The organism is Lacinutrix salivirga (assembly GCF_053604675.1).
Genome location: NZ_JBSHNP010000146.1, coordinates 1 through 57671 on the forward strand (window position 1 = coordinate 1; position 57671 = coordinate 57671).

Genomic DNA, 57671 nt, shown 5'->3' on the forward strand with positions numbered 1-57671 from the left:
TAACCGTTTCCAATTATAATTTTACGCTGTCAATTCAATATGTTTATGAACTTTTCTAAATTTTTATCCTAAGGCGTTTATCTCTTAGCGGGTGCAAATATAAAACTATATTTTAAACCCACAACTACTTTTTAAAAAAAAATTATTTTTTTTTTAAAACCAGTAATCCAATAAAATATTATGAACTCTTTCCCCCTTTTTTACCATAAATAATTTACGGCGTTTGAGGGGTGCAAATATAAAACCCTTTTTAGAATTAACAATGACTTTTTTATCCTTTTTTTTTATTTATTTCTTTTAATATCCAAACACACTTAATCTCAATTACTTATATCTTAAAATGTTTTATGAAATTTTTTAAAATAACCTGTCCTTATTAATATATGAACATTAATTATTGTTTTGGATTATTGCAGCTTGCTCTGTTACTAATTATAAATGACTTTGCAAGTTTGAAACAACTTATTGATTGAAACAAAAACTCAGCCGACATAGCGTTAGGGATTGAGGCTTTGTTGAAGCTCCTCGCAGAGAGCGACTGCCGAAAGCGCGACCTGAAAGGGAACGCACAAATTATACTTTATTTTGATAATTTAACTATATGTATTGTTTGTATGTTAGTAACCTAGTATATTTGCTGACTGAATTTAATTTTATATATGATACAGATTACTTTACCTGATGGGAGTGTTAAATCGTTTGAAACGAACTCGACACCTATGGATGTTGCAAAAAGCATTAGTGAAGGATTGGCTAGGAATGTGATTTCTGCTAGTTTTAATGATACGATAGTTGAAACCACTACTCCTTTGACTACAGATGGTAGTTTAATTTTATATACATGGAATAATGATGAGGGGAAGAAGGCCTTTTGGCATTCGAGTGCTCATGTTTTGGCTCAGGCTATTGAAGAGTTATATCCTAATGCTAAATTAACAATTGGACCTGCTATTGAGCGTGGTTTTTATTATGATGTTGATTTTGGTGATGTTTCAATTTCTGATAAAGATTTTAAGGTTATTGAAAATAAAATGATTGAAATTGCTCGTGGAAAGCATGAGTTTAAGATGAGACATGCTTCTAAGAAGGAAGCTTTGGCATTATATAAGGATAACCCGTTTAAAACAGAATTAATCGAAAATTTAGAGGATGGGACGATTACCTTTTGCGATCATTCTACTTTTACCGATTTATGTCGTGGAGGACACATACCGAATACAGGTATTATTAAAGCCGTAAAAATACTATCGGTTGCTGGAGCATATTGGAGAGGAGACGAAACTAAACAGCAATTAACTCGTGTTTATGGTATTAGTTTTCCTAAACAAAAGGAACTTACAGAATATCTAGAATTATTAGAGGAAGCTAAAAAACGCGACCATAGAAAACTTGGTAAGGAACTAGAGTTATTTACGTTTTCTCAAAAAGTTGGAGCTGGTTTACCATTATGGTTGCCTAAAGGGACTGCTTTAAGAGAACGATTAGAAAACTTTTTGAAAGCTGCACAAAAAAAAGCAGGTTACGAAATGGTTATGACTCCACACATTGGGCAAAAGGAACTTTATGTTACTTCTGGTCATTATGCTAAGTATGGAGAGGACAGTTTTCAGCCAATAAAAACACCAAAAGACGATGAGGAGTTTTTATTAAAGCCAATGAATTGTCCGCATCACTGTGAAATTTACAATGCTGCACAATGGTCTTATAAAGATTTACCCAAACGTTATGCAGAATTTGGCACAGTATATAGATATGAACAAAGTGGAGAATTACATGGACTAACTCGTGTTAGAGGTTTTACACAAGATGACGCTCACTTATTTTGTACGCCAGACCAATTAGATAAAGAGTTTAAAGATGTTATAGATTTAGTATTATATGTTTTTGGCTCTTTAGGATTTGAAAATTTTACTGCACAAGTTTCTTTAAGAGATCCTGAAAATCCAGACAAATATATAGGTAGTCTCGAAAACTGGGAAAAAGCAGAGCAAGCTATTATTAGCGCAGCAAAAGACAAAGGCTTAAATTATGTTATTGAAACTGGCGAAGCTGCATTTTATGGTCCAAAATTAGATTTTATGGTTAAGGATGCATTGGGAAGACAGTGGCAATTAGGTACCATACAAGTAGATTATAACTTGCCTGAACGTTTTGATTTAACTTATAAAGGTAGTGATAACGAGCTACACAGGCCTGTAATGATCCATCGTGCACCATTTGGTAGTATGGAGCGTTTTATTGCTATATTGTTAGAACATACAGGAGGAAATTTCCCGCTTTGGTTAATGCCAATTCAAGTATCTGTATTAACTCTTAGTGAGAAATATGAAAAATACGGCGAAAAAGTTTTAACTTTGCTAGAAAATCACGAAATTCGCGCTCTCGTAGATAATAGAAATGAGACCATTGGTAAAAAAATTAGAGAGGCCGAAATGAATAAAACGCCTTATATGATTATTATTGGTGAAAATGAAGAACAAGACCATAAGATTTCTGTAAGACAACACGGAGGAAATGATTTAGGCACGATAAGTGTAGATGAGTTTGCAGAAATAATTACATTAGAAATTAATAAAACATTAAAACAATTTTAAATAAAAGTTTAACTAAAAACCCACAAAGCTATAGCAATACGTAGAAAAAGATCGAGAGGACCTCAAAGAGTAATAAAAGAGGATCAGCACAACATCAACCGAAAAATTCGTGCAGAAGAAGTACGTTTAGTTGGTGACAATGTGGAAATTGGAGTATATCCTACAAAGGAAGCATTAAAAATTGCTGAAGAACAGGAGTTAGATCTTGTTGAAATTTCGCCAAAAGCGAAACCTCCTGTTTGTAAAGTAATGGATTATAAAAAATTCCTTTACGAGCAGAAAAAGCGTGATAAAGCTTTAAAATCTAAGGCAACTAAGGTTATAATTAAAGAAATTCGATTTGGTCCTCAAACAGACGACCATGATTACGAATTTAAAAAGAAGCATGCTGAGAAATTTTTAAAAGAAGGTGCAAAGCTTAAAGCTTTTGTATTCTTTAAAGGAAGATCGATTGTGTTTAAAGAGCAAGGACAAATACTATTATTACGTTTAGCGCAAGACTTGGAAGATTTTGGAAAAGTAGAACAAATGCCAAGACTAGAAGGAAAACGTATGACTATGTTTATTGCTCCCAAAAAATAGAGTTTAAACCTTTTTTAAGGTCTAAAGTATATAAGTGAAATAATATAAAAACTAGGAGAAAAGATGCCTAAAATGAAAACAAAATCTAGTGCTAAGAAGCGTTTTAAGCTTACTGGTACTGGTAAAATTAAAAGAAAGCACGCGTTTAAAAGCCACATTTTAACAAAGAAGTCTAAAAAACGTAAGCTTAAGTTAACTCACGATGGTTTAGTACACCAAGCAGATGAGAACAATGTTAAAATCATGTTACGTTTAAAGTAACAAATTTTAACCGGTTAAAATTATTTATAAACCCTGGAGTTAGGCAAACTAAGAGTTAGAAAAGTGACAAAATTTGTCCGCCTACTACAAAACACATTAAAATTATGCCAAGATCAGTAAATTCTGTTGCCAAAAGAGCCAGAAGAAAAAAGGTGCTTAAACAAGCAAAAGGTTACTTCGGACGTCGTAAAAACGTTTGGACAGTAGCAAAAAATGCGGTTGATAAAGCGATGCAATATTCGTATAGAGATCGTAGAAACAAAAAGAGAACATTCCGCGCATTATGGATCACGCGTATTAACGCAGGAGCTAGATTGCATGGTATGTCTTATTCACAATTTATGGGAAAATTAAAAGCTAACAATATTGAATTAAACCGTAAGGTTTTAGCAGATTTAGCGATGAATAATCCTGTAGCTTTTGAAGCAATTGTAAATAAAATTAAATAAGGCATTCGCCTAAATAACAACATCATTTCACTTATACAAAAAATCCGATTCTTAATTGAATCGGATTTTTTTATACCTCAATAATTGCTTCTATTTTAAGAGATTCTTCCTTACCTTTTAGTTTTAGATCTCCAATAAGCTCTGTAGTGTATTTACCTTTAAAATCTATTTTTAAAGCTAATTCTTTAGATATTAAAACTTGTTTTTTATAGGTGTTGCAAAGCTCTTGAATTCTAGAGGTGGTATTTATTACATCGCCATGATAGGCTATTTCTTTTTTGATTGTACCGACTTCTGTTGCTATTAATTTTCCGCCATGAATACCTGCTTTAAATACAGGTTTTAGCGTATAGTTTTTAAGATAATAATTTTGTTTTTTGTTTAATCTATTACTAAAAGCATAGAAAACACTTATACAATTAGTGTTTTTAAGGCCTGTTTTTAAAGGCCAAGTTAGTACTGCTTCGTCTCCAACGTATTGGTAAATTTCTGCATTATACCTATTTACAACTCTATTTAAATCGTTAAAACAATCTTGTATAAGTTGGCTATATTTAAAATGACCTAATTGCTCGGCTATTGCAGTTGAGGATTGTAGGTCTATAAACATGAAAATACGCTCTACTTCTATTGGTTTTTTATATTTACCAATTAACAAACTAAAGAATTTACCTTTACTAAATTTTTCGTTTGCAATTTTAATTATTTGAAAAATAGACGAGACTATTGTAAAATAACCAACGATAATCCAAAATAATTTACTGGTTTTCCACCAACCTGCTTCGTTTGTTAAATTAACATCAATTTGATATTCTGCAATAGTTAAAAGGAATGTAGATGAAAATATTAATAGTAGTAAATAGATTATGGATTTTAATAATAAAATTAGACCAAGTGCTATATTTTTAGTCATATATTTATCAAAAAGAAACTCTACAATTGAATAAAATATACCAACTACAACACCTTTTATTGAGCCTAAACTAATAAGCTCAAATATAGAAATAACGCCTTCGTCTAGACCTTCTTCTGCTCCTAAAGCATAATACCTTATGATCACAAATATTGAAAATGCTAAGGACCAAAACAATGTGGTTGTTAGTAATAGCTTTACAAATTGTTTTAAGTTATAACTCAAAACTTTAAAAATTAATAAGAGTCTTCAGTTATCTCATCTATTGCAGCTTTAAATTCGCTCCAATTTATAAGGTCGTCTCCATCTTTATCGTAACCATCAATAAGTTTAGAGGCGACTACGCCTCTAATAAAGCCATTTATCTCGGCTTGTTTTAATAGTTTTTTAATTTCAGACTTAGTTAGTTTCCCGTCGCCATTACTATCAAAAAAAGCAAATGCGTTTTCTGGTGTATCAAAATGATTAGTGATAAGAATTTCTATTTTTTTTAATATGGTTTCTTTTGTAGACATTGTTTTTTAATTTCTTATAAATATAATAAGAAATTAAACTTTTTATAATGTTTATAAAATAAATGATAATTATTATCTTAACAATAATAAACAGAAAATAATATGTCAGTAATTTTAGAATCTATTGTATACAGTTTTGCAGCCTTATATCCTCTTTCACAAACTATAAATGTAATTGACAAAGGAGTAGACGTTGTTAAGAAAACCCAAAAAATAAAAGGAGAATTTGAAACTGTCTATAAGATATTAAAAGGAGAAAAATCAAATCCTATAAAAGAAGAATGTATGAAAGCTTTCAAATTATCTTTGAAAGAATGGTCTACAAATGATGATAGAAGAAGAAAACTGGATATATTGTTAGAAAGAAAGTTTGAGAAATTTACTTATGAAAAAGTAATAGAAATAGACGAAGAATATGAAGGTTTAAAAATTATATTTTTCAATAAATTAAATGAATACCCAACTGCAACAAATTGGCTTTTAAATTTAAAGTTAGATAGTATTAATTCTAAATCAGATAATCTAATTAAAGAAATAGGTATTTTGTCTGAAAATGAAATTTTAAAGAATCTCAATCAAGAAATTGATGTAGAACCTGATAATTACAACTATCCCACTAAATCTGACTTTATTAATGGTAATTTTTATGTAAAACATAGTATTATAGAAAATTTAAAAACTAATTTAAAAAATAAAAAAAAATGCTTATTACTTGGCAAGCCTAGTTCTGGAAAAACTACAATTGGAAAAGCCTTTGGATATTATTATTTACAAGAAGAAAATAGCAATAATTGTTATTATTTAGATTTAAGAGGTAATGAAAATCTTAATTTATATCTGCTTTTAAAAGAACTTTCGCGATACAATAATGAAAATACACTTTTTATTATAGACAATTGCCATACAAATATAGATGCTACAAACGTAATTTTAGAGGAATCTAACAAAAGCAAATTTAATAAGGTTAAAATGCTTTTTGTGTCTAGAGATATAAATGAAGCCTACGCAATTACAGATAATAATGACTATAACTACATAAACTATTTTAGTGAATTAGAATTAAATAGCACTATTAAATTAGCGTATAATGAAACTGATATTATAAGAATAATAAACACCATTAGCCGGAAAAGAAATAAAGAAAAAGACTTAGGCAATATAAATGTAGTATTAGACAAAATAAATGGTAGCCTACACATACTAAAGTTTTACATTGAAATTTGGTCAAAATCTAAAAACAAAAAACTCTCTGATTTAGACAATGAAGACATCTATAATTTAATAACAAAAAAATACGATTTAGTAAATAACACTTCATTAATTTACATTACAAGTCTAGCTAAATACGAAATTGGTGTAGAATTAAGCGCCATTAAAAGCAACTATAATAAGCTAGAAAAACATTTAAAAAACGGAACATTAAATCTTAGTAATAAAATTATTTTTAATGATTTAGTTGAAGATTTGGAAAAAAAACAGGTGAAAAATTTAGACTATATTAATTTTTTTCATTCTACTCCTGCCGAAGTGATATACAATTCTGCTATACACACCAATTTAGTTACAGAGAAAGAGCTTTTTAATTTTTTAAAATCCTATCTCAAAAAATTACCCTTAAACGTAGATGAAGTATTCTTTAAATTAAAAATTAATACTGCAAATTCTAAACTTCAAGATGGATTATTAGAATACTTTGTTGATAAAAAATTGTTTCAAAAATGGATTGATAAACACAAAACAAACATTATTAAGAGTGAACAATTTTACCTTTGCTATATAAGACTTTATAGCATTATAAACAAAAAAAATAAAATCGCTAGTAAATTTACAAAAACACAAAAAGAGTTTTTCTTGAAACCAGAAAATTCTAAAATCATATTTAACGAAAAATATTTTATAAGATATCGTAAACTAATTTTAAAACTTTCAAACACACCTAACACCAAGGAGTTAGTAGCGAATATGAATTTCTCTAAGTTAGGTAAAGTTTTAAATTCTAATTTTGGTCATTCTCGTTTTAAAGAAACCTTAGACTTATTTAATAGCTGTAATATAACTTGGAAAAACAAAAATGCTTTTATAAACGAGCTAGATTTTTTTAACATTGGCAAAAAAATGGCAGACCAAAACATAACCCTAAGTTCTTTAGGTAAATTCCTTAAATATTGCCTTGGAAAAAATATAAACATCAAAAAAACGTCTTTAGCAACTTTATTAGATGCTTTTAATTTTAAATTACTAGGCATAGCTGCAAAAGAATCAGAAACTAGTATAAATGGACTTAAAGCATTTATGTCTGCATTGATAAGTATTCGCATTAATAAAACCAAGACATTACATTTTTTAAATCAATTAGATTTAAATCAAATAGCAAAAAACTCAATTAATAATGAAATAGGAACAATTATTAATTTTATTAGAATATTAGAACAATTAAATTTAGAATCCTCAAAAATTCAACAGTTTGTAAATTCATATAATTTGAGTAATTTAATTAATGATGATTATTACTCAAATTTCACTAAAATTGAAAATATTCTAAAATTAGAGCGTTACAAAACAGTTTATGCTTTAGATGATAACTTTAAAATTGACACCTATTTTTCAGAAGTTCTAAATAAGTTAACTAAAGAAGATAGACTAAAATTATTAACTAAAATATCTAAATTTCCAATATCTAAAAAAATCTCTTTTAATGATATTGAAGCTTTAAATCTTGACTTAAAAACAGACTTAGTATATATTACAAGAGCTTTAAACGATAAATTTATATCTATTAAGGTAAAACAAATCATAGAAAAAATTATATCTAATACTTTACAAGATAGTAATTATGTATTAACTTTTGATTTATATGATATAGGTAGCTTAGCTTTTCATTTATTTAAAAGCAAAAAACTTACACTTGTAGAAAAAATGAATTGTTTATTTATTGAGAATGAAAACTTAATTTTAAAAATGATAAGTGAAACACCAATATATCAAAATTCGTCTTTTCTCTATAGTTTAAGTTTTATTAATCCTACAATTACACCTCAATTATTTGCAAACCCTAATTTAATTTCTGCTTTAAATACATCTTTCAACATAGAGAATCAGGTTTCAAAAGAAAAAACAGATGGTTTGTTAAGCATTTATGGCCTATTAAATATAGAAGGCATAACTACATCAGAAAGTTTTAATACTATTTTGAAAAAAGACTTAGAAAACATTAGTTTTAAAACTCTATTCTATGATGATAAAAAATATTACGGTAAATTAAGATTATTAGTTGGCTACTCTTATCTAGAAAGTGATAAATCAAAATCTTATATTATGGATTTAAAACAAGAACGAAAGCCACAAAATTTCGATTATACTATAAAAAAACAGAATGTGCTTATAAAAAGACTAGACTCATTATTAATCAATTAAGTCTTTTGCTTTTTCTTTTTAGCAGCAGGAAACAATACATTATTTAATATTAATCGATAACCAGGTGAGGTTGGGTGTAAATCTAATTCTGTTTTTGGGTCTCCTACTCTATGTGTATAATCCTCTGGATCGTGACCTCCATAAAAGGTAAAAAAGCCTTTACCCTTTATTCCATGTATATATTTAGCTTCGTTATTGGTTTTGTTTTCTCCCATAACCAAAACGTTTGATTTTATTTCGTCGCGAGTAAAAGACGTTGTTTGTCCCATAAATCCTTTTACCAAAGCTGTGTGATTTTGGCATAACATGGTTGGAATTGGATCCCATTTAGCCGAAAAATCCATTAAAGAAAAGTAATCTGTTTCTTTTGGGATTTTTCGTTTTTTTGTCATGTCTATTGAAGAAAATTCATAAACCATTGGACTTCTCTCTAACGTAAAATCTTTAAAGGCAAAGGTATTATTGTAGTTTATTTTGCTTTGGTAATTGGCATCACTACCATCGCCATCAAACATTGGCTCACAAATATCTATGCCGTCTGCAGAGAGTGCAATATCAAAACTATCTGTTGCGCTACACATGGCAAACATAAAGCCTCCTCCAACAACGTAATCTCGTATTTTTAAAGCGACGTCTCTTTTTGCTTCAGAAACCTTACTGTATCCTAGTTTAGTGGCTAGAGCTTCTGCTTGTTTTTTTTCTTCTATATACCAAGCTGCTTGTCTGTATCGTGCATAGAACTTACCGTATTGACCTGTAAAGTCTTCATGGTGTAAGTGCAACCAATCGTATAATAGCAACTCGTCGTTAAGCACTTGCTCATCATAAATAGTTTCATAAGGGATTTCTGCATAGGTTAATACCATAGTAACAGCATCGTCCCAAGGCAGCTTTCCTCTTGGTGTGTAAACAACAATTTTTGGAGCTTTTTCTAAAACAACAGCTTCCATGTTTTTACTAGGACTGCTAATTTCTTGCAAAATACTTTCGGCTTCAGAATCTGAAATCACTTCAAAACTTACGCCTCGTATTTCACATTCTCGTCTTATTTCTTTAGCATCAGGCAATAGAAAAGAACCACCTCTATAATTTAATAACCATTTAACTTTTGCTTGCTTATCTAAAGTCCAATAGGTAATTCCGTAAGCTTTTAAGTGGTTTTTTTGAGATTCTGCATCCATAGGAATTAGAATATATGATGCAAAAGCATTTAGCGAAAAACCAAAAAATAATATGAGTATAAAAATCTTTTTCATTAGCTGAAAGATATGCAAAAATTAGACCGTTTGAACGTATTTAAAAAAAATTTAACCAATAGGCATTTTGTAAACAGCTAATATGAAATAAAGAGGCTTTTAATTAAAAGATAAATATCTTAAGAAATTAGCTGAGCTATTTTTTGAGTGCTTGGAAATTGTTCGAATATAATTTTAAGAAATACTGTTATAGGTATGGCCATAATTAAACCAGGAATTCCCCATAGAAAACCCCAAAACATTAAAGCAACTAATACTGTAATTACATTTATTGAAAAAGATTTACCCATAAAAATAGGCTCTAAAATACTACCATATAATACTTGTGTTCCTGTTATAGTTATGATAAAGAATAGTAAAGTACTAGAAGTTTCTAACTCTATAAATGCAAATATTGATAATAAAATTACGGTTATAAACGAACCTACCATTTGAACAAAGTTTATAAGAAAGGCAAATAAACCCCAAAAAATCGGAAAGCTTACATCAAAGAAATAACAAGCAAAACCTGTAAAAAGTCCTGTTAGAAAACTCACTAAAAATTTAACTTTTATAAATTTTATTAGGTCTTTTTCTATTTTTCGAAACGCTCTTATAGACGTGTGCTTTCGTTTTAAAAGTGTTTTATTTAATACATCGTGTACGTTTATAGACTCTGCGAGCCAAAGGACAACAAAAAAAGCAGTCATTAATACCATTGTAAGAAATTTTCTTAAAAAATCTACAGTTGGACCAAGATTATCTTTTTGAACAAATTGAGACAGCAAACTTTTATTTTTATCTAATTTAAACCCAAAAGTATTTTCAATGTAAAGCGTAGCGTCTGCTATTTTATCTTCTGCTGCAGTAAAAAATGTCGCATCTGTAGCCATAATTTGTTTACTAGATAGTTTTACCAGCTCTACTCCTATTTTAACACCAATTACTATAATTAATAGCACAATAATTATGCTAATTATTTTTGGTACTCTACGACGGCTTAATCCACGCATTATAGGCAAAAATAGTAATGCTATAAACATAGAAAAGATAAGCGGAATAAATATAAAAGATAAAACCTTTAGTAAATAAAAGATGATTGGAATTACTATTATTAGTAATAATATATTTGTTGTACGACGCTCGTTTAACATGAAAATTAAAATTACTTTACTAGTTTATAAAATTAAAACTATTTGCGCTTAGGATTATTAAATTAGGAAGAGTTTAACAGTGAATTTTAAAATGGTACATCACTATCGTCTGGTTCTTCTGGAGCACCAAACGCATCCTCTGGAGATGGTGTAAAATTATCTGTTTTAAACGTATCGTCGTTAGCAGCTGCATTCATTTTAGAATGAAACTCAAAAGGCGAATCGAAATCGTCTAAATTATCGAACTTACCTAAATTACCAATAAACTTTAGTCTAATATTTTCTAAACCACCATTTCTGTGTTTTGCGATAATAAATTCGGCTTGTCCTTCGGTTGGCGAACGTTCTTCGTCATCCCATTCGTCAATTTTATAATATTCTGGTCTGTAAATAAAGCTTACAATATCTGCATCTTGCTCAATAGCACCAGATTCACGTAAATCTGATAGTAATGGCCTTTTACTTCCTCCACGAGTTTCTACAGCACGCGATAATTGAGATAATGCAATTACAGGGACATTTAATTCTTTTGCTAAGGCTTTAAGGTTTCTCGAAATCATGGAGATTTCTTGTTCACGATTTCCACCATGGCTACTTCCACCAGTCATTAATTGCAAATAATCAATCATAATTAACTTTATGCCATGTTGCGACGCCAAACGTCTTGCTTTTGCACGTAAATCGAAAATTGAAAGTGATGGTGTATCGTCAATAAATAGAGGTGCTTTTTCAAGTCCTTTTACCTTTACGTTAAGTTGTTCCCATTCGTGTTTTTCTAGTTTTCCTGTTCTTAGTTTTTCTGAAGACAATCCTGTTTCACTAGAAATTAAACGTGTTATTAGTTGTACTGAAGCCATCTCTAAAGAGAAAAATGCTACTGGTATATTTTGATCTACAGCTATATTTCTGGCCATAGATAACGTTAAGGCTGTTTTACCCATACCAGGACGTGCAGCTACAATAATTAAATCTGAAGGTTGCCAGCCAGAGGTTAATTTATCTAATTTATTAAATCCTGTTGCAATTCCACTTAATCCTTCTTTATTAGAAATTTCTTCAATTTTCTTTTTTGCTTGGATTACTAACTCTTGTGCTGTTTCACTAGATTTTTTAATGTTTCCTTGTGTAACTTCGTAGAGTTTAGATTCTGCTTTGTCTAATAAATCGAAAACATCTTGTGTTTCGTCGTAAGAATCTTCAATAATTTCTGAAGAAATCTTTATTAAACTACGTTGTATAAATTTTTGTAAAATTATACGTGCATGAAACTCAATATGTGCAGAAGATGATACTTTTTGGGTTAAAGAAATAAGGTAAAAATCGCCTCCAGAAACATCTAACTTCTGGTTCTTCTTTAATTGTGTTGAAACGGTTAATAAGTCAATAGGCTCACTGTTTTCAAATAATTGAAAAATAGCTTCAAAAATATGTTGATGCGCTTCTTTATAAAAAGCATCTGCGCTTAAAATATCGATTACCTCATCTACTCCTTTTTTATCAATCATCATTGCCCCAAGCACAACTTCTTCTAAATCAAGAGCTTGAGGAGGTATTTTTCCTTTTTCAAGACTAATCAAAGTACTTTTATCTATTTGGTATCCCTTTACTTGGTTAGGTTGTTTCATAACTTCAAAAATAGACAAATTGTTAAGAGTATTACCTTAATTGGGTAACTTCAATCTTAACAGGTAGTCAACAATTTAACTGTTAATAAGTAATAAATATTGTTAATAAGCATAAAAAAATCTGAAGTTGAACCCTTCAGATTTTTTCATCAAGTGGTTTTATGAGGTTTAGCCTTTAAAGACTCCCATTTCTAGATATTTTTCCATTCGTTTTTCTACCAATTCTTTTGGTGATAAGTTTTTAAATTCATCAAAAGATTTTAAAATGGTATTTTTTACGGTTTCAAATGTTTTTTCTCTATCGCTATGTGCTCCTCCAATTGGTTCTTTAATTACTGAATCTACAAGCTTAAGTCTCTTCATATCTGTAGAGGTTAGTTTTAAAGCTTCGGCAGCAACTTCTTTGTATTCCCAGCTTCTCCATAAAATAGAGGAACAGGATTCTGGTGAAATTACTGAGTACCATGTGTTTTCTAACATCATTACTTTATCTCCCACTCCAATTCCTAAAGCTCCACCAGAAGCACCTTCTCCAATAACTATAGTAATAATTGGCACTTTTAAACGTGTCATTTCCAATATATTTCTGGCAATAGCTTCTCCTTGTCCGCGTTCTTCTGCTTCTAAACCAGGATATGCTCCAGGAGTATCTAATAAGGTAAGTACAGGAATTCCGAATTTTTCGGCAGATTTCATTAAGCGTAATGCTTTACGATAGCCTTCAGGATTTGCCATTCCAAAATTTCTGTATTGTCTTGTTTTGGTATTAAAGCCTTTTTGCTGACCAATAATCATAAACGATTGGTCTCCAATTTTACCTAAGCCACCAATCATCGCTTTATCGTCTTTAAAATTACGATCGCCATGAAGCTCTAAAAATGTATCTCCACAAATGGCTTTTATATAATCTAATGTATAAGGTCTGTTTGGATGACGAGACATTTGTACACGTTGCCAAGGTGTTAGATTTTTATATATGTCTTTTTTAGTTTCTGCTAGCTTTTTTTCAATTTGCTTACAGGTTTCAGTAACATCTACATCACTTTCTTCTCCAATTACTTGACATTTCTGTAATTGATCTTCTAGTTCTTTTATAGGAAGTTCAAATTCTAAATATTCCATAAGGATATTATGATTTTGGTTATATAGTTAGCTTACAAAATTAAACATTTTTTTTCATCTGTAAATGCTTATTCTTTTTTATTGCTTTAAGATTTTTTAAAATTCCGTTAAGTAGTACTACTGCTAGTATTACTATTGCTCCATAATAAAAGTTAGAGCTCATTACTTCGGTTTCTGGAAATAATAAAACGGCTAATAAAATTCCATAAACAGGCTCTAAATTATAGGTTAGTACTACTGTAAACGGACTTATATACTTCATTACATATACTGAAGCGATAAACGCGTAGGCTGTACAAATTGAGGCTAAAACGAATAAATAGCCACTATCTGAAAGGCTTAAATTAAAGTATTGAGCCGAAAAACCTTCATCAAAAACTAAAATAAATAGAGTTATAAATGCAACTCCACTTATAAATTCGTAATACGAGATTACTGTAGCAGAATGTTCTTCTAGAAATTTTCCGTTTAAAACAGCAAATAATGAAGATAGGAATGCCGAAACTATGCCTAGAATGATTCCTGTAAGGTATTTTATTTCACTCTGCGTAATAATAATTACACCAATGGTAACAATAACACCGAAGAGTATTTCGTACCAGATAATTTTTCGTTTATAAACAATGGGTTCTATAAATGAAGCAAAAAAGGCACCTGTAGAAAACATAGCTAATGTTATGGAAATGTTTGCGGCATCTATGGCGCCAAAAAAAGTAATCCAATGTAAGGCGAGTACAACACCTGTTAAGCTTAATTTTACTAATGATTTTTTAGAGACTTTAAGTTTTATCTTCCGTATTTTAATATACATATAAATTAAAACCGAAGCGATTAACATTCTATACCACACCAAAGACACTGCTTTTATAGTAATGAGCTCGCCTAGTATTGCCGTAAATCCAGCAATGAGGACTAAAAAATGAAGGTGAAAGTAGTTTTTAAGTTTATCGTTTTGCATTTCGCAGAAGTATAACTGCTAAAATACCAAATATAATGTTAGGAAACCATACTGCGATTAATGGAGAAAAATCGGATTGCGTGGCTAGTGTTCCAAATATTTTATCGAAAAACACAAATACCATAGCAATACAAATACCAAAGGCTAGGTTTACTCCCATTCCTCCTCTACGTTTTCTGGAGGATACTGCAACTGCAATAATGGTGAGTATAAATACAGACACTGGTAAACTCCATTTTCTGTATTTTACCAATTCGTATCGTCCTATGTTAGAGGAACCTCTTTTCTTTTCTTTTTTAATAAAATTAGAGAGTTCGTGGTAAGGTAATGTTTCTGCAATGTATTCTACAGGTGTTAAATCTTCTAAATCGAAAGGGAATTTTGTAGTTTCTCTTGTTCTGGTTTCAATAATATCATCGTTTTCTCCTACTGTTCGTTTTACGTAATTTATTAACCTGTACGTGGAGTCTTTTGGTACAAAAGTTATTTTTGAAGCTGTAATTTTATAAATAAGCTTATCGTTTTCAAAATGTTCCAAGGTAAAATTTCTTCCTTCTTTTTTTATAGCATCAAAATTACTAACGTATAAAAAATCGTTATCGTTAATTTGCCTATATACATTACGATCGGAAACTGCTTTTTTATTGCCTTTTAGGTATTTATAATCAAAATCGTTAAAACCTTTACTTGCAATTGGTGCCAAATACATACCAAGTAGTAATGCAACAGCTCCAACAATGGTAGCGCCAATTAAATAGGGTCTTAAAAATCTGGAAAAAGAAACACCTGAGCTTAAAAAAGCAACTATCTCTGTATTATTGGCTAATTTTGAAGTGAACCATATTACAGATAAAAATAAAAATAAAGGGAATAAAAGGTGTGCAAAATAGACTGTAAAATCTAAATAGAATCTAGCCACTTCTCCAAAAGGCACTTCGCGATCTAAAATCTTACCTATTTTTTCTGCTAAGTTTACTGTGATTCCAATAGGAATAAACAGCAAAAGCATCATCAAAAAAGTGAAGAGATAGCGTTTTAATATGTACCAATCTAGTATTTTCATCCTCTGCTAACTTCTCCAAAGGAGAGAAATTATATTGTTTTATAAATTATTTTTTAATAATAGAATCCTACTTTATTTACAATCTATTATCCATTTGTTTTACCATTTTATCTTTCCAGCTTCTAAAATCTCCTGCTAAGATATGTTTTCTGGCTTCTCTTACCAACCACATATAAAATCCTAGATTATGAATTGTAGCAATTTGTTTTCCTAATAACTCATTTACAGTAAATAAATGTCGCACGTAAGCTTTAGAATACTCTGTATCTACAAAGGTAATTCCCATGTCGTCTAAAGGAGAAAAATCGTCTTTCCACTTTAAGTTTTTTATATTTATTGAGCCATGAGCAGTAAATAACATGCCGTTTCTTGCATTACGAGTTGGCATAACACAATCAAACATATCTACACCTAAGGCTATATTTTCTAGAATATTAATTGGAGTTCCCACTCCCATTAAATAACGTGGTTTTTCTTCTGGTAGAATGTCTGTAACAACTTCTGTCATGGCGTACATTTCTTCTGCAGGCTCTCCGACTGAAAGTCCACCAATGGCATTTCCTACAGCATCGGAATTGGCAATATATTCGGCAGATTGCTTACGTAAATCTTTATAAGTGCTTCCTTGCACAATGGGGAAAAAAGCTTGAGAATAATCGTATTTAAAAGGTAGTTTTTCTAAATGATTAATGCATCTATCTAACCAACGATGCGTCATTTTCATTGAGCGCTTTGCATAATTATAATCGCAAGGATAAGGTGTACACTCATCAAAAGCCATTATAATATCTGCTCCAATGGTTCGCTGTATTTCCATTACATTTTCTGGAGTAAAAAAATGATAACTTCCATCAATATGGCTTTTAAACTTTACTCCTTCTTCTTTAATTTTTCTGTTTGCAGACAGTGAATACACTTGGTATCCACCAGAATCGGTTAAGATGTTTCTATCCCAATTCATAAACTTATGCAATCCTCCAGCTTTTTCTAAAACATCGGTTTGCGGACGTAAGTATAAATGGTAAGTATTACCTAGTATAATATCTGGATTGATATCATTTTTTAATTCTCTTTGGTGTACTCCTTTTACAGAGGCTACTGTACCTACAGGCATAAAAATTGGTGTTTCTATTACACCATGATCTGTAGTTATTTTTCCTGCTCTCGCACTACTTTGAGCATCTTTTCCTTCTAAATTAAATATCATTTTTCTTATATGATGAAGCGACAAATATAAATAACCTTAAAGAGATACCTTCTTAAACATTTAATAAAATTGATGGAAATGCAAAATTGTTAGCAAATCACTACAATTCGTTAATAAGTGCTACTAAACTAGTTTTGATTCCCTTTTAATAACCTCTATTTTTGAAACTCAAAAAACTAACAGTTTAACAATGTCAGAAACACAACAATTAAAAGATTTAAGCACACAAGTAAGACGCGATATCTTACGTATGGTTCACAAAGTAAACTCTGGTCATCCTGGTGGTTCACTTGGCTGTACCGAATTTTTTGTAGCACTTTACAACGAGTTAATGGACAGAAAAGACCATTTTGATATGGATGGTATTGGCGAAGATTTGTTTTTCTTATCTAATGGTCACATCTCACCAGTGTACTATAGTGTATTAGCAAGAGCTGGTTATTTCCCTGTAGATGAATTAAATACCTTTAGACTTATAAACTCTAGGCTACAAGGACATCCAACAACACACGAAGATTTACCTGGAGTGCGTATTGCCTCAGGATCTTTAGGTCAAGGAATGAGTGTTGCTCTAGGTGCTGCGCAAACTAAAAAATTAAATGGTTGCAAGCATTTAATTTACAGTTTGCATGGAGATGGCGAGTTGCAAGAAGGCCAAAACTGGGAAGCAATTATGTATGCAGCTGGTAATAATGTGGACAATATAATTGCCACTATAGATTTAAACGGACAACAAATTGATGGCTCTACAGACACTGTTTTGCCTTTAGGAAGTTTACGTGCAAAGTTTGAAGCTTTTGGATGGACAGTATTAGATATTGAAAAAGGCAACGATATTGATGCTATTTTAGAAGGCATGAAAAAAGCAAAAAGCTTAACCGGAAAAGGTAAACCTGTTTGTGTTTTATTACATACAGTAATGGGAAATGGTGTAGATTTTATGATGCATACGCACGCTTGGCATGGAAAAGCACCAAACGACGAGCAGCTTGAAAACGCTTTAAGCCAAAACCCAGAAACTCTTGGCGATTATTAATATGAAACATCTTTTCACAACTTTATTTTTACTCATTGGTTTACTAACAAGTGCTCAAAATGTAGATATTACTTTTGATTACACAGTAGATTATACAGTTCCTAATAAAAGACAACAAAGCATAGACACTATAACTGTTGGTTACGAAAAATCAGGACGCTATTTATGGAGTAATTTTGAAGGGTTAGCAAAAGAATTTGCTAAAGACGTATTTAAAAAAAGTAATTTTGATACTAAGAACTCAGAATCAAATATTATTTACGACTCTGAAACGACAATGGTTTATGTGTCTTTAAAAATGAATAAAAGCTTAGTTTATTTTGCAATTAGCTTAGAAGATATTATACCTGCTAATAACGATCCTTTAAACGAAGATATTTTTATAAACTCCACAATTACAAGCGAAGTATTTAGCTTAAACAACAACGAGTATCCAGAATATGCAGTGTCTCCAAGTTCGGAACCTAACCAATCTGTAATGGTTGCAATTAACAAAGATTATAAAGTTGATAATAATAAAATTTTTAAGAAGTTTTTAGAATTAATGCTTGCTAAAACTCAAAGTAATGGTAACATCACTATTGACTTACCAGAAGGATTAATTCTAAGCATAAGAGACGACAACCAATCCTTGCTAGAAGCTATAAAATTAGACAACACAAAAAAACAAATTCAAATCAATCACAGTTTCAAAATTATACAATGAAAACATATACCAACACAGGAAACAAAGACACACGCTCAGGTTTTGGAGCAGGATTAACAGAATTAGGAAAAACAAACGAGAACGTCGTTGCACTTTGTGCAGACTTAATAGGCTCGTTAAAAATGGACGATTTTAAAAAAAATCATCCAGAGCGATTTTTTCAAGTAGGTATTGCAGAAGCTAATATGATAGGCTTAGCTGCTGGAATGACTATAGGAGGAAAAATTCCATTTACAGGAACCTTTGCTAATTTTTCTACAGGAAGAGTTTACGATCAAATAAGACAAAGTGTTGCGTACTCAGACAAAAATGTAAAAATTTGTGCTTCGCATGCTGGTTTAACTTTAGGAGAAGATGGAGCTACTCACCAAATACTTGAAGATATTGGATTAATGAAAATGCTTCCTGGTATGACTGTAATAAACACTTGTGATTACAACCAAACTAAAGCCGCAACTTTAGCAATTGCAGAGCATCATGGACCAGTTTACCTTAGGTTTGGAAGACCAAAAGTGGCAAACTTTACTCCAGAAAACCAAACCTTTGAAATTGGTAAAGCTTTGCATTTATTAGATGGAACAGATGTTACTATAGTAGCAACAGGTCATTTAGTTTGGGAAGCTTTAGAAGCTGCAAAAGCATTGCACGAGCAAGGGATTTCGGCAGAAGTGATAAACATACACACTATAAAACCATTAGATGATGAGGCTATTTTAAAATCCGTTAAAAAGACTAAATGTATTGTTACGGCTGAAGAGCATAACCATTTGGGAGGTTTAGGAGAAAGTGTTGCTAGAGTATTAGCATTGCACACTCCAACACCTCAGGAGTTTGTTGCAACTAACGACACCTTTGGAGAATCTGGCACACCAGAACAACTTATGGAAAAGTATGGCTTAAATAGTGATGCTATTATTAAAGCGTGTAAAAAAGTGATTTCTAGAAAATAGAAATGCTTCAAACTATATAAAAAAGGATAAAAATGTAACAGTTTCTATCCTTTTTTTTATGCCTATATTTTTGTTTTAATAGCGTAGAACACCTCAGTTTAATACATTAGTATTAATTTTAAAGAATAAAGTGGCACGATTTTCGTTATTTTATACAATTCACATTAAAAAACAACAATTATGAAAATTTTAAAAAAACTTAATGAATACTTGTTCTCAACAAGTAGAGTAAACAAAAAAGTATTTTTAGTTGTAGTATTAGGACTAGTAATATCCTCCTCTGCTTTTGCACAAAAAGGAACTTCATTTGGCATAAAAGCAGGATTAAATTATAATGCCAATGGCGATTATTTTGAGTCTGCTAATACAAGTGTAACCAATCCCGAAAGAAACATTGGATATCATGTTGGGTTGTTTGGCAAAATAGGTGATGATCTTTATTTTAGACCAGAATTAATGTACACAGCAACAAAAAGTGATTATAATAGTGAATCGTTTTCCTTAAAAAAGGTTGATGCACCATTATTAGTTGGTGTAAAGCTAATTGGACCAGTATCTGTTTTTGGTGGACCATCGTTACAATATATATTAGATTCTGAATTTGAAGGAATTACAATAGATACATTAGAAAGTGATTTTACTGTTGGTTTAAATTTTGGCGTAGCACTTAATTTTGAAGCATTTGCAATTGATTTGAGATACGAAAGAGGCTTTAGTGATAATGAAGCTACTTTTTTAAATAACAATAATATTAGTATTAACGATAGATTGGACACAAGACCAGATCAAATTATTTTAAGTTTATCTTTAAAAATATAAACCTCTATTTTACAGCATAAAAAAAGCCGCTATATAGCGGCTTTTTTTATGCTGTATTTTTAACAGTTTAGTTTGCGTCATCCAAATAATCTGGAGTTCCGTCGCCATCTGTGTCTATAACTAAATACGTTTCTATTACTAAGATATCTTCTCCTTCATCATTCGTTACAGTTTCTCTTTTAATTTCAAATTGATTAGTAGCCATAACAGGCTCCATTTCACCTAAAGATAAATTAACCTCGTAAGTCTCGTAATCTAATTCATCCTTAGTTAAAACACCATCGCCATCATCATCATTATCAACAAAATTTGGAATTAAATCGCCATCGGTATCATCATTATACGGATTATTATCGTTATCTAAATCTTCTGTAGAAGAAGGTATTCTATCTAAATCCCAATCGGTTTCAGCCTTTTTTACTAAGTCGAATTTAAACATTATAGGAGAATAGGATGGGATGCTAGGAGTTGCTTGCGAAAAATAACCTAAACCCGAAGGTATAAATACTGCTCCAATACCATAATCTTCATAACTTTGTGTTCCATCACTGTTTGTTATAGAGTTAGCAGCAGTGTTAAACTCTAATAATCCTTCTCTAAATCCTGCAACTACTCCACCAATATTACCTACAGAGATTAAGTTAAAATCTATAGGATTAACTGCGCTATCAAAAACTTCATTATCAAATGTTGAGCCTTCATAATTTACAAAAGCTCTATTAGTACTGTGTAAAGACGCTCCATTGCCTTCTCTAACTTTTAAAAAGTATAATTTATATTCTACAGACTCGTCATTAGTATCTGTAATTAATTTAAAATCAACCTGGTCTATTAAAGGAATTTTATCTGCATTTGCACCTTCAATAGTATCAAACACTATTTGAAAGTCTGTAGAATTTGGGTTGGCTTCAAATTCTTCATAATTAAAGAAATGAGTAGAAAGGTAAGTTTCAATTTCTATAATATCTTCATTATAAACTTCAGTTCTATCTCTGTCTGGGATTGGTGTAAAACTGTCATCATCTTTCTTACAAGAAGAAACAATTACAACTAGACTTGCAAGTGTTAAAGTAAATTTTCTTAAATTCATTATTGTTTATTTTTGTGGTGCAAGATACATTTAATTATATTTTTGCACAATATCATTAACGTCAAATTAAGTTAAATAATATGCGAGTAGATAAGTATTTGTGGTGTGTTAGATATTATAAAACAAGAAATATGGCGACTATTGCCTGTAAAAAAGGACATGTTAAAATAAACGGAGACACTGTTAAACCAAGTAGAGACGTTTATCCGCAGGACAAAATTGAATTAAGAAAAAACCAAATTAATTATGTGCTAACAGTAAACGACATCCCAAAAAATAGAGTTGGCGCCAAATTGGTTGATCTTTACAGAACAGATAGTACTCCAAAGGAAGCTTTTGAAGCGCAAGAACTTTTAAAATATTCGCAAGATTATTACAGAAAAAAAGGTACTGGCAGACCTACAAAAAAAGATAGAAGAGATATTGATGAATTACATGAAGATAATGAAATATAATTTATCTTTAAACCTTACTAACAAAATCAATTATGAAAAGTAGTATTTTATCTCATGAAGAGATTTTACATAAAATTAAAAGAATTGCTTACCAAATTTATGAAAGTAATATAAATGAAGAAGAGGTTATACTTGCAGGAATTGACAGTAATGGTTATTTGTTAGCTAAAAAACTAAAAACAACTTTAAAACAAATTTCACCTTTAAATCCTATTTTGTGCAAGGTTGAAATTAATAAAAAAAAACCAAGAGAAAATATAAAAACCTCTTTAAAAACAAGTGATTACGAAAACAAATCTTTAATATTAATAGACGATGTTTTAAATTCAGGAACCACATTAATCTATGGTGTAAAGCATTTTTTAGAGGTGCCTTTAAAACAGTTTAAAACTGCTGTACTTGTAAATAGAAATCATAAAAAATACCCTGTTAAAGCAGACTTTAAAGGCATTTCGTTGTCCACTTCTCTAAATGAGCATGTACAAGTTGTTATTAAAGATAATACATTTGAAGCTTTTTTAAAATAGCTTAAGTATAATATCTTCTAGTATAAGTTTTGGTTCTCTGTTTACATCAACCGTAAGTTGCGCTTGGTTATAAAAGTGAGACCTTTCGAATAAGTGCTTACCAATAAACTCTATTAAATCGTCTGTATTTGTTAAATGGTTTATTAAAGGTCTTTTAGCTTTTTCAAACTGTAAACGCTCTGCAAGAGTGTTAATTGACGATTTTAAATATACACTTACACTATCTTTATCGTTTAATATGCTATCCATATTACTATAATAACAAGGTGTTCCACCTCCAAGTGCAACAATTAAATTTTTATTTGTATTTAAAATTTCGAGAAGTGCATTTCGCTCAGCTTTTCTAAAATAGATTTCTCCTTTTTCTGAAAAAAGTGATTTAATAGTTGTTTTTTCGGTTAACTCAATATAATCATCCAAATCTACAAACTCAAAATTGAACACTTTTGCCAATTTTTTGCCAATAAATGATTTTCCAGAAGCCATATATCCTATTAAAAACACTTTCATTATTTACGCTATAAACTGATTATTAAAAACATAGAAAAATACATAGCAAAAAAACAAAAAATTAATTTAAAATAGGTTTGTATTATTAATTAATCGTTATATATTTGCACCCTCAATTAGGAGAAAGACCAGTTAGCTCAGTTGGTAGAGCATCTCCCTTTTAAGGAGAGGGTCCTGGGTTCGAGCCCCAGACTGGTCACCAAAAAAAAGTTAAGCTTTGCTTAACTTTTTTTTTATCTTTATTTTTTTCTTTGCGCACGTGGCGGAATTGGTAGACGCGTCAGCTTGAGGGGTTGATGGACATTAGTTCGTGGAAGTTCGAGTCTTCTCGTGCGCACTTTTTTTTATTATCATTAAACATAATTTTCCTAAACTTTTCAAAAACTTTTGTATAAATTCATTTTGTTTAACTATTTTAGCTAAATAATGAACAACACAAAAAGCACATTCAGTATTAAAGATTTAGAAAACCTTACAGGTATTAAATCTCACACCATTAGAATTTGGGAAAAACGTTATAACCTCTTACAACCAGATAGAACAGATACAAACATTAGGCAGTATAGTTTATCTAATTTACAAAAGCTTTTAAACATAAGTTATTTAAATAATAATGGTTATAAAATTTCTAAAATTGCAAATTTAGACGAAAAGGAAATTCCTCTTTTAATAAAAAAAATTGCTTATAATGACGATTTAGATAACGATGCTTTAAATAAGTTTAAGTTGTCTATGATTAATTTTGATCAGGCATTATTTCACAATACATTTAACGCGTTAATAAAATCTTATTCATTTTCCCACATTTTTTACAACGTATTAATTCCGTTATTAGATCATATTGGCCTTTTATGGCAAACAGATACCATAACACCTGCACAAGAACATTTTATTGTAGAATTAATAAAAAAGAAAATTCTTGTTAGCACAGAAAATGCAATGGCTACAGTTAAACAAGATGCTAACTGTCCAACCTATATTTTATTTTTACCAGATAATGAAATCCATGAGTTAGGCTTATTATTTACAAACTATATATTAGCGGCAAATGGTTGTCACTCCATATATCTAGGACAAAGTGTACCCATGGATAGCTTAAAAGATATTTCTAATTCTTACATAGATGCGGTTTATATTTCGTCTTTTACAGTCAAACCTCTTAAAGACGAAATAAATGAGTACCTCAATAAATTTCAATCCGAAATTTTAATAAATAAAGGCAACAAACTATTAATTTCTGGTAGAATGACAGAATTTATAAACCAAAAAGAAACCAAGAAGATAATAAGCTTTTCTAGTACCAAAGCATTGGTGGAATCTTTAAACATTAGCCTAGAGGTTTAGTATATTATGAAAAAAAAGATTTCAATAATCGGTTCTGGCTTCTCCTCACTTTCTGCTGCATGTTATTTGGCTAAAGATGGACACAGCGTTACTGTTTTCGAAAAAAATAATACTGTTGGAGGTCGTTGCAGACAATTAAAAAAAGAAGGCTTCACTTTTGATATTGGACCAAGTTGGTATTGGATGCCTGATATTTTCGATAAATTTTTTGCAGATTTTGGTAAAAAAAGATCTGAGTATTACGAGTTAGATAAATTAAGTCCTGCATATAAAATATTTTTTAAAGACGAAACAATTACAATAGGAGACACATTAGATAAAATAGCTACAGAGTTTGAACGAATAGAACCAGGTAGTTCCATACCCTTAAAAGCATTTATAAAAAAAGCGGCTTCTAATTATGATATTGCTATTAATAAAGTGGTATTAAAACCAGGAATTTCTCCTTTAGAACTAGTGACTAAAGACACTATTACTAGAGTCGATCAATTTTTTAAAACTATAAGTGGAGAAGTTAGAAAACAGTTTAAAAATCCAAAATTAGTATCAACATTAGAATTCCCTGTGCTCTTTTTAGGTGCAAAACCAAGCAATACACCTGCGTTTTATAGTTTTATGAACTATGCCGATTTTGGTCTAGGCACATGGCATCCTAAAGGTGGTATGTACGAAATCATTAAAGCAATGACAGCTTTAGCAAAAAGCTTAGGTGTAGAAATTAAAACAGACAGTGCTGTTAGTAAAATTATTGTTAATAATGGGATTGCATCTTCTATAATTGTTAATGGAGATACAATAAACTCTGATGTTGTTTTAAGTGGTGCAGACTATCATCATTCCGAAACATTATTAGAACAAAAACACAGACAGTATTCCGAAAACTATTGGAGTAAAAAAACTTTTGCACCTTCCTCCTTACTATTCTATGTAGGTTTTAATAAAAAACTGAATAATATAAACCATCATAATTTATTTTTCGATAGTAATTTCGAAACTCACGCTCAAGAAATTTACGATAATCCTCAATGGCCTAGTAACCCTTTATTTTACGTAAATTTTCCCTCTAAAACAGATGCATCAATGGCTCCAAATGGTTGCGAAACAGGCTTTTTTTTAATTCCTATTGCTCCAGGATTAAGAGATACCGAAGAACTAAGAGAAGACTATTTTAATAAAATAATTTCAAGATTTGAGTCTTTAACAGCGCAGAACATTAAAGATTCTATTATCTTTAAAGAGTCTTTTTGTGTAAACGATTTTATTAGCGAGTATAATTCTTACAAAGGTAATGCCTATGGAATGGCAAACACTTTAACGCAAACAGCTTTTTTACGCCCAAATTTAAAAAGTAAAAAAGTAAAACATTTATATTTTACAGGTCAACTAACAGTACCTGGACCTGGAGTTCCACCAGCATTAATTTCTGGTAAACTCGTATCTAAACTCATAACAAAACACAGTACTTAAAACAATGAAAACATTATTTGACGACGTTTCCTATAAATGCTCTAAGATTGTTACAAAATCTTACAGTACTTCGTTTTCGTTAGCGACAAAAATGCTATCTAATAGTATTAGGCAAGACATTTATAATATATATGGGTTTGTGAGATTTGCAGACGAAATTGTAGATTCATTTCACGATTACAACAAACAAACACTTTTTAAAGATTTTGAAGACGATTTAGAAAAAGCAATAATCGAAAAAATAAGCCTAAACCCTATCCTTAATGCTTTTCAACATACTTATACAACTTATAATATTGAAAAACATTTGGTAGATTCCTTTATGGAAAGCATGAAAATGGACCTCTATAAATCTAAATATCTAACAGATGAAGAATATAAGCAATACATATATGGCTCTGCAGATGTAGTGGGTTTAATGTGTTTAAATGTGTTTGTAAAAGGCGATAAAGAAAAATACAACGCCTTAAAAGAATCTGCAATGTCTTTAGGCTCTGCTTTCCAAAAAGTAAATTTTTTAAGAGATCTTAAAGCAGATTTCGAAACTTTAGATCGCACATATTTTCCAAATACTGATTTAAAAAATCTAGACGAAGCTTCTAAAAAAGCAATAATAGATGATATAGAACAAGACTTTGCAAAAGGTTTAGAAGGCATTAAACAATTGCCTATAGAAGCTAAATTTGGTGTGTTTATGGCTTACAGATATTATAGACAATTACTCAAAAAATTAAGACGCACACCTGCAGCTAAAATTAAAAACACAAGAATTAGAGTTCCAAACTATAAAAAAGTAGAACTTTTAACACGAAGCTATGTAAAATATCAATTAAATTTAATGTAATTATGCAAACACTATATTGGATATTAGTTTTTATAGGCACATTTTCCGCTATGGAATTTATGGCTTGGTTTACCCACAAATATATTATGCATGGTTTTTTATGGAGCCTTCATAAAGACCACCACCACAAAGATCACGACAGTTGGTTTGAGCGTAACGATGCCTTTTTTATTTTCTACGCTATTGTAAGCATGACCTGCTTTTACCTATGGAGTTACGAGAATATTTGGTATTGCTTACCAATTGGTTTAGGTATTATGGCTTATGGAGCAGCCTACTTTTTAGTGCATGATATTTTTATACACCAGCGCTTTAAGCTGTTTAGAAATGCCAATAATTGGTATGCTAAAGGCGTTCGTAGAGCACATAAAATCCACCATAAGCACTTAGGCAAAGGCGATGGCGAATGCTTTGGGATGCTATTTGTGCCATTTAAATACTTTAAAAGGTAAATGGATGATTCCATACATTATTTCGATTATATAATTATTGGAAATGGATTAGCTGGTCTCCAATTGGCTTTAAAACTTGCTGAAGACCCTTTTTTTAATACTAAAAACATTGCCTTAATTGATTCTTCTGAAAAAAACGAAAACGATAAAACGTGGAGTTTTTGGGAAACAGCGCCTAGTATTTGGGATACTTTAGTTTATAAAACTTGGCAAAAAGCAAAAATACATACGCATAATAAAAACATCAATCTTAGTCTAAATCCTTACAAATATAAAAGTATTCGTGCATTAGATTTTTATAACTATGCAAAAGGAACACTAATCAAAAAAAAGAATTTTACTTTTATTATAGACCACGTTACAGGTGTTTTTGAAAATGAAATGGTAACTGTAAGCACAAAAACTAGTAAATGTAAAGCTCATCATGTTTTTGATAGCAGAATAACTGAAGATTTTAAAATTGAAAACAATAAACACACCACATTAATACAACATTTTAAAGGGTGGATTATTACAACCGAAAACCCTTTTTTTGAAGAGGATTGTGTAACAATGATGGATTACAGATTAAAAGATGGAGAACAAACTACATTTATGTATGTTCTACCATTTTCTAAAACCGAAGCCTTAGTTGAGTTTACATATTTTACTGAAACCTTAGTAGAAGAAGCTACTTACGATAAGTTTATACAACGCTATATTAAAAATTATTTAAATTTAGAAAACTATTTTATAGTTGAAACAGAGACTGGACAAATACCAATGACCACGTTTCCTTTTGAAAAATACAACACTAAAAAAATAACAAAAATTGGTACTGCTGGAGGTTGGGTTAAAGCTTCAACTGGCTATTCTTTTAAACACACCGAAAAAAAAATAGCGCAAATACTAAGTAATTTGAAGTCTAACCAATTACCTTCTAAAAACTTATTTAAACGTAAATATAAGTTTTACGATAAAATTTTCTTGAAGGTTTTAAAAGATGAAAACCATAAAGGCGAATGGATTTTTGAGCACTATTATAGTAAAAATGATGTAGAAACTATGTTTCGATTTTTAGACGAAGAATCTTCATTTTTAGAAGATGTTAAAATTATGTGGTCGTTGTTTAGCTTCAGTTTTATTAAAGCGTTTTTTAAAACCTTATAACTTAAGCAACTCATCTATTTTAGTTCTTACTGCTTCACTATTCCAATTTGCAGCACCTGTTTTATCAATAACTATTTCTCCTGTTTTACTAATTAAAAACGTTCTAGGAATACCAGACACGCTAAATTGTTCAGTTTTTGGCTGTTCTAAAGGTTTAACTGTGGTAAATGTGTAGTCCTTTTTTTCTATAAATGTTTGCACAACCTCTAATGCTTCATTTGAAATAAAAACAAATTCAACATCATCTTTATAATCAGTATATAAAGCTTGTAAACTTGGCATTTCTGCTATACAAGGTGGACACCATGTTGCCCAAAAATTAACTAGTACTACTTTATTTTTAGCGCTATTAAAATTATAACCTTCTCCATGTATTGTTTTTAGTTTCCAATTGTACGTTGTTACAACCTCAAGAGTTTCAGAGGTTTTTATAGATGGACTAAATAAAGCTAACCCTTTGTGAAGTGCTACTTGTATAGGCTGCCTAGTCTGCGGAATTATTAAAACTAAAATAATAACGAAGAAAATAATATTCTTAAAGTTTAAATTTTTCATAATAAAAAACAATGAAGCGTTATCTCAAAATTACGAAATAACGCTTCAAATCTAATAAAAAACAAACAATACTATTTTACGTTATAAATCGAAATCCATATTTGTAAAATAAGTATGCCATTCTTTTAATATTATATTATTATCTAGTTACAGTACCTGTTGGTAAAGACCCTAAATTTAATCCAAAATCATGTGTTGCTGGAGCTGTGTCCATGCCTGCAGTACCAACTAAAGGCTTCATTGCAAAAGGTGCTGGCGAATTGTCTGGAAAAGGCTCTACAGAAATCACTACAGTTCTATTTCTTACATCAAGAGGAAAGGATTCTCCAGCAGGTTCGTTTTCAAAAAAATCTTCTCCTGGTACAGGTGGTCCTGCTGCTGCACCACTAAAAGGTGCTGCTCCATCTGCTGCTCCAAAGTCTGTAAACGTTCCTGTTGTTAATGGTCCTGTTTCTCCAACTACCCAACCTTCGTAAACCCAACCTTCTGGTAACACTGGTAATGTAAAGTTAGCTGTTGGTGGCATTCCTGGTGCTCCAAACCAAACTCCGTTTTCATCGTTTCCATTGTTTGTTCCTGTTTCGTCTGTTGGTGTTCTTAAAAAGAATGTTCCAGAAGCTGTACTAAAATCTCCAACGATTGCAGTTGTTAAATCTGCTGTGGCACCAGAGAAATCTCCAACTAATACTTTTGTTGCTGCTGGAGCTAAAGCTTCTGCTCCTGTTTCTCCTGCAGGTTCAATTGATAATACAAATTTTGTTGCAGCTGCTAATTGTGTAGGATTTACTTGAAATGTTTGTGGACCTACAGATGTAAAAGTCCCTGTAGAGACAGGAGAACCATCTACTATAATCCAACCTTCGTAAACATAATCGTCTCCTAATTCTTCTAATCCACTAAAATCTACTGTTAATGGTGCAGTTGCTGCTTGTGGTGTTGCATCGTCGTCGTTACTACAAGAGGTGGCAAATAAACTTAATGCCAAAGCTCCTAAAATCATTTTTTTAATCATTGTTTTGTTTTTTTGTTATTATACTGCCTTTGGTCGAACTATAGTTAAAGCACTTACATAATTAACAAAAAAAAACTCCTAATTTTCTTTAGGAGTCTTTTAATGAGTGTGTTACAACTTAATTTTAACCTGCATTTTCTTTTTTAATTAAGTTTAAAGCAGAACCTTCATTGTACCAATCTATTTGAGATTGGTTATAAGTATGATTTAACATAATGGTATCTTTAGTTCCATCTTTATGTACTACTTCTAATGTTAATTGTTTATTTGGTGCAAATTCGTTTAAATCTACAAAGTTAAACGTATCATCTTCTTGTATTAGATCGTAATCGCTTTCATTTGCAAACGTTAACCCTAACATTCCTTGTTTTTTAAGGTTAGTTTCGTGAATACGTGCAAAAGACTTTACAATAACTGCTGCTACACCTAAATGCCTTGGTTGCATTGCTGCATGCTCTCTAGAGGACCCTTCTCCATAATTATGATCACCAACTACAATACTTGGTACACCTGCTGCTTTATATGCTCTTGCAGTATCTGGTACTCCACCATATTCTCCTGTTAATTGGTTTTTAACAAAGTTAGTTTTCTTACCAAATGCATTAACAGCTCCTATTAAAGTATTATTAGCAATATTATCTAAATGTCCTCTGTAACGTAACCAAGGACCAGCCATAGAAATATGATCTGTTGTACATTTACCAAAGGCTTTTATTAAAAGTTTAGCTCCATTTATTGTATTACCAATAGGCTCAAAAGGAGTTAATAGTTGTAAACGCTCAGAATCTTCTTTAACTGAAACTTCTACGCCACTTCCATCTGCAACTGGTGCTAAATAACCATCGTCTTCTACATCAAATCCTTTAGGTGGCAATTCCCATCCAGTAGGTTCCGTAAACATTACTTCTTGTCCATTTTCGTTAATTAATTTATCTTTTAAAGGATTAAAATCTAAACGTCCTGCAATAGCAATTGCTGCAGTTAATTCTGGCGAAGCTACAAAAGCATGCGTATTTGGGTTCCCATCTGCACGCTTAGCAAAGTTTCTATTAAAAGAGTGTACTATACTGTTTTTAGGTGCATTTTTAGGGTCACTATATCTTGCCCATTGTCCAATACATGGACCACAAGCGTTAGTGAATATTTTAGCATCTAGCTTTTCGAATATTCCAAGAATACCATCTCTATCTGCTGTATAGCGTACTTTCTCTGATCCAGGATTGATACCTAGTTCAGATTTCATCTTTAAACCTTTGTCTAATGCTTGTTGTGCAATAGAAGATGCTCTAGATAAATCCTCGTAAGATGAGTTTGTACACGATCCTATTAAGCCCCATTCTACTTTAATAGGCCAATCGTTTTCCGTTGCCTTTTTAGTCATTTCTTTACCAACTTGCGTTGATAAATCTGGTGTAAAAGGTCCATTTAATAATGGTCCTAACTCTGATAAGTTAATATCTATTACTTGATCAAAATACTGCTCTGGATTTTCATAAACCTCAGCATCTGCAGTTAAATGTTCTCTTACTTTATTTGCAGCATCTGCAACATCTGCTCTTTCTGTAGCGCGTAAATAACGCTCCATAGAATCGTCATAGCCAAATGTAGAAGTAGTAGCTCCTATTTCTGCTCCCATATTACATATTGTACCTTTACCTGTACAAGACATTGCTAGAGCTCCAGGCCCAAAATATTCTACAATAGCTCCTGTCCCTCCTTTTACTGTAAGAATTTCAGCGACTTTTAAAATTACATCTTTTGGTGCAGTCCAACCAGAAAGTTTTCCTGTTAAACGTACTCCAATTAATTTAGGAAATTTTAATTCCCAAGCCATTCCTGCCATAACATCTACAGCATCTGCACCTCCAACTCCAATGGCTACCATACCTAATCCACCAGCATTTACTGTATGAGAATCTGTACCAATCATCATTCCTCCAGGAAATGCATAATTTTCTAATACTACTTGGTGTATAATTCCTGCTCCTGGTTTCCAGAAACCAATTCCGTATTTATTAGACACAGATTCTAAGAAGTTAAATACCTCACTACTCACATCGTTTGCATGCAGTAAATCTTTTTTAGCTCCTTCTTTAGCTTGTATTAAGTGATCGCAATGCACAGTTGTTGGCACAGCCACTTTTGGTTTTCCTGCTTGCATAAATTGCAATAGGGCCATTTGAGCTGTAGCATCTTGACATGCAATACGATCTGGTGCAAAATCTACGTAATCCTTTCCTCTTGTAAAGGCTTTAGTTGCTTTACCATCCCAAAGGTGATTGTATAGAATTTTTTCTGAAAGTGTTAATGGTTTACCAACAACTTCTCGAGCAGCTGTTATGCGCTCTTCCATTTGTGCGTAAACCTTTTTAATCATGTCAATATCGAATGCCATAGAGTATCGTTTTAAGGTTAAATTAAATTAGAATTTTACCGAACTAATCCGGTTTTGCAAATTTACTAAATTATTGAGTAATTTAAAAATATATAACGAAAGATGAAAATGAATGAATATTCTTCAATAAAAAACATGAAATTAGCTTATATATTAAATTATATGTAATTTATTGGCTGAAAAATATTAAATTGATAAGAAACTTAAGTTGAAGAAGTATTACTTATTGTTTTGTCTTAGCATACTTAATAAGTTTAATAATAAGTATAATAGCTGCAATTACTTTTAGAAACATACCTAAAGTAAGTAGTTCACTACCATAAGGCCAGTGTTGAATTTTAAATAACGAGCCTAAAATAACCAAAATAAAACCTATTAAAAACAGGATTAAAGACACTAATAAGTTTTTAATATTCATGATTAAAACAGGCTTTTAATTATTTGTTCTTCGGTTACACCTTCGGCTTCGGCTTTATAATTTTTAATCATTCTGTGTCGCAATATACTCGTTGCCACTGCTTGTACATTCTCTATATCTGGTGAGAATTTACCTTGTATTGCTGCATGAGTTTTTGCTGCTAAAATAAGATTTTGTGATGCTCTTGGCCCAGCTCCCCAATCTACATAATTTGCCACTAATTCTGCTGCTGTTGTAGAGTTTGGTCTTGTTTTACCAACCATTTTTACAGCATACTCTATTACATTATCTGCAACAGGAATACGACGTATTAATTGCTGAAAATCTATAATTTCCTGAGCATTTAAAACAGGATTTATTGTTGGTTTGATATCGCTTGTCGTAGATTTTACCACTTGTACTTCTTCTTCAAAAGTTGGATAATCTAAGTTTATAGCAAACATAAAACGGTCTAATTGAGCTTCTGGTAAAGGGTATGTTCCTTCTTGCTCAATTGGGTTTTGCGTTGCTAATACAAAATAGGGCAAATCTAATTTGTAATGGTGTCCTGCAACAGTCACAGCTCTTTCTTGCATGGCTTCTAATAAAGCGGCTTGCGTTTTTGGAGGTGTTCTGTTAATTTCGTCTGCAAGAATAATATTAGAAAAAATAGGTCCTTTTATAAATTTAAAGTTTCTGCTTTCGTCTAATATTTCACTACCAAGTATATCACTTGGCATTAAATCTGGTGTAAACTGAATGCGTTTAAAATTTAAACCTAAAGTTTGCGCAATAGTATTAACCATTAATGTTTTTGCCAAACCTGGTACACCTATAAGCAAGGCGTGACCACCAGAAAATATAGATATTAAAATTTGATCTATAACATCATCCTGACCTACTATAACTTTCGCTATTTCGGTTTTTAATGTTTTGTATTTATTTACTAATTGGGTTACTGCTGCTACGTCAGACATACTTATTTTTTTAACCAGTTACTATTAAAATCGCAGTCTTTTTTATCGTCACTAATTTTAATGTATGTATCCATTATTTTTTCGTTTTGCCACTTATCGATAGCTTTAAAGCGTTTTTCGTTAAGTGCTAACTCTTTAATTTTTAAATAATCGCGAGCATAATCTGCTTCGTGCTCATTTATTCTGTCTGAAATTTTTAAAATCTTAAATTTCACTTTTCCTGTTCTGCCTTCATCTGTAAGCACTTCACTTATTTGATTATCTTTTAAATCTTGAATTTGACCATAGAGTTCTGGGTCCATTTTAGTTAATTCAAAATTATAGTCTTGTGTTGCAGGATTAATTAATTGTCCGCCTTGAAATTTAGTTTCTTTTTCGTCACTCATTTCTCTTGCTGCATCTGCAAATGAAATTTCATTATTTTCAATTTTCTTTTTCACATCTTCAAGACGTGTTTTTGCTGCCATTACTTCGGTTTCAGAAACTTTAGGAATTATTAAAATATGTCTAACATCGTATTCTTGTCCTCTAATTTTTTCTAAATAAATAATATGGTAGCCATATTCTGTTGCAAATGGTTTAGAGATTTCGCCTTCTTGTAAAGCAAATGCCACTTCTCTAAATTCTTTTACCATTTGTGGTCGTTTTCTATTTAGAGTGTACATTCCTCCATCTTTTTTTGAAGCTGTATCATCTGTATAAAATATAACTTTAGATAGAAAGCTTGCTCCTTTTAGGACATCATCTCTAATTTCGTTTAATTGCTTTATAACTCGTTGTTTTTCGGCCTCGTTTACTTTTGGCTCAATTACTATTTGAGCTACTTTAAGTTCTGTACCAAATGTTGGACGCTCCTCTTTTGGAATGTTATTAAAAAATTGTCTTACTTCTTCTGGAGTAACTTCTACTTCGTCAACAATTTTTTTCTGCATTGCAGCAGCCAGCTTATTGTTTTTGTTTATGGTAAACATTTCGTCTCTTAAACTCTGCTCGTCTTCTTTGTTATAAAACTTTAAAACCTCGTCTAAAGAGCCATTAAATTGTAATTTAAATTGTTGTATTTGTTGATCTACAAAAGAGCGAATTTCGGCATCAGAAACCTCAACACTGTCTTCTATTGCGTGGTGAGCGTACAATTTGTCTTCTAAAAGCTTACCAAATAGGCTACAACGCGAAAATTTACTTGCATCGCCTCCTTGTGCTTCAATTTGTAAAATAGTTTTATCAATATCGCTATCTAAAACTATATAGTCTCCAACTACTGCTGCTACACCATCTACTTTTATAGGTCCTGTATTTTTAGTTGTATCTGCTTGTTTTACTGAGGCTACGGTTTCTTCAATTAGTTCTTGTGCTGTAATTGCATTTACAAATACAAAACTGCAAATAGCTAATGCTATATGTTTAGTATTAATCAAGGAGTTCAAATTTTTTATTTTTAATGGCATCTTTTGTTATGTCTTTTTTTAATTGTGTAATGAGATCTAATTTGCGTTTATTAATAACAATTTGATTTACTGTTGGCCTTACATATTCTAATGGTGCAATAGTGTTTCTTGTTGCTACGTCTTCAATTTGCATCAAATATAGTCCTAATGAATCTTTGAGTTGTATAAAATTAGATTTTTTTAACAGTTCTTCTCTATTCTCGGGAGAGAGTACTGGAATTTTTTCTATTGCCTTATCTACTTTTATCCAAACAGAATCGTTTAATGAATAGGATTTAAATTGAATAGAAATAGAGTCTAGATCTCGCTTATTAGCGTTATTAAACACTTTAAATTTTTCAGTTATTTCTTTTAAATCTAATCGTTTAGCATCTATATTAATATATCTAAATTTTATTAAATCTTCATTAAGCATAAACGCTTCAGTGTTTTGATTATAATAGGCTTCTGCTTCGTTAGCATTAACAATAGTATCTAAGTTTTTGTTAACTAATGCTTCTAAATATGCTTTACTATATAAATCGGTTTTATATTGCTCTACCAACTCATCATATTCGGCTTGTTTATACTCGTTTAAATTTATTTTTGCGCCTTGTAATAACAACTGTTGTGTTGCCCAAGAGTTTATAAAACTATTTACTAATTGTGTACTATCCTCTTTTGTTGCGTTTTCTGGCACCAAATTTTTAATATCGTCTTGGTATAAATACTCCTCATTAACACGTGCAATAGCGTTTGAGGTATCTACGGTATTAAAATAGTTGCAACTGGTTAATAGGGTTGCAATGGCTAAGTAAAGTATGTTAATTTTGTATCGCAATTATTTAGGTTGTAATTTAGATTTTAATGCTTGTAACGTGGCTTGATTTACTTTAATAGTGTGCTTGTCTCTTAATTGCTTAATCCATTTTGCTTCTGTTTCTTCTTGGAATTCACTACTAACCTGACCTTTTGCTTCTTCGAAAGTTTTAATCGTTTTTGGCATAATAGCATTTACTTTAACAACCACAAAGCTATTGTTATGCTTGTGGATTGAAGAGAGTCCTTTTTTAAATTTAAAGTCCCTTGGAAGTGCTTGATGTTGTGCATCCATTACGCCTTTTGTAAATAACACGTTAACTTTATCGGCTTTATTTATCTTTGATTTTATAGTTTCAATATCAACATTTTTATCTAATAGTTTTGCTACTTTTTTTATTTCTTTTTTTGAAGCTGAAGACGCTACAATTGCATCTACTCTATCATTCCAAATATAGTTTTGTTTGTTTGCCTCGTAAAAGTTTTTAAGTCCAACAGTATCGGTTTTGGCTGCACTCCAAATTTTAGTATCCATTAAATCGAAAAGTAATAATCCATCTCTATACTCGCTTACAATTTGAGCGTATTCTGGATTTTCTTCCTCTAAATGTGCTTCTTGGTACTTAAACAATTCGGTTTCTAAAAATTGTTCGTATTTTTTTTCTACTAACTCCTTAATTGGCATTTTACCTAACGGAATACGTTGTGTTTGTGTTAAATAGTTTCCGAAGTCACTATATTTTAATTGCTTTTTTCCTATTGTAACAAGAGGAGTTTCAGCAGAAAAATCTGAAGGTAAACTCCACGTTCGAGTAGTATAATTTTTATTTACTATAGAGGCAAAATAAGCTAAAGCTTTAGGATTGTCTTTTACATTATATTTGTTTTTAAGCTTTGCAGCCATTGCAGAGTTTATTAACTCTGACCTACTGTCTCGCTTTACTTTATTCTCTAACTCTGCTTTTATTTTACTAAATTCTGGAGTGGTTTCTGTATTGTATAGCTTTACAATATGCCATCCAAAATTACTTTTAAAGGGTTGTGATAAATTATTTTCTTTGGTGAGGCTAAATGCAACTTCTTCAAATATGTTAGAACTTAATTCTCCGCTAGCAAAAGGTGCTATTTTTCCACCATTTTTAGAAGAGCTTTTATCGTCTGAAAATTGTTTTGCTAAAGCTTCGAAATCTTCACCTTGCTGTATTTTTTTGTATATAGCATTGATGCGTTTTTCAGCATCTATACTATCTTTAGTGGCAATCATAATATGTGCAACTGTACGTTTTCCGCGAGTTGGCCTTTTATCTAACACCTCTACAATATGGTAACCAAAACGAGTTTTAAATGGCTCTGAAACCTCACCAACGTTTGTATTAAACGCAACGTTTTCGAAACTATACACCATTTTAAACCCTGAAAAATATCCTAAATCTTCTGCATAAACAGTAGCACCATCGTGCACTTCTTTTTGTACCGTCTCAAAACCTTCTTTTTTAATACGTTCTTTTAAAGCGAGTAACCTATTGTATGCTTTTAAAGTATCTGCAGGTGTTTCATCTCCATTTAAACGAATTAATATATGCCTTGCTTTTACCTCGTTAGATACTCGCTCGTATGCTTCTTTTACTAAAGCATCTGTAACTTCATTATCTTTTAAATAGTTTTTAGACAGTTGGTTTTTATAACTATTAAACTCCCTTAAATATTGAGATTTTTTGTCTAAGCCTAAGGCTTTAGCTTCTTTAAGCTTTAATTTGTAGTTAATAAATAACTCCAAATAACGCTCAACATCTTTTTGTGTTTGGTCTTTTACTAAGTCTAAGTTTTTTTTGTAAACACGTTCAAAATCACTGGCGTAAATTAGCTCATCATCTATTGTAAATAACACCTGTTTGTTATTATGTTGCGCAAATTGTATTTGAGTTGCCAGCCCAAAAATAAAAAGTAGTAGGTATTTAATTTTCATAGAGTGTTGCATTTTTTAAAGTACCTGCAAAAATACTAATATTACAGTATTTAGCAAGTAAATAACAAACGTTATGAAACAATTTTTAGTGTGTAAATAAAATTTTCTAAGAAACAGAAAATAACACTTGTAAAAAAAATTATGGAGTATGTTTGCTAATAATTTAACGAAATAAATAACATCAACACTTTATAGATGGATTAAACAGTATTATTAGATTGTTTAACTTAGCAATCACTTATTTTTTTAAATTTGTTATAATAGTATTATTTTATCTCTACATAATATTAACTATCAATGAAATACAGTTCTGAGATTATTATTGAATTAAAACGCGATGACGTTTTAGAAAAATTAAACAATCTAAACAATTTAAAACATTGGCAAGAAGGTTTAATTAGCTTTGAGCATGTTTCTGGTAGTCCTGGTGCTGTTGGCTCTAAAATGAAGCTTAATTATGTGATTAATAACAGGAAGATGTCTTTAATAGAATCTGTAACACACAAAGAGTTGCCAGAGCAATATCATTTTATTTACGATACAAAAGGCATGCATAATATCCAAAAAAACTTTTTTACTATAACTCCACAAGGCTATACAAAATGGACTGCTCACAGTGAGTTTGTTGCAACCAATTTAAAAATGCGTATTCTTACTTTATTAATGCCTAAGCTATTTAAAAAACAATCTATGAAATATATGGAAGATTTTAAAAATTTTGCCGAAAAAGGACACTCTGTACAGCATGCGTAAACTAAAACTTATTTGGGATTTTCGAGGACCTGATGCACATAAAATTGCCGAGCATCATCACATGCACTTAAAAGACTACATTGCCATAAAAAAAACAGCCTTAAACATTACTGGTTATGAGCAACTAAACGATATGCACAGCATTGCGTTTATGGTTGTTAATGATGATGAAATGCGACCAATTAGAGATGCGCTTAAACCACATAGAGGTGCGCTTTATGTGGAGTAATACTATTGTTTAATTTGTTTCTAAACTTAAAAAACACTAGTTTCGTTTGGCTATTGCTTAAATACTACAACATTAAACATAATTTGTATTGTCCACAATTTTGACAATAATAATAGCATAACTAACTAAAAAAATAATACATGTTTAGAATAACATTTTTTTTATTATTATGCTCAGTTTTTGGGTACAGTCAAGACATTACTTTTAGCGACCCTGATTTACTCACCTATTTAACCACTAAACTGTGTGTAGATACTGATGGAGATGGTGTTTTTGACTCTACAGCCGATTTTAACAATGATAACCAAATACAATTAAGTGAGGCTAATCAAATCACACATTTTAAATTTAACACTCAAGCATATAATATTGAAAGCTTAGGCGGTTTTGAAAACTTTAGTAATCTCTTATTTTTAGAAGTAACAAGCATAGATGTAAATTCATTAGATTTTAGTATTTGGCAAGCTTTACAGACATTAAAATTATCTTCAAGCATTGATAGCTTTACATTTAACAATCCAGCATTAACTCATTTTGAACTACAAAATGTTGGCTTTAATAACCCTCTTTTCGATTTAACCAATTTACCAAATTTAGAATATGTTAGGATTCAAAGTTCTCAATTAACAGATAATTTAATTTTTGGAACCCACAATAATCTTGAGGAACTTCGTATTCTTTCTGGTACTTATACTTCATTAAATTTATTGGGAATGCCTGCTTTAAAATATCTTACAATAGATGAATTTACAGGTAATGCAATCGATATTTCTAATACGACTTTACTAGAAGAGTTTATTTTTAGATATACAGAAAACTTAACTTCAATACAAGGAAGTGATGCCTCTACTTCATTAGAGAAAATAGATTTTATACAAGATGGGTATAGTAGTAATACCCCTTCTAGTTTAGACTTATCTTTTAACAATCAAGGATTAAAAGATATTGAAATTCGTGGTGTTAACTCTTTTTCTTTAAGCAACAATATTGGTGGAATTGGAGCTATAGAATTATGGTATATTAATGAATCGTTAACTATACAAAACAGTAGTTTTAGCTATATAGATAGTGCTTTAGATGCTTCCCTTTTTATAGGTAATATAAATTCTGACGAGGTAAGCTTAACAAATATTGAAGGTTTAAGATTTTTAACATTTCAAAGTTTATCTACTAACAGCCCATTGGATTTATCTACAGTTAATACTAAGCGCTTTTCTCTAAGCTCTAGTAGTTTAACTGAACTTAATTTGAAAAATGGCAATATTTTACAACACTTTAATAGCAGTTACGAAACAGATATTCAGTTTATATGTATAGACAGTGATGAATTTAGTGTGGTTGAAAACGGTTATCAAAACGATAATTCTGCAGTAGTCATACATCCTTATTGTACGTTTGTTTTAGGTGGAGATTATTACGAAGTAACAGGTAACGTTTTAGTTGACTTAGGTACTGGTTGTTTGCCATATACGACTAATTCTATTTTTGATGTACAGTTTTCAGTTTCAGATAACACAAATTCAGATGTTTTTTATGTAAATAATTTAAACGAGTATTCTTACACCTTACCAGAAGGAGAACATGTATTGAGTAGTCAGCTTGTTGAATCTAATTATTGGACGATTAATCCCTCTAGTGTAAATCTCAGTTTTCCATCAAACTCAAGTCCGTTTAATCAAGATTTCTGTATTACCGCAAATGGTGCTTTTAACGATTTAGAACTAATTATTATCCCAATTGAAGCTGCAAGACCTGGTTTTGATACCGATTATAAAATTATATTTAAAAATAAAGGGAACACAACACTATCTGGTAATATTGATTTTTCATTTGATGATAACTATATAAACTTTCTATCTTCAAACCCTATTGCAGATTCTCAAACCTTTGGTAATTTAGTGTGGAATTATACAGATTTACTACCTTTTGAAACAAGAGAAATAAGCCTCACAATGACTTTAAACACACCAACCGATGCTGACTTTCCTTTAAACAGTGGCGATTATTTAGATTACTCTGCGACAATTAATCCAGACGATATAGATGAAACACCAGACGATAATACAACACAATTAAATCAAGAAGTAGTAAATTCTTTTGATCCAAATAACAAGACCTGTTTAGAAGGCGACACAGTAACATTAGATCAAGTTGGGAATTACATACATTACTTAGTAAGATTTGAAAACACAGGAAGCGCAAGTGCTGTAAATGTAGTAGTAAAAGATGTTATTGATATGTCAAAATACGATATATCTACTTTGCTTCCTCTAAATGGAAGTCACGATTTTTATACAAGAATTAGAAATGGGAATGAGGTGGAATTTATATTTGAAAACATTCAATTACCTTTTGATGACGCTAATAACGATGGATATGTATTATTTAAAATAAAAACATTACCTACTTTAAACGTTGGAGATAATTTTAGTAATAAAGCAGATATTTATTTTGATTTTAATGCACCAATAATTACTGATAATGAAACCACTATTATTATTCAAGAAGACTTAAGTATTGATGAGATTAACTTAGAAGATATAAAGATTTATCCAAATCCTACTTCAGATTATTTTAAAATTGAAAATTTAAATAACTCAACTATTAAAACAATAGAATTATATAATATTTCTGGAAAAAAACTAAAAGAATTTTCAATCTCAGAAAATTACGAAATAGATGATATATCAACTGGTGTCTATTTCATTAAAATTAAAACAGAACGAACAGAAACAAATAGAAAGTTAATTAAACTTTAAAAATTGGTAGCTTCGTTTAACGAATGATATTAAACATTAAAACGTTTGATATCAAGAGCTCATTAAACGAACATTCCTAAAAACAAAAACGCACCTTATTTAAAAGCTGCGTTTTTGTCTTAAATAACTAAATACTTTATCTCGAATAATTAGGCGATTCTTTGGTAATGGTTACATCGTGTGGATGGCTTTCGTTAATTCCTGAAGCAGTAATTTTTACAAAACGTCCTGTTTCTTTTAAAGTTGCCACATCTTTGGCGCCACAATAACCCATTCCTGCTCGTAAACCTCCAATAAATTGGTGAATGCTTTCAAATAATTCGCCTTTATAAGGCACACGACCAACAATGCCTTCTGGTACTAATTTTTTAATATCGTCTTCCACATCTTGGAAATAACGGTCTTTACTCCCTTGCTTCATGGCTTCTACAGAACCCATTCCTCTATAGGATTTAAACTTTCTGCCTTCGTAAATAATGGTTTCTCCAGGACTTTCCTTGGTTCCTGCTAATAAAGAGCCTAACATTACACAATCTGCTCCTGCTGCAATTGCTTTTGGAATATCTCCTGTATAACGAATACCTCCATCTGCAATTACAGGAACTCCACTACCTTTTATAGCTGCTGCAACTTCTAAAACTGCACTAAATTGAGGAAAACCAACTCCTGCTACTACTCTAGTTGTACAAATAGAGCCAGGACCAATACCTACCTTTACAGCATCTGCTCCTGCTTCTACTAAATATTTTGCGGCTTCTGCTGTTGCTATGTTTCCAACAACGGCTTCTAGTTTTGGGAATTTCTTCTTTATTTCTTTTAAAACAGAAACTACACCTTTAGTATGTCCATGTGCTGTATCTATAACTATAGCATCTACTCCAGCTTGTACTAAAGCTTCTGCACGTTCTACAGCATCTCCTGTAACTCCAATTGCTGCTGCAACGCGAAGCCTTCCGTAGGTATCCTTATTTGCTATAGGTTTTTGTGTGACTTTAGTGATGTCTCTAAAGGTGATTAAGCCTTGCAACTTATCGCCTTCAACAATAAGTAATTTTTCAATTTTATTTTGTTGTAGTATTTTTTCAGCATCTTTTAAAGAGGTTCCAACAGGTGCTGTAACTAGATTTTCGCTAGTCATAACCTCAGTAATTGGTCTGTTATTTTCGTGTTCAAAACGCAAATCTCTATTGGTAACAATCCCTTTTAGTTTTCCGTTAGCATCTACAATAGGAATACCTCCAATACTGTGCTCTCGCATTGCATTTTTAGCATCTGCAACTACTGCATTTAGTTGTAAGGTTACTGGGTCTATAATCATGCCGCTTTCTGCACGTTTTACTTTACGTACTTTAGCTGCTTGCTCCTCAATAGTCATGTTTTTATGCAACACACCAATACCACCTTCTCTTGCCATTGCAATTGCCATTTGGCTCTCGGTAACTGTATCCATAGCTGCAGAAACTATAGGAACGTTTATTGTAATGTTTTTTGTGAATTTGGTTTGAATGTTGACTTCGCGTGGAAGAACCTCAGAAAAAGCTGGGACTAATAGTACATCGTCGTAGGTTAACCCTTCTCCAACTATTTTATTTTCGTGTGCTGTCATTGCAATTAGAATTAATTGCGTGTAAAGATAGTTATATTAACTAAATAATAAACAAAAACAGACCACTTAATAGTAGTCTGCCTTAATTTTATATACTTAAATGTATTATGCTTGCGCACTTTGTGGTGCCCATTGTGAGCATAACATTCCAGGTGCTGCCTTTTTTGGGTTAGCACAAGAAGGTGCTTCGTAACGTGCACATGTTGTGCAATTAGGATCGTTTTTTAGTGCTGCTTTCATTTCAAAACTATCGCAAGTATAGCTTGTTGATACCTTAACTCCATGCACTTTACAAATTTCGTTTGCTGCTAAATTTTCGCAATTCACACAACTATTTCCTATTCTTATAGACATATTTTTCTTTTTTTAAAATTAATAATACTATAAATTTAGGTATTGAAGTGTTTAGAACAAATTTAAATAGCTGAATTTGAACTGTTTGTATTTAGACTGATTTAAAATAGGTTGCATGTTATTGAGCATAAATCGCAGGTTAAAGCTTAGGACAGCGCTTACAATGTGACTTTCCTTTTTTCTTATACGATTTACAACACTTTTTTTTCTTATTAATAATTGGCGTGTATGTGTTTGGAATATATAATTCCATACAATTTAAGTCTGTATCTAAAAAACAATCAGCTTTTATAACTTTATCCTTCGTCATGTTTTAGACACTTTTATTTATTAAAAATAAACCAATCACACCTTAATACTTAGTTTTCTTTGTCTTGCGATGCTGCAATCATTTGTATATCGCGATCAAATAAATAATGTCCAGACTTATCACTACCAATAATATTTAATTTATCTAGTAAAGTTCTAGCCATAGCTTCTTCTTCTAATTGTTCGGTAACATACCACTGCATAAAATTATGTACGTTATAATCTTTTTGCTGAAGGCACTCGTAAATTACATGGCTTATTTGCTCTGTAACAAATATTTCACTTTTTAAAAATTTCTCAAAAAGTTCATTTAGACTATTAAAATCGTGCTCTGGTTTTTCTAAAGCAGGAATGTTAACATTGCCACTTCTTTCGTTAACAAACTTCACTAATTTGGTCATGTGCAAACGCTCTTCTTCAGACTGACTGTAAAAAAAATCTGAAACGCCATTGTAACCCTTGGCATCTGCCCAAGACGCCATAGCTAAATATTGCATAGATGCTTGAGCTTCGTATTTTATTTGATTATTTAGTAAGTTTTCTATTATTGCATTCATAAATAATTATTTTTTTACAAAGTTAGTAAAGTTTTAGTGGTATTAATGGTATATCGTGCTACTGAGTACATTTTAAATTAGGCGTCAAATATAAAAAGTGAATCGTTTTTAAACCCAACAACAACGGTTTGATTAGACAAATCGCTAACAGAATAAAAGTTGAGTACTTTTTTATTTTGAAGCGTAATGGTATTTAAGTATTTACCTTGAAAAAATTGACTTTTTTGTATTGTAACAGTATGATTAAAGTCGTTATCCTTATCAATTTTAAAATCGTCTATTCGTAAGGCATACCTTTTGTTATTCTGAAATTTAAAATTAAAACTCTCTAAATCTGAAGGTAATAAATTTACCAAGGGACTAAAAAGTGAAGCCACATAAAAACTTTTGGGTTTAGAGTATAATTCCTTTGGTGTTGCTTGTTGTTTAATTTCGCCATCTTTAAAAACAACAATTTGATCTGCTATTGCTATAGCATCTTGCGTATCGTGCGTAACAAAAATAGCAGTAATTCCGGTTTGTTTTATAATACTAAAAATATCGTTTCTTAATTGTATTCTTAAATTATAATCTAAATTACTAAAGGGTTCATCTAAAATTAAAAGCGCTGGATTTGGTGCTAAAGCTCTTGCAAGTGCAACGCGTTGTTGTTGTCCTCCTGAGAGTTGGTGAGGAAATCTTTTTTCTAAACCTTCTAAACCTACAATTTTTAAAACCTCATCAACACGTTGTTTTTTGTTTACGTGTTTACTAATCCCATAACTTACATTATCAAATACAGTAAAATGAGGAAATAATGCATAGTCCTGAAACACTAAGCCAATGTTGCGTTTTTCTGGTTGTTTATAAACTGTATCGCTAGCTATTACAGTGTTATTGAGTTTTATTTGTCCGCTATCTTGAGTTTCTAATCCTGCAATAAGCCTAATTAGTGTGGTTTTACCACTTCCGCTTTCTCCAACTATGGCTAAAATATTGCTATTAGTAACTGATAAATTAACGTTTTTTACAACTGTATTTTTATCAAAAGATTTACTAAGCGATTTAATTTCTAAAATAGTGTTCACCAGTTAAGTATTTAGTTTTTAAGTTGATTTAAAATTAATCTATTCAATAAAATTATAGGTAATACACCTGTAAAAATAATACACAACGAAGGTAAAGCTGCTTCCATAATAAGTTCGTCACTTGCATATTCATAAGCCTTAACAGCTAAAGTATTAATAGTATAAGGTTTTAATATTAGTGTTAATGGTAGCTCTTTCATAGTATCTACAAACACTAAAATAAAAGCACTCAATATTCCGGTTTTAAGTAAAGGGAATTCAATTTTAAAAAACGTTTGCAGGTTGTTTTTACCTAATAATTTTGAAGATTCAGCCAATGAAACTCCAAGTTTAAGTTGGCTAGCTTCAATAGGATTAAATGCAACTGCCAAAAAACGAATAATGTAGGCGTATAACAAAACAATAATAGTTCCGTTAATAATTAACCCAATATCTATATTTAGTGTGGTTTTAAAAACGCCAATTAACCATTTGTCTAATTGTAATGTAGGTATCATAACACCAATTGCGATAACAGCTCCAGGAATAACATACCCTAAAACAGCGATTCTAGAACTTTTTTTAAGATATGAAAGTCCATTCCATTTTGGAAAATACAGTATTAATAACGCAAAAAACACAGTAAAGAATGCTGTTATAAATGCAATACTCAAACTTTGCAAAGCAATATTAAAAAAGGATTGAGAAATCACACTAGAAAAGGTTAAAAAGCTCCAATACAGTAATTGACCCAATGGAATTAAAAAGCCAAAAAACACTGGGATAAATGCAATCACAAAAAGCAAACTACGCTTAGTTTTAGAAACTTTAATTTTTGATAATTTTACATCACTTTTGGCTGCTAAACTAAAACTTTTTGCTCCTCTCTGTAAACGTTCTAAAAATATAATTAAAAACACAATTAAAAGTAAAATTGCAGAAAGGTAAATTGCTGTTGCTGGCTCTTCTAAAGCAAACCAAGCTCTAAAAATACCTGTTGTAAATGTGCTTACACCATAATACTTTGCTGCACCATAATCGTTAAGCACTTCCATTAAAACTAAAATTAATCCTCCAAAAATTGCTGGTCTGGCTAGTGGCAATATAATTTTAAAAAACGTTTTGATTTCTCCAGCTCCAAGGATTTTGGAGGCTTCGATTAAGCGCCCAGACTGATATAAAAAAACGGCTCTTGAGCTAACATAAACATAAGGAAATAGTGATACACTTAAAATAAAGATTAATCCGTATATATTTGTGATGCTTATTTTTGTACTGTTGATATTTAGCGCGTTTAACAACAACTCTAATGAGCCTCCGTAATCAAAAAAACCTGCATAAGCATACGCTGTAATGTAAGAAGGTATTGCTAAAGGTAGTATGAGCATCCACTCTAATGGTTTTTGAAAAGGAATATAATACCTACTCACAATCCAAGCAGAAGACACTCCAAATAGTACAGATAATAAGCTACAACCACTAATTAGCCATAATGAGTTTAGTGAGTACTCTAATAAAACATTTTTTACAATATGCTGCCAAGATTCTCCAGGACCTGTAAACAGTTTAAAGAAAATTGTAAATATTGGTATAGATAAAAACGTAATAATGGCCAAAGTTAATATTGACCATTTATTACTGTTTCTTTTTAAATATTTTAGCTTAAAAGTTTTCAAATTTTATTTCCATCCTGCTTCGTCAAATAAAAGCACAGCCTTTTTATTATTGTTTCCTAAAGTGGACAAGTTTAAATTATCTGCTTTAAAATCTCCCCAAGATTGTAATAATTCTGAGGGTTGCACCTCTTCATTTACAGGATATTCGTAATTTGCTTTGGCAAAAACTTCCTGAGCATCTTTACTCACTAAAAACTCTATAAACTTAACTGCGTTAGCTTTATTAGGAGCATATTTAACAACTCCTGCTCCACTTACATTAATATGTGTTCCTCTGTCGTTTTGATTTGGAAAAAAAATGCCAACACCTTGTCCTGCTTTAACCTCTTCTGGATCTTTAGAGTTTAATAGTTTACCAATATAATACGTGTTTACTATTGCCAAATCGCCTTCTCCTGCTACAACTGCTTTTACTTGGTCTCTATCGTTGCCTTGTGGTGAGCGCGACATATTAGCAACTACATTTTTTGCCCATTCTTTGGCTGCCTCTTCACCATTGTTTGCTATAATAGAAGCCATTAATGATTGGTTATAAATATTATCTGAAGAGCGCACTAATAATTTATTTTTCCAAGTGTTTGAAGCTAAATCCTCGTAAGTAGAAAGCTGTTCTGGTTGTATTCTATCTTTTGCATAAGCAATCACTCTTGCTCGCTTGGTTAAAGCAAACCACTGGTTATCTTCATCCTTTAAGTGTTGTGGTACAATTTTATTTAGGCTATTAGACTCTATTGTTTGTAGTAAGCCTCTGTTTTTTGCTCGTACTAATCTACCAGCATCTACTGTAATTAAAACATCTGCTGGAGATTGTTCTCCCTCTTCATATATTTTTTGAATCAGCTCATCTGCCTTGGCATTAACTACGTTAACTTTTATGCCTGTTTGTGTTTCAAAATCTGCAAATAATTTTTGGTCTGCAGGATAGTGTCTATGGGTATAAACATTAACTACTTTAGAATTTTGTGCTTCGTTTTTTTCTGCTGAAACATTTTTATCAGTATTCTTACATGCACTAAATAAAAGTGCTATTAAGAGTATAAAATAAGTGTTTTTCATAGTTTTTAGATTTAAAATTTAACTTGTAATGTGGTATAAAAATTTCTGTTTGCTGAAGGTATAATTCCTGGTCCAGGATATCCTGTTGCTCGTCTTGTAAAGTATGCGTTGTCTAAAAGATTATTAATACCAGCTTCTATTTTGAAACGTTTATACTTATACGATAAAGACACATCCAAAACATCGTAAGCAGGTATTTCTCCAACAACACCGCTTAAATTACCTTGAATTGCATTGGAAGCATCTGTAAATTGAGACGATAAATAGGTGTATTGAATGTTAGATAGAAAATCCTTGTAGCCTAAACGGATTCCTGTTTTAATATTATAATTAGGTATAAATTCTACTTTATTTCCTTTAACTCCATTCTCATCGGATTTGGTGTATTTGGAATCTACAAACGAAGCATTAATAAAGTAGTTAAAAATATAATCTTTATTATCCAATAATAAACGTTCTAGATTAAATTCTACCAAACTCTCCACACCATACATTACAGCATCTCCAATATTTCCTCTTTCGCTTTTTACACTTCCGTCTGAAAAACCACGTTGTACCAATCCAATTCTATCTTTATAAAACAGGCTAAATGCACTTATATCGTAAGCTATTTTATTGTTTAGTTTTCCTCTTACTCCAGCATCTATAGTAAAACCACTTTCGTCGTCAATATCTGGACTAATTATAAAGGCTGGATTATTAATACTAATATCTGTAAAGGTTACAGAACGGTAATTTTGAGAAATGTTTCCGTATAATTCTAAAGCTGTATTTGGCTTGTAACTTGCTCCTAAACCAAGTAATACAAAAGAGCGTTCTCTTGTTAATGCTTCTTCATTTTTTTCATTTAAAATAACATTTCCTGCTCCATCTGTATTTATTCGTCTAAAAAAACCATCGCTTTCTGTATTTATATACTCAACTCTAAATCCTGGTGTAATCGAAAACTCTTCATTTAAATACACAATATTTTCACCAAAAAAAGCAAGGTTTAAGTTAGGATACGTAAACATAGACTGATTAGTGTAATTAGGAAACGTCTCATACTGAAGATCAAAATTTGGATCAGATCCTGCGCTTCCAGGACCTTGCTCAGCCTTATTTTTAGATTTGTAAAATTTTGCACCTATTAAACCAATAGACTTTTTATTAAACAAGGTATAATTGGTTAACACTCTGGTTTCAAAACCAAAATTATTAAACTCGCCTTTAATTAGGTCTCTAACTCCATTTGCGTCTGGTTGGTCCACTCTATTGGTTCTAAAACCTAATGCATTTCTAGAGGCATTTAAGCCAAAGGCGCTAAATGTAAAATTAGTATTCTCAGAAAATTTATGTGACAATTTTAAATTGTACAACAACCAATCGACTTGAAACCAATTACGTGCTCTATTACTTTGGTATGGATTATCCTCAAATTGCGCATCGTTTAAACCACCAGCTTGCTTGGCTAAATAGCGTAAATAGGTAACTTCGCCTTCTAATTTAGTATTATCATTAAATTGGTAACCTATATGTGCATAGGCATTTTTAGACTCAAAATTTGAGTTTTCTCTAAATCCATCTCCTTTTTTATAATTGAAAAACGTATAATAACTCAATTTGTTTTTTGTGCCACTTGCACTTGTAAAATTGGTATATAAACCATTACTCCCTATTGTGTTTCTGGTTATAAGCTCAAAAGGTTTGTTTGGATTTGGTGTTTTCATTTTAAAATTTACCAAACCACCAAATTGAGTTCCGTATTGTAAAGAAGCTGCTCCTCTTACAATTTGAATCTCTTGTAATGCTTCTGCAGTTGGTGTGTAATAGCTTTCTGGATAGCCTAAAACATCTGCACTAATATCATAACCATTTTGTCGAGTATTAAAATTTGCTGTACGATTGGGATCCAAACCACGTCCTCCAATATTTAATTGTAAACCAGCATCGTCATTTTGGTAAATGTTTAAACCTGCAACTTGGCTGTATAATTGTCTGGCATTATTTGCACCAAGATTAGCCATAGATTGACCTATTAAAATAACCTCTGTTTTTTTACCAGCATAAATAGCTGTTTCCTCAACATCTTTTAAACGTTTTAAGTTAAATAATTGTGCTTTTCTAACGGTTAGTTCAACTTCAGATAAAGTGGTACTTAAAGGTGTTAAGGTAATTGTTAGTGCTTTGGTTTGTCTGGTGTTTATGGTTTGCTCTACCACATCATATTCGTAAGTAAAAAAGGCTAAAACTAAATTTTCTTTGTCTGTTTCAAACTTAAAAAACCCTTTGTTATTTGTAGTTGCTAACACACCAGAAGCTTTATCGTACACAGTAACGTCTTGCAAAGGCTCGCCAGAAACTGTAGTGACTGTTCCGGAAATTTGCTGTTGCGAAAACACATTACAAACAGTAAATAATGCTATTAATAGTAGTTTAAAGTCCTTTAATTTCATCTGTAAATGGTAAAATCCAATGTTTATGTTTAAACGATTCTTTTTCTTGGTACAAATCCACAGTTTCATCAATAAACAGCGTACTTAATCTGCCATTTAGTGCCACATAACTTTTAGCATAAACTTGTACTTTATTATAGCCTTGTTTAGAAAAATGATCACCTAAATAATGTGCATATTCTAAAATAAAGTCTGGCTGAAAACTCATTTGCTTTTCTTGCAATGGTGTTAAAAAAACGGAGTTATTTATTAAAAATGAATTGTTATTAGCATCTTTAATTTTAAAGGTTGTGTTTCCCATTTTTTCCATAAGCATTACTCGCCACGAAAAACGATACCCTTCTTCTGTCCAAAATAACTCGCCAGGATATAATAAATATCTAAACGGAATGAGTAATTGTAATACAAAGAATAGCGTAATTATTGGCAATACTATCTTTTTGTTTTTAAGCTGAAAAACAGGTTTTGTTTCTATGGTTTTAATTGAAAAGCCTTTGAATACCTTTTTGATGTTATTAATTATTTTATTGTGAAAATCGGCATCAAAAAAGATTAAAGCACTAACTATCATTACAAACGGAAACATGCCAATAGGAAACAATACACGTGTAAATACATGAAAAAACAGTACTAAAACAAAAGCTAAAACTCTAGTTTTTTTGTATAATAACAAAAACGGAATTAGCAAATCGTACAGCATACCAGACCAACTCATCGCATAATGAAACCAGTTTTGTTGCATAAGGTTATCGCCAATAAAAGGCAAATCGTATTTAGAAGGCAACCAAATTTTTAAGGGTTGCGCGCGTAATAACCAATCGCTATTTATTTTAGCCAAGCCTGCATAAAAATAAACGATACCTAGTAATAGTTTAATACTATCAATAGTCCATTTTGGGATGTTTGTATATTGTATTTTAGCCTTATAAGCATCAAACGAAAAGTATTTGTTAGCTGGTAAAAAAATCATTAAAAAACTTAAAATGCTAATAAAATAATAATGATTTAAATAGGTGGTTTTTTCCATAAGCTCTATATAAGTAAAGCTTAAAAAAAAGGTAATAATTGCCAATCGGTATTTATAACCAATAGCCACAAAAAAGGCAGCCAAGCCACAAATAAAAAAGAGTAAATAAGTATAATCGCCTAAGGTTTTAACCCATTCAAAACCATAATATTTAAAATGAAATTTTGGTTGTATGTAAACCGTTTCGATCCAACCTTTTAGCCAGTAGCGAATAATGCCATAACACATCATGACTCCAAACCCAATCCTGAACACAGCTAAAGGCGCTGCATTAGTGGTTTTAGTTATATAGTGGTTAAGGTTAAAACTCATAGCATTAAAAAAGGCTGATTACAAACAATCAACCTTTAGTTATTTAGTAATTTTAATAATTAATCGCCATCTGCATCTACATAATCTACGCTTATGTTAAATGCCTGTAGCATATCTACTTTTAATGCTACAACAACAAGTTGTAAAGCATCGTAAGCTTCTGTCATTTTAGAATTATCTGTTTCTACTTGTGTTTTTAAATCACTATTTAGAAGTTGTACTTTTTCTCTAGCATTATCTATTCTGTTATTAATTAATGCAGACAAATCTTCTCTTCCTAATGCATTTAAATACGTATTAAAACTTTCTCCTGTTTGGTTATTGTTTTGCGCTTTTCCATTAAAAATGTTTTGTACATTATCTAATGCAATTAATGCTAAATCTCTTGATATTTCGCCATTATAAACGGCTTCTGCTTTATTGGCTAATGGAGTTGTAGAAAATACACCTGCTGGTATTCCTATTTTATTAGCTCTTAACCCTTTTTCGTAATAGTAAATAAAATCGTTTACAAGTTTATTTGTAGCGCTAGACACTGTGTTTTCTGTACTATTTACAAATACAGCTCTGTAGTTAGCTGTCCAATCTGTAAGCACAGTTTGGGTTAGACTATCCATTCTAGCAATTAAATCTGATAGGTAGTTTAAATACTTTTGATCGTTATATTTAGTTAAAATTTCTGCATCTGTGTTTGCAATACCATATAACATATAATCTACTGCAGGAAAGCCAACAGCATCGTTATTGTTAACAGAACTTAAATCGTAATTTCCACTAATTATATTAGCTTCTATATCTTGTGTATTTGTTGGATACACATTCATTTGAAAGTTAAAAAGAATTTCTTCAGCTTTACCTATATTAAAAGGCTCCACTAATTGCCAATTTTTATAGGCACTAATCCAAGCAGCTCTTAAATTATTTAAATTTTCTTGTGTTGGAGTTGCTGTAAAAACATTACTTACACTTAGTAAATTTGTTGTAGAGGCTTTAAAATTTTGCAATTTTGGAATAATAACATTATCGGCTAAATTAGTTTGCATGGCCACTCTGTTATAATTATCTGAATTGTTGTTGCTTGGACTGTCGTCAGATTCTGAACAAGCAAAAACTAACATAGTAAATGCAAAAATGTAAGCTATTCTTTTCATGTGTTTAATTTTTATTAATAATTGCAAAAATTAACTAGTAGCTGTTTAAAAACAACTACTAGTTTAGTATTTATAATTAACTTCCTGCTTGTGCAGTAGTGAAGCTAAATGCTCCTGAAATTGTATTTGATAATGCATCTAAAGTTTCTGGTGTTATATCCCAAAAACCGTTTCCAGCTTCTAAAGTATCTATAAACCCATCTACTTCTGCTTTTGTAAAATAAGGTGCGTTTGTACCTGGTTTTCTAGTAAACTGTAAGCTGTACACAAAGCCGTAACCTTCAGACAAATCATGGAAAGCAGAGGCCATATCAGACCCTAAATTTGCTTTACCTTGTTGTAAGTAATACACAGCTCTCACTCCAATAACTTCTGAAATTTTCTCTCTAATGATTTGTATTTGAGCATCGCGAACGTCGTAGTTTTTTGCAACTATTGCTGCACGACCTAATTTAAATGCATTGTAAATATCTAATGCAATCCCTTCGAAATCTGTATCTCCATCTACTCTAGATACATATTTGTTTAAAAAACTATCTGCACCCAATTCTGGCACTGCAGGATTTACTTCGTTACCATATAAATACCCATAAGCCTCGTCCCATTTATGCTCCATGGTAGTGTAGCTATTATCTTCATCTAAAATATCATCATCATTGTTAGCTCTATTATCGCCTGCATCTAAAACAGCAGTACTTAAATAGTTATTTAATATTTGATCTACCATTAAACCACCAATTAAGCCTTTTGCAAAAGCTTGGTTGTTTTCTAAACCTTTTTCATTTACATAACGTATAGATCCTCCACCTGCTTCTTGGATTTGACCAGCCATTCCTGCAGTTGCAGGATCATTCCAACGTGGAAATACATGTTCTACTTGGTCTTCAATAAATTTGTCAAAATCTGCTTTTATTGCTGATGCATCTGTAGTATTTGCTGAAAAATAATCTGCAGATGCTGCTGTTTTACTTCTTACATTTTTACCAGAAGCATTTAAAGCTGCTGTACTAAAATTATCTTGTCCTGCTTGGTGAGCAAACATAGCGTCTAAAGATGCTTCACTAGCATCTGTATTTTTTAAAGCAGTTACAATTTCTTGAGCCATTTGAATACGTGTTGTTTGACCACTAAAACTTACTGTACTGCTTCCATCTCTTTCAAATACGTAAGTATCTGGAGCTGTTACGTTGTTTACTATTGGTGGAGTTCCACCATCATCATCACTTGAACATGATGTTAAACCTAATGTAGCTAGTGCTGCTACTCCTAATGCGAATTTTTTCATTTTTAAATGAATTTTTGTTGATTGTTTTTATTTAGACTAATTATAAATAGACTATTAATTTCGCACACAAAAATAAAACCGAAAGAGAACTTACGCAAGTTTATTTAGACTTAATTTAAATAAAAATAGACACTTAGAGTTAACGTTTTGAAAATGAAATAATTGGAAGTGTTAAAGTTCTTTCAATTTAATTGAAAGTGATGAGAGGTATGTGTTTTATGAAACAGTATTAATGGTATTTGCTGAAGATTTTTGATGCTTCATTATAAGCACTTTCAAAAGCCATAGCTTGGAGATTGTTATGTTTTCTTTCGGTTAAATACGAGAGTACTTTTTCGGTTGGCATATTGCCTGTAAGTTCATCTTTTGCCATAGGACAACCACCAAATCCTTGTATAGCACCATCAAAACGTCTGCAACCAGCTTTGTATGCTGCATCTACTTTTTCGAACCATGAGCTTGGTGTAGTGTGTAAATGTGCACCAAATTCTATAGTGGAGTATTGCGGAATTAAATTTGAAAATAAATAGTCTATATTTTCAGGATCGGAACTCCCAATAGTATCGCTAAGCGATAAAATTTTAACTCCCATTTTACTTAAACGTTCGGTCCATTCGCCAACAATATCTACATTCCAAGGATCTCCATAAGGGTTGCCAAATCCCATTGAAATATAAACTACAACTTCTTTATTAACTTTATCGGCTTTATTTAAAATTTCCTGTAAAGTCACTACAGATTGTGCAATGGTTTTATGCGTGTTTCGCATTTGGAAGTTTTCGGATATTGAAAACGGGTAGCCTAAATAATCAATTTCTGGGTGTTTACATACATCGTCTGCTCCACGAGTATTTGCTACAATTGCTAATAATTTACTTGTGGTTTTACTTAAATCTAATTGTGCTAACACCTCTGCAGTATCTACCATTTGAGGTATTGCTTTAGGAGACACAAAGCTTCCAAAGTCTATAGTATCAAAGCCAACGCGAAGTAATGATTGTATGTATTGCACCTTCTCTGCAGTTGGTATAAATTGCTTTATTCCTTGCATAGCATCGCGAGGGCATTCGATTACTTTTACTTTAGTTTTCATACAGTTTCAAAGATAATAAAGATTACAACTTACAAAAACGTTTTGGGTTGAATTTAAGCTTCAAATAATTTTATAACAAGATCAAAATTGCAATGCCAACAAAGACAATAATTTGCAACCATTTTAAAAAGTGACCTATGTTTTTTTGACGCTGAATCGCTTCAGATATAAAACCAGCCAAAATTGCTATTGCAGAAAATATAATGAAAGATACCACCATAAATAATAAACCTAAAGTATAAAACTGAAGCACTGGACTTAACGTTTCACTAAACAAAAACGCAGGAAAAAATGCCAAAAAGAAAATAGAGACTTTAGGATTTAAAACATTCATTATAAAACCTTGCTTAAATAATTGAAATAGGCTCTTTCTTGGAATATTTGAGTTTTCTATTGTGATATCTGCATTACTTTTAAATACATTATAGGCTAAATATAATAAGTAGAAAGCACCTAACAATTTAATAGTAAAAAACAAAGTAGCATTGGCTTTTATAATTGCAGACACACCAAAAGCAACTAAAGTTGTATGTACCAAACAGCCAGTAATAAGTCCAGCAACGGTTGCTAATCCATATTTTTTTCCATTGGTTATACTTTGCATTAACACATAAATATTATCTGGCCCTGGAGATATGGCCAATGCTGCAGTTGCTGCTACAAACGATATTAAGATGTCGTAATTAATGGTCTAAAATTTTGAATAAAAATAAACTTTTATTCAAATATTATGATGTTATGCTGAAAGTTTTACTGAATTGTTTCGACCTAACAAAGAAACCCAATTATGAAAAACTTTACGTCTTTAATTTTATCTGCTTTATTTTTCGTTTTTATAAGTTTAAAATCCTATTCACAAAGTACAGCTACTTATGATATTACGTTCCAAAGTAGTTGGAATGCTACAGAGCATTCTTCTACGCCATCAAATGCACATTGGTCTGATTTGGTTGGAGCAACACATAAAAATGAAAATGAATTTTTACAGATTGGTCAAAACGCAACAACAGGAATTAAAAATGTTGCCGAATTTGGGAGTAATGGCGTTTTTATGTCTGAAGTTCAAAATTCTTCAAACACAAAAGAGTGGTTAAGCGCTTCTTTTAATCCGTTTGCAGCCATTAGTTCTGCTACATTAACTGATGTTGAATTTACTGAGGAGCATCACTTACTAACCTTAGTCTCTATGGTAGCTCCAAGTCCAGATTGGTTTATTGCTATTAATAGTTTAAACTTACGCAATGCCACTAACACAGATTGGAAAGATACATTTACAATAGATGTTTTTGTGTACGATTCTGGCACAGATTCTGGTACTAATTACACTTCAGGAAATGCAGCTACAAATCCTGTACAACCTATTACAATGCTAAATGGTTTCCCTGTAAATGGTAATAAAATTGGTACTTTAACGGTTACTCAAAAATCTGTAACTTTAAGTGTAGATGATTTTAGTATTTCTAATACTATAAGTATATATCCAAATCCAAGTAAAGGTGCAGTAACAATAACTAATGCTGCAGATGTAAAAACTTTAGTGATTTACTCGGTTTTAGGACAACAAGTTAAACAGATTGATAACACAAACAACAACACGTTTCAATTGGAGTTAGATAATGTTAATAAAGGAATTTACTTACTAAAATTTATTGATGCAAGTGGAAACTCTTCAGTTAAAAAATTAATTTTGGAGTAATGCCTTATTTATCTTTTTAATCAATTTTGGTCCTTCGTAAATAAAGCCAGTGTAAATCTGCACTAAATCTGCTCCTGCTTCAATTTTATCTAAAGCATCTTGTGCAGAGTGAATGCCTCCTACTCCAATAATTGGGAAGGCTTTATTACTATTGTTGGCTAAATATTTAATCACTTGTGTAGATTTCTCTTTAATAGGTTGTCCACTTAATCCTCCATTTCCAATAGTTGTTAAACGCTGCTCTGAAGTTTTTAAACCTGCTCTATTTGTAGAGGTATTACTTGCAATAACACCATCTAAATTAGTTTCGGCTACAAGCTCAATAATTTCGTCTAACT

The 57671-nt window shown here is 31.2% G+C and carries 52 protein-coding genes and 2 tRNA genes (1 of these 54 running past the window's edge); 22 read left to right on the forward strand and 32 right to left on the reverse strand.

Features of this window, described 5'->3' with window-relative positions:
• Positions 1–659 precede the first annotated feature (659 nt).
• The 4 genes from thrS (at position 660) to rplT (ending at position 3886) form a co-directional block, all read left to right on the forward strand.
• Positions 660–2594 carry a threonine--tRNA ligase gene (thrS, locus tag ACVC5O_RS15770; protein WP_452222440.1) on the forward strand — a complete coding sequence of 645 codons (1935 nt, stop codon included), beginning with the start codon at positions 660–662 and terminating at the stop codon, positions 2592–2594.
• Positions 2595–2666: 72 nt separating this feature from the next.
• Positions 2667–3176, forward strand: coding sequence for a translation initiation factor IF-3 (gene infC / locus ACVC5O_RS15775; RefSeq protein WP_452222516.1), 510 nt, complete (start codon positions 2667–2669; stop codon positions 3174–3176).
• Positions 3177–3239: 63 nt separating this feature from the next.
• Entirely contained in the window at positions 3240–3437 is a 198-nt protein-coding gene (rpmI, locus tag ACVC5O_RS15780) for a 50S ribosomal protein L35 (protein ID WP_452222441.1), read from the forward strand.
• A gap of 104 nt (positions 3438–3541) precedes the next feature.
• Positions 3542–3886, forward strand: a complete 345-nt coding sequence (rplT, locus tag ACVC5O_RS15785) for a 50S ribosomal protein L20 (RefSeq protein ID WP_452222442.1) — start codon at positions 3542–3544, stop codon at positions 3884–3886.
• Between the two features lie 70 nt (positions 3887–3956).
• Here rplT and ACVC5O_RS15790 read toward each other — a convergent pair whose 3' ends face one another.
• Together ACVC5O_RS15790 and ACVC5O_RS15795 are read right to left on the reverse strand one after the other, a co-directional pair.
• A complete protein-coding gene (locus tag ACVC5O_RS15790) occupies positions 3957–5024 on the reverse strand; it encodes an adenylate/guanylate cyclase domain-containing protein (RefSeq protein WP_452222443.1) in 1068 nt (355 codons plus the stop codon).
• A gap of 11 nt (positions 5025–5035) precedes the next feature.
• A complete protein-coding gene (locus tag ACVC5O_RS15795; RefSeq protein WP_452222444.1) occupies positions 5036–5314 on the reverse strand; it encodes an EF-hand domain-containing protein in 279 nt (92 codons plus the stop codon).
• Positions 5315–5416: 102 nt separating this feature from the next.
• Here ACVC5O_RS15795 and ACVC5O_RS15800 point away from each other — a divergent pair, with 102 nt between their 5' ends.
• Positions 5417–8728: a hypothetical protein gene (locus tag ACVC5O_RS15800; protein ID WP_452222445.1), complete on the forward strand. Its 3312-nt coding sequence runs from the start codon at positions 5417–5419 to the stop codon at positions 8726–8728.
• On the opposite strand, the gene ACVC5O_RS15805 is transcribed toward ACVC5O_RS15800, so the two are convergent.
• From ACVC5O_RS15805 to tgt, 7 genes are all read right to left on the reverse strand, one after another.
• Positions 8725–9909 (reverse strand): asparagine synthetase B, encoded by a 1185-nt coding sequence (locus ACVC5O_RS15805; protein ID WP_452222517.1) that lies wholly within the window; start codon positions 9907–9909, stop codon positions 8725–8727. The two genes, ACVC5O_RS15800 and ACVC5O_RS15805, sit on opposite strands and share 4 nt — an antisense overlap.
• A 194-nt stretch (positions 9910–10103) precedes the next feature.
• Positions 10104–11117, reverse strand: coding sequence for an AI-2E family transporter (locus tag ACVC5O_RS15810; RefSeq protein WP_452222446.1), 1014 nt, complete (start codon positions 11115–11117; stop codon positions 10104–10106).
• An 86-nt stretch (positions 11118–11203) separates the two neighbouring features.
• Positions 11204–12742 carry a replicative DNA helicase gene (dnaB, locus tag ACVC5O_RS15815; RefSeq protein WP_452222447.1) on the reverse strand — a complete coding sequence of 513 codons (1539 nt, stop codon included), beginning with the start codon at positions 12740–12742 and terminating at the stop codon, positions 11204–11206.
• 168 nt (positions 12743–12910) lie between these two features.
• Positions 12911–13864 carry an acetyl-CoA carboxylase carboxyltransferase subunit alpha gene (locus ACVC5O_RS15820; RefSeq protein WP_452222448.1) on the reverse strand — a complete coding sequence of 318 codons (954 nt, stop codon included), beginning with the start codon at positions 13862–13864 and terminating at the stop codon, positions 12911–12913.
• 40 nt (positions 13865–13904) lie between these two features.
• On the reverse strand, positions 13905–14822 hold the full coding sequence (locus tag ACVC5O_RS15825) for a DMT family transporter (protein ID WP_452222449.1): 918 nt from the start codon (positions 14820–14822) through the stop codon (positions 13905–13907).
• Positions 14809–15885, reverse strand: a complete 1077-nt coding sequence (locus ACVC5O_RS15830) for an LptF/LptG family permease (protein WP_452222450.1) — start codon at positions 15883–15885, stop codon at positions 14809–14811. The genes ACVC5O_RS15825 and ACVC5O_RS15830 overlap by 14 nt, the downstream gene beginning before the upstream one ends.
• 76 nt (positions 15886–15961) lie before the next feature.
• Entirely contained in the window at positions 15962–17092 is a 1131-nt protein-coding gene (tgt, locus tag ACVC5O_RS15835; protein WP_452222451.1) for a tRNA guanosine(34) transglycosylase Tgt, read from the reverse strand.
• A gap of 157 nt (positions 17093–17249) precedes the next feature.
• Between tgt and ACVC5O_RS15840 the strand changes: the two genes are divergently transcribed.
• The 4 genes from ACVC5O_RS15840 to ACVC5O_RS15855 all read left to right on the forward strand — a co-directional run bounded on the left by ACVC5O_RS15840 (position 17250) and on the right by ACVC5O_RS15855 (position 20603).
• A complete protein-coding gene (locus ACVC5O_RS15840; RefSeq protein WP_452222518.1) occupies positions 17250–18128 on the forward strand; it encodes a transketolase in 879 nt (292 codons plus the stop codon).
• Position 18129: 1 nt separating this feature from the next.
• Entirely contained in the window at positions 18130–18834 is a 705-nt protein-coding gene (locus ACVC5O_RS15845; RefSeq protein WP_452222452.1) for a hypothetical protein, read from the forward strand.
• Positions 18831–19784, forward strand: coding sequence for a transketolase family protein (locus tag ACVC5O_RS15850; protein ID WP_452222453.1), 954 nt, complete (start codon positions 18831–18833; stop codon positions 19782–19784). Before ACVC5O_RS15845 ends, ACVC5O_RS15850 begins: the two co-directional genes overlap by 4 nt.
• Before the next feature lie 180 nt (positions 19785–19964).
• A complete protein-coding gene (locus ACVC5O_RS15855) occupies positions 19965–20603 on the forward strand; it encodes an outer membrane beta-barrel protein (RefSeq protein ID WP_452222454.1) in 639 nt (212 codons plus the stop codon).
• A 67-nt stretch (positions 20604–20670) separates the two neighbouring features.
• Here the strand turns inward: ACVC5O_RS15855 and ACVC5O_RS15860 are convergent, their stop codons facing one another.
• Positions 20671–21693 (reverse strand): FKBP-type peptidyl-prolyl cis-trans isomerase, encoded by a 1023-nt coding sequence (locus ACVC5O_RS15860; RefSeq protein ID WP_452222455.1) that lies wholly within the window; start codon positions 21691–21693, stop codon positions 20671–20673.
• Positions 21694–21773: 80 nt separating this feature from the next.
• On the opposite strand from ACVC5O_RS15860, the gene ACVC5O_RS15865 reads away from it, so the two are divergent.
• On the forward strand, positions 21774–22148 hold the full coding sequence (locus tag ACVC5O_RS15865) for an RNA-binding S4 domain-containing protein (protein ID WP_452222456.1): 375 nt from the start codon (positions 21774–21776) through the stop codon (positions 22146–22148).
• 32 nt (positions 22149–22180) lie between these two features.
• Positions 22181–22675, forward strand: coding sequence for a phosphoribosyltransferase family protein (locus ACVC5O_RS15870; RefSeq protein WP_452222457.1), 495 nt, complete (start codon positions 22181–22183; stop codon positions 22673–22675).
• Here ACVC5O_RS15870 and ACVC5O_RS15875 read toward each other — a convergent pair.
• A complete protein-coding gene (locus ACVC5O_RS15875; protein WP_452222458.1) occupies positions 22667–23185 on the reverse strand; it encodes a shikimate kinase in 519 nt (172 codons plus the stop codon). The two genes, ACVC5O_RS15870 and ACVC5O_RS15875, sit on opposite strands and share 9 nt — an antisense overlap.
• A gap of 126 nt (positions 23186–23311) precedes the next feature.
• Here ACVC5O_RS15875 and ACVC5O_RS15880 point away from each other — a divergent pair.
• The 7 genes from ACVC5O_RS15880 (at position 23312) to ACVC5O_RS15910 (ending at position 28441) form a co-directional block, all read left to right on the forward strand.
• Positions 23312–23387, forward strand: a tRNA-Lys gene (locus tag ACVC5O_RS15880).
• 51 nt (positions 23388–23438) lie between these two features.
• Positions 23439–23522 (forward strand) — tRNA-Leu (locus tag ACVC5O_RS15885).
• An 89-nt stretch (positions 23523–23611) separates the two neighbouring features.
• Positions 23612–24529: a MerR family transcriptional regulator gene (locus ACVC5O_RS15890; RefSeq protein WP_452222459.1), complete on the forward strand. Its 918-nt coding sequence runs from the start codon at positions 23612–23614 to the stop codon at positions 24527–24529.
• Between the two features lie 6 nt (positions 24530–24535).
• Positions 24536–25996 (forward strand): phytoene desaturase family protein, encoded by a 1461-nt coding sequence (locus ACVC5O_RS15895; RefSeq protein ID WP_452222460.1) that lies wholly within the window; start codon positions 24536–24538, stop codon positions 25994–25996.
• Positions 25997–26000: 4 nt separating this feature from the next.
• Entirely contained in the window at positions 26001–26840 is an 840-nt protein-coding gene (locus tag ACVC5O_RS15900) for a phytoene/squalene synthase family protein (protein WP_452222461.1), read from the forward strand.
• 2 nt (positions 26841–26842) lie between these two features.
• The gene (locus tag ACVC5O_RS15905) at positions 26843–27292 is read left to right on the forward strand and encodes a beta-carotene hydroxylase (protein WP_452222462.1); all 450 of its coding nucleotides are present in this window, start codon (positions 26843–26845) and stop codon (positions 27290–27292) included.
• Positions 27293–28441, forward strand: a complete 1149-nt coding sequence (locus ACVC5O_RS15910; RefSeq protein ID WP_452222463.1) for a lycopene cyclase family protein — start codon at positions 27293–27295, stop codon at positions 28439–28441.
• Here ACVC5O_RS15910 and ACVC5O_RS15915 read toward each other — a convergent pair.
• The 8 genes from ACVC5O_RS15915 to ACVC5O_RS15950 form a co-directional block, all read right to left on the reverse strand.
• Positions 28436–28996, reverse strand: a complete 561-nt coding sequence (locus ACVC5O_RS15915) for a TlpA family protein disulfide reductase (RefSeq protein WP_452222464.1) — start codon at positions 28994–28996, stop codon at positions 28436–28438. The genes ACVC5O_RS15910 and ACVC5O_RS15915 overlap by 6 nt on opposite strands.
• Before the next feature lie 139 nt (positions 28997–29135).
• Positions 29136–30008, reverse strand: a complete 873-nt coding sequence (locus tag ACVC5O_RS15920) for an anti-sigma factor (protein ID WP_452222465.1) — start codon at positions 30006–30008, stop codon at positions 29136–29138.
• 124 nt (positions 30009–30132) lie between these two features.
• Positions 30133–32403 carry an aconitate hydratase gene (locus ACVC5O_RS15925; RefSeq protein ID WP_452222466.1) on the reverse strand — a complete coding sequence of 757 codons (2271 nt, stop codon included), beginning with the start codon at positions 32401–32403 and terminating at the stop codon, positions 30133–30135.
• Between the two features lie 223 nt (positions 32404–32626).
• On the reverse strand, positions 32627–32821 hold the full coding sequence (locus ACVC5O_RS15930; protein ID WP_452222467.1) for a GldL-related protein: 195 nt from the start codon (positions 32819–32821) through the stop codon (positions 32627–32629).
• 2 nt (positions 32822–32823) lie between these two features.
• Entirely contained in the window at positions 32824–33777 is a 954-nt protein-coding gene (locus ACVC5O_RS15935) for an AAA family ATPase (protein ID WP_452222468.1), read from the reverse strand.
• Between the two features lie 2 nt (positions 33778–33779).
• Positions 33780–35225 (reverse strand): peptidylprolyl isomerase, encoded by a 1446-nt coding sequence (locus tag ACVC5O_RS15940; protein ID WP_452222469.1) that lies wholly within the window; start codon positions 35223–35225, stop codon positions 33780–33782.
• On the reverse strand, positions 35188–36045 hold the full coding sequence (locus ACVC5O_RS15945) for a peptidyl-prolyl cis-trans isomerase (protein WP_452222470.1): 858 nt from the start codon (positions 36043–36045) through the stop codon (positions 35188–35190). Before ACVC5O_RS15945 ends, ACVC5O_RS15940 begins: the two co-directional genes overlap by 38 nt.
• Positions 36046–37989 carry a peptidylprolyl isomerase gene (locus ACVC5O_RS15950; protein WP_452222471.1) on the reverse strand — a complete coding sequence of 648 codons (1944 nt, stop codon included), beginning with the start codon at positions 37987–37989 and terminating at the stop codon, positions 36046–36048. It abuts the gene before it with no gap.
• A gap of 297 nt (positions 37990–38286) precedes the next feature.
• Between ACVC5O_RS15950 and ACVC5O_RS15955 the strand changes: the two genes are divergently transcribed.
• From ACVC5O_RS15955 to ACVC5O_RS15965, 3 genes are all read left to right on the forward strand, one after another.
• Positions 38287–38742: an SRPBCC family protein gene (locus ACVC5O_RS15955; RefSeq protein WP_452222472.1), complete on the forward strand. Its 456-nt coding sequence runs from the start codon at positions 38287–38289 to the stop codon at positions 38740–38742.
• Positions 38735–38971 (forward strand): hypothetical protein, encoded by a 237-nt coding sequence (locus tag ACVC5O_RS15960; protein ID WP_452222473.1) that lies wholly within the window; start codon positions 38735–38737, stop codon positions 38969–38971. The genes ACVC5O_RS15955 and ACVC5O_RS15960 overlap by 8 nt, the downstream gene beginning before the upstream one ends.
• 140 nt (positions 38972–39111) lie before the next feature.
• Complete coding sequence (locus ACVC5O_RS15965) at positions 39112–41730, forward strand: T9SS type A sorting domain-containing protein (protein WP_452222474.1); 2619 nt, start codon at positions 39112–39114, stop codon at positions 41728–41730.
• Positions 41731–41866: 136 nt separating this feature from the next.
• On the opposite strand, the gene guaB is transcribed toward ACVC5O_RS15965, so the two are convergent.
• The 12 genes from guaB to ACVC5O_RS16025 all read right to left on the reverse strand — a co-directional run bounded on the left by guaB (position 41867) and on the right by ACVC5O_RS16025 (position 56325).
• Positions 41867–43336, reverse strand: a complete 1470-nt coding sequence (gene guaB / locus ACVC5O_RS15970; RefSeq protein WP_452222475.1) for an IMP dehydrogenase — start codon at positions 43334–43336, stop codon at positions 41867–41869.
• A gap of 105 nt (positions 43337–43441) precedes the next feature.
• Positions 43442–43690, reverse strand: coding sequence for a hypothetical protein (locus ACVC5O_RS15975; RefSeq protein WP_452222476.1), 249 nt, complete (start codon positions 43688–43690; stop codon positions 43442–43444).
• Between the two features lie 359 nt (positions 43691–44049).
• On the reverse strand, positions 44050–44556 hold the full coding sequence (locus ACVC5O_RS15980; RefSeq protein WP_452222477.1) for a ferritin: 507 nt from the start codon (positions 44554–44556) through the stop codon (positions 44050–44052).
• 77 nt (positions 44557–44633) lie between these two features.
• The gene (locus ACVC5O_RS15985) at positions 44634–45623 is read right to left on the reverse strand and encodes an ABC transporter ATP-binding protein (protein ID WP_452222478.1); all 990 of its coding nucleotides are present in this window, start codon (positions 45621–45623) and stop codon (positions 44634–44636) included.
• 11 nt (positions 45624–45634) lie between these two features.
• Positions 45635–47278 (reverse strand): ABC transporter permease, encoded by a 1644-nt coding sequence (locus tag ACVC5O_RS15990; protein ID WP_452222479.1) that lies wholly within the window; start codon positions 47276–47278, stop codon positions 45635–45637.
• 3 nt (positions 47279–47281) lie between these two features.
• Positions 47282–48334, reverse strand: a complete 1053-nt coding sequence (locus ACVC5O_RS15995; protein ID WP_452222480.1) for a Fe(3+) ABC transporter substrate-binding protein — start codon at positions 48332–48334, stop codon at positions 47282–47284.
• A gap of 11 nt (positions 48335–48345) precedes the next feature.
• The gene (locus tag ACVC5O_RS16000; RefSeq protein ID WP_452222481.1) at positions 48346–50769 is read right to left on the reverse strand and encodes a TonB-dependent receptor domain-containing protein; all 2424 of its coding nucleotides are present in this window, start codon (positions 50767–50769) and stop codon (positions 48346–48348) included.
• A complete protein-coding gene (locus ACVC5O_RS16005; protein WP_452222482.1) occupies positions 50750–52108 on the reverse strand; it encodes an HTTM domain-containing protein in 1359 nt (452 codons plus the stop codon). Before ACVC5O_RS16005 ends, ACVC5O_RS16000 begins: the two co-directional genes overlap by 20 nt.
• A 59-nt stretch (positions 52109–52167) precedes the next feature.
• The gene (locus tag ACVC5O_RS16010; protein WP_452222483.1) at positions 52168–53259 is read right to left on the reverse strand and encodes an imelysin family protein; all 1092 of its coding nucleotides are present in this window, start codon (positions 53257–53259) and stop codon (positions 52168–52170) included.
• A 76-nt stretch (positions 53260–53335) separates the two neighbouring features.
• Positions 53336–54544, reverse strand: coding sequence for a DUF4856 domain-containing protein (locus tag ACVC5O_RS16015; RefSeq protein WP_452222484.1), 1209 nt, complete (start codon positions 54542–54544; stop codon positions 53336–53338).
• A gap of 229 nt (positions 54545–54773) precedes the next feature.
• Positions 54774–55637 (reverse strand): hydroxymethylglutaryl-CoA lyase, encoded by an 864-nt coding sequence (locus ACVC5O_RS16020; RefSeq protein WP_452222485.1) that lies wholly within the window; start codon positions 55635–55637, stop codon positions 54774–54776.
• A 70-nt stretch (positions 55638–55707) separates the two neighbouring features.
• Positions 55708–56325, reverse strand: coding sequence for a LysE family translocator (locus tag ACVC5O_RS16025; protein WP_452222519.1), 618 nt, complete (start codon positions 56323–56325; stop codon positions 55708–55710).
• Between the two features lie 99 nt (positions 56326–56424).
• On the opposite strand from ACVC5O_RS16025, the gene ACVC5O_RS16030 reads away from it, so the two are divergent.
• Positions 56425–57333 (forward strand): T9SS type A sorting domain-containing protein, encoded by a 909-nt coding sequence (locus ACVC5O_RS16030; protein WP_452222486.1) that lies wholly within the window; start codon positions 56425–56427, stop codon positions 57331–57333.
• Here the strand turns inward: ACVC5O_RS16030 and ACVC5O_RS16035 are convergent.
• Positions 57319–57671, reverse strand: the final stretch of a protein-coding gene (locus ACVC5O_RS16035; protein WP_452222487.1) for a quinone-dependent dihydroorotate dehydrogenase. It continues 679 nt past the right edge of the window; 353 of the gene's 1032 nt are visible here — the last part of the coding sequence; its start codon lies off the right edge, out of view — the gene reads right to left on this strand; it ends in the stop codon at positions 57319–57321. The two genes, ACVC5O_RS16030 and ACVC5O_RS16035, sit on opposite strands and share 15 nt — an antisense overlap.

Bases quoted from the DNA above. Each gene is read 5' to 3' on its own strand.
- thrS (WP_452222440.1), top strand. From the start codon at position 660: ATGATACAGATTACTTTACCTGATGGGAGTGTTAAATCGTTTGAAACG.
- rpmI (WP_452222441.1), top strand. From the start codon at position 3,240: ATGCCTAAAATGAAAACAAAATCTAGTGCTAAGAAGCGTTTTAAGCTT.
- rplT (WP_452222442.1), top strand. From the start codon at position 3,542: ATGCCAAGATCAGTAAATTCTGTTGCCAAAAGAGCCAGAAGAAAAAAG.
- ACVC5O_RS15795 (WP_452222444.1), bottom strand. From the start codon at position 5,314: ATGTCTACAAAAGAAACCATATTAAAAAAAATAGAAATTCTTATCACT.
- ACVC5O_RS15800 (WP_452222445.1), top strand. From the start codon at position 5,417: ATGTCAGTAATTTTAGAATCTATTGTATACAGTTTTGCAGCCTTATAT.
- ACVC5O_RS15805 (WP_452222517.1), bottom strand. From the start codon at position 9,909: ATGGATGCAGAATCTCAAAAAAACCACTTAAAAGCTTACGGAATTACC.
- ACVC5O_RS15810 (WP_452222446.1), bottom strand. From the start codon at position 11,117: ATGTTAAACGAGCGTCGTACAACAAATATATTATTACTAATAATAGTA.
- dnaB (WP_452222447.1), bottom strand. From the start codon at position 12,742: ATGAAACAACCTAACCAAGTAAAGGGATACCAAATAGATAAAAGTACT.
- ACVC5O_RS15820 (WP_452222448.1), bottom strand. From the start codon at position 13,864: ATGGAATATTTAGAATTTGAACTTCCTATAAAAGAACTAGAAGATCAA.
- ACVC5O_RS15825 (WP_452222449.1), bottom strand. From the start codon at position 14,822: ATGCAAAACGATAAACTTAAAAACTACTTTCACCTTCATTTTTTAGTC.
- ACVC5O_RS15830 (WP_452222450.1), bottom strand. From the start codon at position 15,885: ATGAAAATACTAGATTGGTACATATTAAAACGCTATCTCTTCACTTTT.
- tgt (WP_452222451.1), bottom strand. From the start codon at position 17,092: ATGATATTTAATTTAGAAGGAAAAGATGCTCAAAGTAGTGCGAGAGCA.
- ACVC5O_RS15845 (WP_452222452.1), top strand. From the start codon at position 18,130: ATGAAACATCTTTTCACAACTTTATTTTTACTCATTGGTTTACTAACA.
- ACVC5O_RS15850 (WP_452222453.1), top strand. From the start codon at position 18,831: ATGAAAACATATACCAACACAGGAAACAAAGACACACGCTCAGGTTTT.
- ACVC5O_RS15855 (WP_452222454.1), top strand. From the start codon at position 19,965: ATGAAAATTTTAAAAAAACTTAATGAATACTTGTTCTCAACAAGTAGA.
- ACVC5O_RS15860 (WP_452222455.1), bottom strand. From the start codon at position 21,693: ATGAATTTAAGAAAATTTACTTTAACACTTGCAAGTCTAGTTGTAATT.
- ACVC5O_RS15865 (WP_452222456.1), top strand. From the start codon at position 21,774: ATGCGAGTAGATAAGTATTTGTGGTGTGTTAGATATTATAAAACAAGA.
- ACVC5O_RS15870 (WP_452222457.1), top strand. From the start codon at position 22,181: ATGAAAAGTAGTATTTTATCTCATGAAGAGATTTTACATAAAATTAAA.
- ACVC5O_RS15875 (WP_452222458.1), bottom strand. From the start codon at position 23,185: ATGAAAGTGTTTTTAATAGGATATATGGCTTCTGGAAAATCATTTATT.
- ACVC5O_RS15890 (WP_452222459.1), top strand. From the start codon at position 23,612: ATGAACAACACAAAAAGCACATTCAGTATTAAAGATTTAGAAAACCTT.
- ACVC5O_RS15895 (WP_452222460.1), top strand. From the start codon at position 24,536: ATGAAAAAAAAGATTTCAATAATCGGTTCTGGCTTCTCCTCACTTTCT.
- ACVC5O_RS15900 (WP_452222461.1), top strand. From the start codon at position 26,001: ATGAAAACATTATTTGACGACGTTTCCTATAAATGCTCTAAGATTGTT.
- ACVC5O_RS15905 (WP_452222462.1), top strand. From the start codon at position 26,843: ATGCAAACACTATATTGGATATTAGTTTTTATAGGCACATTTTCCGCT.
- ACVC5O_RS15910 (WP_452222463.1), top strand. From the start codon at position 27,293: ATGGATGATTCCATACATTATTTCGATTATATAATTATTGGAAATGGA.
- ACVC5O_RS15915 (WP_452222464.1), bottom strand. From the start codon at position 28,996: ATGAAAAATTTAAACTTTAAGAATATTATTTTCTTCGTTATTATTTTA.
- ACVC5O_RS15920 (WP_452222465.1), bottom strand. From the start codon at position 30,008: ATGATTAAAAAAATGATTTTAGGAGCTTTGGCATTAAGTTTATTTGCC.
- ACVC5O_RS15925 (WP_452222466.1), bottom strand. From the start codon at position 32,403: ATGGCATTCGATATTGACATGATTAAAAAGGTTTACGCACAAATGGAA.
- ACVC5O_RS15930 (WP_452222467.1), bottom strand. From the start codon at position 32,821: ATGAATATTAAAAACTTATTAGTGTCTTTAATCCTGTTTTTAATAGGT.
- ACVC5O_RS15935 (WP_452222468.1), bottom strand. From the start codon at position 33,777: ATGTCTGACGTAGCAGCAGTAACCCAATTAGTAAATAAATACAAAACA.
- ACVC5O_RS15940 (WP_452222469.1), bottom strand. From the start codon at position 35,225: ATGCCATTAAAAATAAAAAATTTGAACTCCTTGATTAATACTAAACAT.
- ACVC5O_RS15950 (WP_452222471.1), bottom strand. From the start codon at position 37,989: ATGAAAATTAAATACCTACTACTTTTTATTTTTGGGCTGGCAACTCAA.
- ACVC5O_RS15955 (WP_452222472.1), top strand. From the start codon at position 38,287: ATGAAATACAGTTCTGAGATTATTATTGAATTAAAACGCGATGACGTT.
- ACVC5O_RS15960 (WP_452222473.1), top strand. From the start codon at position 38,735: ATGCGTAAACTAAAACTTATTTGGGATTTTCGAGGACCTGATGCACAT.
- ACVC5O_RS15965 (WP_452222474.1), top strand. From the start codon at position 39,112: ATGTTTAGAATAACATTTTTTTTATTATTATGCTCAGTTTTTGGGTAC.
- guaB (WP_452222475.1), bottom strand. From the start codon at position 43,336: ATGACAGCACACGAAAATAAAATAGTTGGAGAAGGGTTAACCTACGAC.
- ACVC5O_RS15975 (WP_452222476.1), bottom strand. From the start codon at position 43,690: ATGTCTATAAGAATAGGAAATAGTTGTGTGAATTGCGAAAATTTAGCA.
- ACVC5O_RS15980 (WP_452222477.1), bottom strand. From the start codon at position 44,556: ATGAATGCAATAATAGAAAACTTACTAAATAATCAAATAAAATACGAA.
- ACVC5O_RS15995 (WP_452222480.1), bottom strand. From the start codon at position 48,334: ATGAAAAACACTTATTTTATACTCTTAATAGCACTTTTATTTAGTGCA.
- ACVC5O_RS16000 (WP_452222481.1), bottom strand. From the start codon at position 50,769: ATGAAATTAAAGGACTTTAAACTACTATTAATAGCATTATTTACTGTT.
- ACVC5O_RS16005 (WP_452222482.1), bottom strand. From the start codon at position 52,108: ATGAGTTTTAACCTTAACCACTATATAACTAAAACCACTAATGCAGCG.
- ACVC5O_RS16010 (WP_452222483.1), bottom strand. From the start codon at position 53,259: ATGAAAAGAATAGCTTACATTTTTGCATTTACTATGTTAGTTTTTGCT.
- ACVC5O_RS16015 (WP_452222484.1), bottom strand. From the start codon at position 54,544: ATGAAAAAATTCGCATTAGGAGTAGCAGCACTAGCTACATTAGGTTTA.
- ACVC5O_RS16020 (WP_452222485.1), bottom strand. From the start codon at position 55,637: ATGAAAACTAAAGTAAAAGTAATCGAATGCCCTCGCGATGCTATGCAA.
- ACVC5O_RS16030 (WP_452222486.1), top strand. From the start codon at position 56,425: ATGAAAAACTTTACGTCTTTAATTTTATCTGCTTTATTTTTCGTTTTT.